Origin of the sequence: Pseudomonas sp. JUb52 (genome assembly GCF_004341115.1) — a bacterium.
GTDB classification, from domain to species: Bacteria; Pseudomonadota; Gammaproteobacteria; order Pseudomonadales; family Pseudomonadaceae; genus Chryseomonas; species Chryseomonas oryzihabitans.
In genome coordinates, this window is sequence record NZ_SLYS01000003.1 from 1 (window position 1) to 55,208 (window position 55,208).

A 55,208-nucleotide genomic window follows, 5' to 3' on the forward strand; every position below is an offset into this window, starting at 1 on the left:
ACGCTGCATCAGGCCATTTTCAGCGGAAAGCGCTGATTGCTGAGTGAATTTTCGGCTTGCCGCTGCCGCGCGGCAAGTTGTTCGGAGCATCCCTAGGTCACGCGGGCTCATTGAAAGCCTGCCTTAGCACTACCCTTAGTTTGGCGCCGTGTAACGGTGAGCGACGCTGAACGAAGCGACAATCGGCAATTGGCTGTTAACCGGTAAAATGTTGAGTCAATTTGACAACGAGCACACCTAATGGAGGCTCGCCTATGTCACAGCGCGCGATCAATCATGACGGTCCTCGCCCCGTCCATACAAGCGGACCCATGCGCCCATATCAGGCATTGCATGAGCCCAAAAGCCGAACACGAGCGTACCCGACACTCGGCAAGACACATCCCGTCTCGGTGGCCTGGAACCGAGCCCGCTAACCTTGATCTTACACAAGGCAACCATGTGCCTCATCCCCTTGAGATCAGTCCAAGACCCTGCCTATACAGCTGTACTCAATATCAAGCGTATCCAAAGCTTGAGTACGTTGAGAAGATTCGAACAAAGCAGCTTTAGCTTAGCGAACCATGCCACCTCAGCTATAAGGGCCTAAGTACGATGATTGACGAATCCATTCTTGTCCTGCCGCTACTACAACTGGCTGACGAACATAGAATTTCTAGACAGGTACTAACCGAGAGAATTAAAGCACACGGAATAACCCTTCTGCTTCACCGCCCCACAAATACTACTGTCTGGGTTTCTGCGCGAGCGCACATCACAAATCCCCCTTTTGAAATCCGAACGGTACAAAGCATATTGAGACCCAAAAAAGGGGGGACTCCCTTTAACGATAGCCATGACCACTATAGAAAAGTTGAACGCGACATCAACTTCTTTTCGATCGATTCGTCCGAGTGGGAGGAAATCACAGCAACCGGTCAAGTCACCAAGCGCAGCTTTGAGGAAGCCTTCCTTTACAGCCGCAGCCACACAATTGAAACGACTCCAGCGTACACATTGTTTCATGAGAGTATCAGTCCGTTGCGAGCATTGGTTGTGAAGGCAGAGCTGTTTATCACATCCTCATCAAAAGAAGTCCGTCCTGACGAAATTACCGTTACCGAGCGGGAGGTTCTAATCCAGCGAGACGACGCGCTAAAGTTGGTCAACGAGACATGTCAACCCCGGGACTTTAGACGAGAAGAGTGGATGTCTGATAACCTGTTTCTACTTAATCAGGCATCTAGCATCTTTTTAGCTAGCAGCGACATTACGGCTGAGAATAAAGTTTCCAGATTAAAAGAAATCAAAAAATGGCTGAGGGGGAAGCTTTCAAATCAAGGCATTGATTTGATACATCAGGCAGCGCTCTCCTTGCTTCCGGCCGAGCTTTATGAAATGACAGCTAAAGGAACAGTTTCGCCAGATATCACCAAAAAATACCCAGCGCATGCATCGGTCTCGTTAGTCATGATCAATGAGGCCGCTATTCACTTCTGGAATCTTAGAAATGATAATTTTCAGAAAAATTATGATAAAAAACACGAGGTCGTAAAATATCTTACAAATGAAGATCATAAAATGACAAGGCGGCTAGCGAGTGCTGCCTTTACAATCATAAAGTTACCTGATCTAAACATCACGTGTCCGAGGGATCTGGCCATCTGATCTTTTGCGTCCTCTCTTAGTTGCGCTCAGCTTTGGGCTGTTGCCCTTAGAAAACGAGCGTCCCACCGATGGAGAGAGACGCACCCAATAATCGACCTTGGTGAGGTAAGCGCCAACCTTGTTTTTTAGCACATCTATCCTATCGCTCTGATCGTAGCTGATCATCCCTATCCCTACGTTCTTGTATCGTTGCTTGTTCGCATTACAGTTATAGAACCGCCCCCTCCCTTCCGTTACGCTATTCTTCCAATGCTCGCCAATCATTCGTGCCAAACCTCCATCCTGACGATGCTCCGAACCGCTGTAAAAAAGCAGAAGATGGAAATGAAAGCCTTTCAGATGTCCGTATTCGAGCTTACAAACGAAACCTAGAAGGCCACTGACAGGTTTTCCCTTGTGAAGGTCTGTCTGCATTTTTGACCAATGTCGTTTAACTGCTGATATGTCAGAATCAAAATCAAGCCGACCGCTTAGATAACCGCCTTCATATGACAAATCAATACGTAAAACCAACATCCTTGCATGCTGTTGAAATAAGTCATCAATGTAGCGCTCAAGCCCTTTAGTTCGTTTTAGGGAAGCTCTTTTGAAACGCTTCAATATTGACTTAAAGTCTGCACTTGAGAGCTCGCATCGAAGTTCTGACACGAGGTCGTTAGCAGCCAGGACAAAAGATTCCGCTACTTTCCCTCGCATGGCGTCAACTGGCCAAAATTCGCAGAACGAGGAGAGCTTATCAACGTGCTTAAAATAAACTTCCACATATGGATTCATCTCATGATAGGGTAATGTATGCGTTATCGTAACAACCCCCCTCCTCAGCAATGTGTATAGCGACCGTCCAAACTTCCGACAGATAACCGCTCCCTCTTTGAGGGAATCAAAAAAGAACAGCGGCTCTTCGCTACCTCCAATCATTTGCATTAGCCGCTCTATGTTTCTTACCTCTAATATCAAGCTCTCCTCTAGATGGAAGCATTCAGACCCCTTATGCTCTTCAATTATTAGCTTTTCAAGCTCTACACTAGCTAACCAGTCAGTCCCATAGAGCATAATCATTATCCTTGATCCAACACGCAATATGGCTCTTAGCGGCCATATTGCTTGTGTCATAACAACATTGTCCAAACCACAAGCTTTGATTGAAGCAGTGACCCCTATGCATTTACATGCATAGGGTAGCCATGCTAAGCATGTAAGAGCAATCCAATGTTACTTAATGATTACCCTGTAGATACATGCAACCAATTAGAATGTAATCCTTAATTCCATCTGCTCGATACATGCTTAAATTGTATAGCCAGGCAGACACTGAGTGAAATGTAGTGCTGGGTGGCCGGCTGCTTGATTACCATTGTCGTGGTAGAAGTTAGTAACCTGTACTTGCGACGGGTTTGGTGTAAGGAAAGGCATCCATGGACAAGTATCTACGTATAGAGATTTGTCGCCAGCAAACGTGGCAGCTGCTATCTTTCCTTTACTCGCCAACCGGATAAGCACGGAGTCCAACGCGTCCTTATGCCTAAACCTGTTAGGGCCGTACTGCCTGATTAAATTTCTTTTAATAAATCTTTGACCACTCGCTTGTGTTCTGACCAGCCAGTTCAGCATGACTTCTTCATCAACTAGATCCTTGTGGTCTTGACTGAAAAGCCGGATAAATTCCTCCGAGTAGAATCCGGCAATTTCCTCGGCTGTGTTCAGGGTGGTAACAGATACATCTCCTTCGAATCCTTCAAAGCGATGTAACAGCACCGCTAGGCGAGCAATGACGTCAGCCAGTTTCGATGCATGGTCCCCCAGGCCATGGAATCTCCCGCCAGCGCATATCTGCGCCTCAATTTTGTTAGATGTCTGTATCCATTGCTGTACCGCTTCAGGAGTAAAGGCAACCAAACTGCGCTTTCTGTCGCCCGCCTTGTACACACGAAGGTTTTCCTCGAGCAATGATCCCAGCCTTAAATTAAATGTCTCTTTCTTGATCCATGAATTAGTTCCTGCACCAACGTATCTAGTGCCTTGAGTAGAGTGCGGGTGGCATATCAAAAATCTCGCCCATAGCCCCGAACCTCTAGCCTGCTCGCCCCGCTGCTTCATATGTGCAGAAAAAGCGCTTTCCTGAACCATCAGAGACACGGTAAGCCTTGCGTCATTAAGCTGAAAACTGTCTACAGTTTTCCTATCGATGGTTATTGAATCGCCGCTCCAGATAGCGTTTTGTTTTGAAAAATCATTGAAAGCACGTCCTTCCAGTATCCCACCTCCCTCGCTTGATATAAGTCCAGCAGTTGGGAGATCCTTGTGCATCCCATGAAACAACGCTTCAGGGGTGACATCCTCATAGAGGATTTTGAACCTCTTTGGCTTAGCTGGACGCTCTCGTTCAATAGATAACAATGCTGCCTCTTCAGCTTTGGTTTGCAAACCTTTGGAGCTCTTTTTTTTAATCTCTTTTACGATTGAGTGCCGCCGTACTGACCAAGCATCATTCTTGGCCTTCCAGTCACATATTTCCTCATCATGCTTTGGTTCCTGCTCGAACTGAAAATCCCTGAAAGGCTGCAAAAAAGCGTTTTCAACCGTTGATTTCCTTTCGCCCGAGTTTGCAATCGCAAGCAGCATAAGAGAGCACGGCGTTACTTGCCCGTTTGGCTTCTGGACGTCAACTAACCCCTGAAGTGCAGTAGAAATTGCAGTCAGTACCGCGTTGAGAATGATCGCACGGGGGGCTTGTATATTAACTACCGCCTCGTTAACCGCATCACTTATCAAGGGGAGCGCCGCGAGAGATGGTTCGTTTCCCAACTTAAAATTTCGCATCCAAAACTGGTCATGGCTCTGGTCAAACATTTTTACTCCCTCTCCCAAGATGGACGTCGCCGTACTTTTCTGGATATTTTCCACCATTGATTTGACTGTACTGTCTAGAAATATTTATGCACTCTTCAAGCCATAAACTAATTTCTGCCTCTATCCAGCGCACGGTGCCGCTTCCCAACTTAACTTGTTTAGGAAAGCTCGCATCGTAGCGAGGCGACTTTGAGTCAAGCTTGTTATATATAGTTGATCTACACAGACCAGTTCGCTTTGTAACCTCCTTCAATCGCAGCATTGTTATGGGCATCGCTTCTTGGCTGCTCATAGTTAAACTTCCTCCGCACTAGATGCGGAGAAAAACATATAACTCTGACATTGAAATGGCAATGACGACATGGTAACGGAAAGGCCGTTACGGCCGTTACGGCTTGCCTCTTGACAGCGGCGTCGCGATAAGCTCGACTCACTTGGATCCGGCGTTCTGAGGCTGGCTGCCATTGCTATTGCTGCTATCGATAGCGGAAATAGCGGTGACCACCCTAAGGGCGCAGCGAATTTGCTTTCTTCAATAGGGACATAAAGCGAACCAGCCGCAGCCCGTCCAAACACGTTAGTCGGCTGGATAGAGGTTCGCTGCTAACCCTTGGTCACGTTTGAGGTAGGGGTTGGCTGGGCCTAGTATTAGCGAACTCCAAACTTGCGATCCGCTGTCTTCGAATCGAGACGTGTATCTAACTCCAATGCTCCCCACCTACCTAGTCATCTACGTAGGCAGCCGGCGGTAAACGGAGCTCTTTTTACGTGGTCGTTGCCAACGATCCTGGCCCTTCTATAACCGGGTAACTCGGCTCAGCTTGATCGGCCAGAATAACCGGGGCCAGCCGGGCTCATAAAACACAAGTAAGATTTACCGTTAAGTTATGCATCCCCCTCAATAGATAGGCTCTTTCATGTCCAAACTTGCAGAATTCAAAGCCCTTGAGGCTCAACTCGCAGCCCAACTCAAACAGCTTGATGCTCTTAAAAACGATGGTGGACTGAAGCGCGAAATTGAATTCGAAGAAAAGCTTCGCGACCTTATGGCCGAGTACGGAATAGGCCTGCGGAGCATCATCGATATTTTAGAACCGAAAGAAAGCCCGGAAAGCGCTACTCCAGCTGCGCGTGGCCCGCGCCGCCAGCGCCAGGTCAAGGTGTATAAAAACCCAGAAACCGGAGAGACGGTCGAGACAAAAGGCGGCAACCATAAGGTACTGAAGGCCTGGAAAGAGCAGTACGGAGCTGAGTAGGTGGAGGGGTGGCTGCAATAAAGCAGCGGCTCGATTAGCTAAAGCCAGGCAATGCCTGGCTTTCTTTTTGCGGACCTTTCTACCCAGCAACGCTGTCCCGCTGCTTTCGGTATAAGCCGTCATATCGGCACTGGGACGCAGGTTCGTGCCAAGTGTGCGGGACCCAGCGCGATCTGAAATACATTCCGCCTAGATCATCGCTCAGAGCCGAGCGTTAAGCACGATCGGCTTGCTGCGTGGCCCGTAATACGCACCAGCAACAAAAACCCCGCCGAAGGGTGGCTGCACACGAGGCATTCCGTTCACCCTTTTTTTTGCAAATGCCATCCCGCAATCCTGCTTACTATCCGAGTTAGCTTCGCATCCCTAGCCTAATTTGTTCTGATCCGACTCATAAGTCAGGCTAAAGCCATTGCGCCTGTCTGAATCCACCGAACGATTGATACCAGTGTGCCGTCATGTGACGAGAATCCTGTCTCCACTCACTCAAAGGATTCTGAGCATGCACTCCCGCTCCCTCCTCGCGGCTGCCGTTACTCTGGTACTCATCGGCCAGGCACAGGCTGCTGACAGCCAGGTTACTACCGAACAGATTGGCAGCTTAAATAGCATTGAAGCTAGTCAAAGTGGCACCAACCTCGGCCTTTCCATTTACCAGAGTGGTGAAGAAAACGTCGTGGATACCGAGCAGATCGGCGACGGCAATACCGCCCGCCTTTCTCAGCAGGGCGACGGTAACTATCAACGTGTCTACCAGTATGACGCTCAGGACGAGTACAGCGGGAACCATAGCGCGGTCGTCGACCAGATCGGACGAAACAATACTGCTGTAGTCCTTCAATACGACGTAGCCAACCACAGTGCTGAGGTGCTGCAGGAAGGCAACTACAACATCACTACCGTCAGCCAGTCTGAGCGGGTGAACAGTTATGCTGGACAGCAAAGCGGCACGGGCAATTACGCACTGGTAACGCAGGAAGGTGGCGCAGATGCTATGGCCGTTCAAAACGGCACGAACAACACCCTCTATCTTCATCAGCGAGCCTGGCCGTACGGCGCGAGCACAAACGTATCTCAAACCGGCTCCTCTAACTCTGCAAATATCTACCAGACAGATGGCGGGCGCCACTCGGGCGGAAGTGTCGACCTGACGCAGAATGGACTCGATAACACAGCCAACATTGTTGCAACCGGTGCGTGGAGTACCTTCGAGTTCGAGCAAACAGGCTCAGCCAACCGTCTGACTGCTGCGCAAAGCGGACGCAACACCTCTTTCTCCGGCTCGTCCATCGGTGACGGTAACCAGATCGACATCAACCAGAGTGGTGACTTCAACTCGCTTGAAGTGGCTCAGTCCGGTAACGACAACATCATCGTGGCGAACCAAGGCGGCTGGTGGGGTGAAGGCGACATCGGTGTTATCAGCCAGACCGGGTCAACCAACTCTGCATTGTTGACTCAAAACCTGACCCAGGAAGGCGCTTCCACCAGCATGGCCAATATCTTGCAAAACGGTACAGGCAATTCTGCGACTGTCGTTCAAGGTCACTGACCTCTAGTGGGGAGCTTGGCTCGAGACTCCCCTTCTGAATCGAAGCCCCAACGGGTCAACAATCAATTATTCGGCCCATATGCCTAACTCGTTGAAGCCCGACCATCCTTGGCTCCAAACAAAAGGTTTATCCCAATGTTCATTCGCACCCTTCTCTCCGCTGCAGTCGCTCTTGTCTTGTCTGGTCACGCACAAGCTGCCGACAGCTCCGCGTCGGTGGAACAGGTTGGCAACCTCAATAAAGCGGAAACCACCCAGTCGGCCGGTATCGGCAATGCATCCACCCTTGTTCAGAGTGGTGACCTCAATGTGGCTCAATCAGAGCAAGAAGGAAGCGACCTTACAGTCTCGGCCACCCAGTATGGCGCCGAAAACGTTCTGACTACTGATCAGGTGGGCTATGGCTCTGAAGCCAATCTATCCCAAGACGGCGTGGGCAACGAGGTAAGCGTCTTTCAAACGACTACGGGCGGCGGCTCGTACGCTCAAGTCGCTCAAATCGGCCATGACAACGATGTTCGCGTCGATCAGATAGGTAGCGAACAAGGACTTTACGGCAAGATTTACCAGGATGGTCAGGAGAACCTGACTGACCTGGATCAGTCGGGTGCCTTCAATAGCGTTGTGGCCGAACAGCACGGCCAAGGCAACGAGCTTCACGCTGTACAAAGCGGTGGATTTGTATCGGCGGACACCTATCAGTCCGGTACGCAGAACACTATCAGCCTGAGCCAGTACGCTGACTTCCAAGGTGCTCATACAAGCATCAGCCAGACCGGTAATGACAACGATGTCTCGGTCTCTCAATCGGGCGGCGGTCGCTACTCGGGTGGCTATATCAACCTGACGCAGGAGGGTGATCGCAATCTGGCCAAGATTAATGACAACTCAGCAATGGGTTCGATTACCTTTACCCAGTCGGGTGCTGACAACCTGCTGAATGTAGACCAGGCAGGCCGCTCCAATAGCGTTAACGGTGTCTCAACCGGTGAGCGCAACCTAGTTGATATCCAGCAGGATGGGGATGGTAGCTCGCTCGACATCGCCCAAAACGGCGCTGACAACATAATCGAAGTTGCGCAGAACGGCTCGCCTTACGGCGATAGTGGCATCATCGATCAGACCGGTACCGCTAACCATGCCTCCTTGACTCAAGGTGTGTACGGTTCAAGCTTCGGCGTAGACACAGCGACAATCACTCAGAACGGCATGAGCAATAGCGCGACCGTCACACAGCGCTAATCTGATCGTTGTAAAAAAGCCTGCTTTCTAGCAGGCTTTTCGTTTTCTGCATGGACTCAAAGCGAATGGACATAGGGAAATTCGAAGCTGACCTGCGAGACCTGATGGGCTCTCCATTTCATGACCGTCCGTTTATGTGCGACGGATCTCCGCTGGATTGCCAAGTATTCATAGTTGGTATCAACGCAGCTTTGTAGTGGTCTACTGATTCCGGACACCGATTTAGGCGAAAATCCTCGCCGTTAAGAGGTGTTCGATGAGCAAGCAAAGACGTACGTTTTCCACCGAGTTCAAACGCGAAGCAGCTGCCTTGGTGCTGGATCAAGGCTACAGCCATATCGAAGCCTGTCGTTCGCTGGGCGTTGCGGACTCGGCATTACGCCGCTGGATAAAACAGCTCCAGGATGAGCGCCAGGGCGTTACCCCAACGAGCAAAGCGCTCACACCCGAGCAGCAGAAGATCCAAGAGCTGGAAGCCAGGATCAACCGGCTGGAGCGGGAGAAAGCGATATTAAAAAAGGCTACCGCTCTCTTGATGTCGGACGAACTCGATCGTACGCGCTGATAGACCAATTGAGTGAGCAGGAGTCGGTAGAAGTGGTCTGTTCAGCTTTCGATGTGCCGCGGTCGTGCTTTTACACCCATCGGCTTCGACATCGTCGTGTCGATGCTCGTCGCGTTGCGCTACGTAGTCGGGTTAACGAGTTGTTTAGCCAAAGTCGAGGCTCGGCTGGCAGCCGCAGCATTTTGGGCATGCTGCGCGAAGACGGAGTGACGATCGGCCGTTTTCGTGTGCGTCGGTTGATGCGTGAGCTGGGCCTGGTCAGCAAACAGCCGGGCTCGCACGCTTACAAACAGGCCACGGTTGAGCGTCCGGATATCCCGAATCGACTAAACCGTGAATTCGCTGTCCAGCACCCGAACCGGTTTTGGTGCGGCGATATCACCTACGTCTGGGCACAAGGTCGCTGGCATTACCTGGCCGTGGTGCTGGATCTGTACACCCGACGGACGATTGGCTGGGCACTTTCCACAAAGCCGGATGCCGCGCTGGTGATCAAGGCCCTCGACATGGCCTACGAGCAGCGCGGCAAGCCACAGCAGGTGCTGTTTCATTCCGATCAGGGCTGCCAGTACACCAGCCGCCTGTTCCGGCAGCGGCTATGGCGTTACCGGATCGAACAGAGCATGAGTCGCCGGGGGAACTGCTGGGATAACTCGCCGATGGAGCGCCTGTTTCGCAGCCTGAAATCAGAGTGGATTCCAGCGACTGGTTACCTGACGGCCATGGAAGCCCAGCGGGACATCAGCCATTACCTGATGCACCGCTACAACTGGATCAGGCCACATCAACACAATGGCGGGCTACCGCCAGCGGTGGCTGAAGAAAAACTTAAACCACTGTCCGGGGTGGGTTGACCACTACAAGGCAGGCGATTGCTACGTCGGTTGCGGACGCTGTTGTGGAGCATGAATCAGCGGTGGGGTAAAAAGTGGGGCAAATTGGCAAGCGCCCAAAATTTACCAGGCATAAAAAAATCCAGACACCGCTAAGTGACTGGATTTATTTGAGTTTTTTGGTCGGGACGGAGTGATTCGAACACTCGACCCCTTGCACCCCATGCAAGTGCGCTACCAGGCTGCGCTACGCCCCGACTGTGTTCCTCTAGGGAACGGCGTGCATCTTACTGCAACACTTTGATTAATGGAAGCTTTTTTTCACTTCTTCAGCACGACGAGGACTTCTTCGAGTTCGCTGATCATCTGGCGGATGAGCTGGTGGTACTGCGAACCCTCGTCGCGGGTCTCATCGCCCTGGGTGAGGCGCTGGCGCGCCCCGCCGATGGTGAAGCCTTCGTTGTACAGCAGCGAGCGGATCTGACGGATCATCAGCACGTCGTGGCGCTGGTAGTAGCGCCGGTTACCGCGGCGCTTCACCGGGTTCAGCTGGGGAAATTCCTGTTCCCAGTAGCGCAGCACGTGCGGCTTGACCAGGCAAAGGTCGCTCACCTCACCAATGGTGAAGTAGCGCTTGCCCGGTATGACCGGCAGTTCGTCGTTATGACTTGGTTCCAGCATAGGCCTCGACCCTGGCTTTGAGTTTCTGCCCGGGGCGGAAGGTCACCACACGGCGCGCCGTGATGGGTATCTCCTCCCCTGTCTTGGGATTGCGTCCGGGGCGCTGGCGCTTGTCGCGCAGGTCGAAGTTGCCGAAACCGGACAACTTGACCTGCTCGTTGCTTTCGAGCGCATGACGAATTTCTTCGAAGAACAGTTCGACCAATTCCTTGGCTTCACGTTTGTTCAGACCGAGCTCTTCAAACAGACGTTCGGCCATCTCAGCTTTCGTCAGGGCCCCCATGCGCTATTTCCTTAAGGTGGCGTTGAACCTTCTTTCCAGAGAAACGAGGATTTTCTGCGTCGTTTCGTTGACTTCTTCATCGGTTAATGTGCGCGATGGATGTTGCAAGGTCAAGCCGATGGCGACGCTTTTTCTATGTGGATCAATGCCTTTGCCTTGGTAGATGTCGAACAGACGCAGCTCCTTGAGGCCTTCTCCGGCGTTTTCGCGGATGTCGGCCAAGAGGTCGCCTGCGGCTACGGTTTCGTCCACTACCAACGCCAGGTCACGCCGCACTTCGGGGAAGCGCGACAGCTCGCCAAAGCGCGGCAGGCTGCCGGTGGTCAGCGCATCCAGCACCAGCTCGAAGAGGAACACCGGACGATCCACGTCCAGTTCGCGCGCCACTTCCGGATGCAGGGCGCCCAGGTAGCCGACTGGCTGCCCTGCCCTTTCGATCAGCGCGGTCTGCCCCGGGTGCAGCGCCGGATGCTCGCCTGCCACGAAGCGGAAGTCAGTACCCGCACCAGACTGGGCCAGCAACGCCTCGATATCCGCCTTGACGTCGAAGAAGTCCACCGCCTCGCGACCGGACGACCAGCTCTCTGGCAGACGCGAGCCGCAGACCGCACCGGCCAGTACGTTTTCCTGTACCAGGCCTTCCAGCTGACCGACGAATCTCAGCCCCGACTCGAACAGCCGGACGCGGTCCTGCTGACGGTTGAGGTTGTACTGCACCGCCTTGACCAGGCCCGGCCACAGCGACGAGCGCATGGCGGCCATGTCGGTGGAGATGGGATTGGCCAGCATTACCGGCTGAGCTTCAGGGGCGAACAGACGGAAGGTCTTTTCGTCGATGAAGCTGTAGGTGATGGCTTCCTGGTAACCACGAGCCACCAGCAGGCGACGCAGCTGGCTCAGCTCGCCCTTGCTCTCGGGCAGGGGTTGCGGCGCCAGGCGAGCCTGGGGGAAGCGGATCGGCAGCTGGTTGTAGCCATAGAGGCGCGCCAGTTCTTCGATCAGGTCCACTTCGATGCTGATGTCGAAACGGTGGCTGGGTACGCCCACCTGCCAACGACCGGCTTCCAGGCGCGCCACGGCCAGACCCAGGCCACTGAGCAGACGCTCGACCTGGGCATCATCCAGGGTCAGCCCCAGGACGCGCTCGATGCGCTCGGCGCGCAGCAGGATCGGCTCGACCTGCGGCAGGTGCTCGGCACTGACCGCCTCGATCACCGGGCCCGGTTCACCGCCGACGATGTCCAGCAGCAGGCGGGTCGCGCGCTCCATGGCCTTGCGTGCCAGCTCGAAGTCCACGCCCCGCTCGAAGCGGTGGGAGGAGTCGGTGTGCAGGCCATAGGAACGGGCCTTGCCGGCTACGGCGATGGTGTCGAAGAAGGCGCTTTCCAGGAACAGATCACGGGTACCGGCGGCCACACCGCTGTGCTCGCCCCCCATGACGCCGGCGATGGCCAGGGCGCGTTCATGGTCGGCGATCACCAGGGTGTCGTTGCGCAGTTCGATGTCCTGGCCATCCAGCAGCACCAGGCGCTCACCGGCATCGGCCAGACGTACGCGGATGCCGCCCTTGATCTGGTCAAGATCGAAGGCATGCATGGGCTGACCCAGTTCGAGCATCACATAGTTGGTGACGTCGACGGCGGCGTCGATGCTGCGCACGCCGCTGCGGCGCAGGCGCTCGACCATCCAGTCCGGGGTCGGACGGGACAGGTCGACGTTCTTGACCACGCGACCCAGGTAGCGCGGGCAGGCCTGGGGCGCCAGCACCTCGACCGGACGGGTCTCCTGGTGCGTAGCCGCTACGGCCTCGACCTGCAGCGGCTCGACCGCGGCGTTGTACAGGGCACCCACTTCCCGCGCCAGACCGGCGATGGACAGGCAGTCGCCACGGTTCGGGGTCAGGTCGACGTCGATGATAGCGTCGTCCAGCTGCAGGTAGCTGCGGATGCTCTCGCCAACCGGCGCGCCGGCCGGCAGCTCAAGCAGACCGCTGTTGTCGTCGCTGATCTGCAGTTCGCTGGCCGAGCAGAGCATGCCGTGGGATTCCACGCCGCGCAGCTTGGCCTTCTTGATGGTGAAGTCACCGGGCAGCGTGGCGCCGACGGTGGCGAAAGGCACCTTCAGGCCCGCGCGCACATTCGGCGCGCCGCAGACCACCTGGAAGGACTCCTGACCGTTGCTGACCTGGCAGACATTGAGCTTGTCGGCATCGGGATGGCGCTCGACGGAGACCACCTCGCCGACGATGACGCCCTGGAAGCTACCGGCCGCCGCTTCGACGCCGTCCACTTCCAGGCCGGCCATGGACAGCCGGGCAACCAGATCCTCGTGCGTAGCCGCAGGGTTCACCCAGCTACGCAGCCATTGTTCACTGAATTTCATAGGACTCCCGTCTGGCAGCTAGCGGAATTGCGCCAGGAAGCGCAGATCGTTGTCGAAGAAGAGGCGCAGGTCGTTGACCCCGTAGCGCAGCATGGCCAGGCGCTCGGCGCCCATGCCGAAGGCGAAGCCCTGGTACTTCTCCGGATCGATGCCGGCCATGCGCAGGACGTTGGGGTGGACCATGCCGCAGCCCAGCACCTCGAGCCAGCGCGAAGCCGGTTCGCCATCGCGACTCGGGCGGCGAATATCCACCTCGGCCGACGGCTCGGTGAAGGGGAAGTAGGAGGGACGGAAGCGCACTTCCAGCTCTTCCTCGAAGAACTCGCGCAGGAAGGTCACCAGGGTGCTCTTGAGATCGGCGAAGCTGACTTCCTCGTCGATCACCAGGCCTTCGACCTGATGGAACATGGGCGAGTGGGTCTGATCGCTGTCGCAGCGATAGACACGACCTGGGCAGATGATGCGGATCGGCGGCTGCTGGCTCTCCATGGTGCGGATCTGCACCGGCGAGGTGTGGGTGCGCAGCAGCATGTTGGCATTGAAGTAGAAGGTGTCGTGCATCGCCCGCGCCGGATGGTGGCCGGGGATGTTGAGCGCTTCGAAGTTATGGTAGTCGTCTTCGATCTCGGGACCGGTGGCGACGCCATAGCCGATGTTGGCGAACAGGCGCTCGATGCGCTCCAGGGTGCGGGTGACCGGATGTAGGCCACCGGAGGCCTGACCGCGCCCAGGCAGGGTCACGTCGATGCGTTCCGCGGCGAGGCGAGCGGCCAATGCAGCCTGCTCCAGCGTCGCCTTGCGGCTGTTGATTGCGTCCTGGACACGTTCCTTGGCGGCGTTGATCAGTGCGCCAGCCTGGGGACGCTCCTCCGCCGTGAGGTGGCCCAGGGTCTTCATGATCTGGGTCAGTTCACCCTTCTTGCCCAGGTAATTGACCCGGAGCTGTTCCAGGGCATTGGTGTCTTCGGTGAGCCGCACGGCCTCCAGGGCTTGGGAGACCAGCGCATCCAGGTTTTCCATCTAGGGACTCCAGATACAAAATAGGGGAAGAGCTATGAGGCTCTTCCCCTATTGATAACGTTGCTTCGCGCCAGAGGCGCGAGATTGCCGGGGGGCTTAAGCCAGCGAAGCTTTAGCTTTCTCGACAATCGCAGCAAACGCCGCTTTTTCGTTCACGGCCAGATCGGCCAGTACCTTGCGGTCGATCTCGATGGCCGCTTTCTTCAGGCCGGCGATCAGACGGCTGTAGGACAGACCGTTGATACGAGCACCAGCGTTGATACGAGCGATCCACAGAGCGCGGAACTGACGCTTCTTCTGACGGCGGTCACGGTAGGCGTATTGGCCTGCCTTGATTACCGCTTGCTTAGCGACGCGGAAGACGCGCGAACGGGCACCGTAGTAGCCTTTGGCGAGCTTCAGGATTTTCTTGTGACGGCGACGAGCGATGACGCCACGCTTAACACGAGCCATGGGTAACTTCCTTTAAATTCTTGACCAGGATTAACGAAGGCGCAGCATGCGCTCGACCTTTTGGACGTCGGATGCATGCATCAGCGACGTACCGCGCAGCTGACGCTTACGCTTGGTGGTCATCTTGGTCAGAATGTGGCTCTTGAAAGCGTGCTTGTGCTTGATGCCACCAGCAGTTTTCACGAAGCGCTTCGCAGCGCCGCTTTTGGTTTTCATCTTTGGCATGTTCGGATACTCCGCATTGAGTGATTACGCATAACCGCAAGGCCTGCCAGTGCCCTGGTGGTTACTTTTTCTTCTTGGGGGCGATGACCATGATGAGTTGGCGTCCTTCCATCTTAGGATGCTGCTCAACGGCGCCATGTTCGGCGAGGTCAGCTTCGACCCGCTTCAACAGCTCCATGCCCAGCTCCTGGTGGGCCATCTCCCGGCCGCGGAATCTCAACGAGACCTTGGCCTTGTCCCCCTCGGTTAGGAAACGTACCAGGTTGCGTAGTTTTACCTGGTAATCCCCTTCTTCCGTCCCTGGACGAAACTTGATTTCTTTGACCTGAGCCTGCTTCTGGTTCTTCTTCGCCGCCGCGACTTGCTTCTTCTTCTCGAAGACGTGCTTGCCGTAGTCCATGATCCGGCAGACCGGGGGTACGGCGTCGGCGGTGATTTCCACCAGATCCAGCTTGGCGTCTTCAGCAGCCTGCAGGGCCTCCTGGATGGAGACGATGCCTACTTGCTGACCATCGGCGCCAATAAGGCGAACTTCCCGGGCGGTGATATTTTCGTTGATCGGTGCCCGGGGGGCGGCTCGCTTGTCTTGTCTCATGTCACGCTGCTTGATAGTGATTACTCCGAATCTTGCCGGCCACGCCGGGAAACCGCTTGCGTGAGCAGCTCGCGGAAACGCTCGATGGGCATGGAGCCCAGATCAACGCCTTCACGGGTACGCACGGCAACGGATCGTGTCTCAACCTCCCGGTCTCCAATGACCAGGAGATAGGGAACCTTGAGCAAAGTATGCTCGCGGATTTTAAAGCCGATCTTCTCGTTTCTCAAGTCGGCTTTGGCCCGGAAGCCCTCAGCGTTCAATTCGCCGACGACCTGCTGGGCAAAATCGGCCTGCTTGTCGGTGATATTGAGCACCACCGCCTGGGTCGGGGCGAGCCACGCCGGGAACAGACCGGCATAGTGCTCGATAAGCATGCCGATGAAGCGCTCGAAGGAGCCGAGGATGGCGCGGTGCAGCATCACCGGACGCTGACGGCTGTTGTCCTCGGAGATGTAGCTGGCGTCGAGGCGCTCCGGCAGGTTGGGATCGTACTGCAGGGTACCACACTGCCAGTTACGACCCAGGCAGTCCTTGAGGGTGAATTCGATCTTCGGCCCGTAGAAGGCGCCCTCGCCCGGCTGGTATTCCCACTCCAGGCCCGAGGCATCCAGCGCATCCGCCAGCGCCTTCTCGGCGCGATCCCACAGCTCTTCGGAGCCGACGCGCTTGGCCGGGCGAGTGGAGAGCTTCATGATCACGTCGGTGAAGCCGAAGTCGGCATAGACCTGCAGGGTCAGCTTGATGAAGTCGGCCGCTTCCTTCTCCACCTGATCCTCGGTGCAGAAGATGTGGGCATCGTCCTGGGTGAAGCCACGCACGCGCATGATGCCGTGCAGGGCGCCGGACGGCTCGTTACGGTGGCAGGCACCGAACTCGGCCAGGCGCAGCGGAAGGTCGCGGTAGGACTTCAGACCCTGGTTGAACACCTGCACGTGGCAGGGGCAGTTCATGGGCTTGACCGCGAAGTCGCGGTTTTCCGAGGCCGTGGTGAACATGTTCTCGGCGTAGTTGGACCAGTGACCCGAACGTTCCCACAGGATGCGATCGACCACCTGGGGGGTCTTGATCTCCTGGTAGCCGTGCTCGCGCTGGACCTTGCGCATGTACTGCTCGAGTACCTGGTAGACGGTCCAGCCATTGGCGTGCCAGAACACCATGCCGGGCGCTTCTTCCTGCAGGTGGAAGAGATCGAGCTGCTTGCCGATGCGGCGGTGGTCGCGCTTCTCGGCTTCCTCGATGCGCTGGATATAGGCTGCCAGCTGCTTCTTGTCCGCCCAGGCGGTGCCATAGATGCGCTGCAGCTGCTCGTTCTTGGCGTCGCCACGCCAGTAGGCGCCGGACAGCTTGGTCAGCTTGAACGCTTTGAGGAAGCGGGTGTTGGGCACGTGCGGACCCCGGCACATGTCGACGTATTCCTCGTGGTAGTACAGGCCCATGGCCTGCTCCTCGGGCATGTCGTCGATCAGGCGCAGCTTGTACTCCTCACCCCGGGCCTTGAACACCTCGATGACCTCGGCGCGCGGCGTCATCTTCTTGATGACGTCGTAGTCCTTGTCGATCAGCTCGCGCATCCGCGTCTCAATGGCCGACAGGTCATCCAGGGTAAAGGGGCGCTCGAAGGAGATGTCGTAGTAGAAGCCTTCGTCGATCACCGGGCCAATGACCATCTTGGCGGTCGGGAACAGTTGCTTGACCGCATGACCCACCAGGTGGGCGCAGGAGTGACGGATGATCTCCAGGCCGTCCTCGTCCTTGGCGGTGATGATCTGCAGGTTGGCATCCTGCTCGATGAGGTCACTGGCATCGCGCAGCTGGCCATCGACGCGACCGGCGATGGTGGCCTTTGCGAGACCGGCACCAATGGACTGGGCAACTTCGGCTACGGTGACGGGCTTGTCGAATGGACGTTGGCTACCGTCGGGGAGAGTAATGACAGGCATGGCGCCTCCTCAACTCAGTGGTGACCCATACCAAGGGCCACATGGTGGGATTGGCCAGTAAGCAGCCGCACCGCTGGAAATCCCGCCGCACAGTGGCAGGGCCGCAAGGCATTCCGGGCGACGCGAAAGGATCACTGGAAAGTTTGGGACGGAAATCCTTTCAGAAACTGAGACCTAGCGCAACCTCGCTAGGGACTGTCGCCCGCTTAACGCGCCGCGTCGGGGTACTTCTTGAGGAACTGCTTCTGCATTTCCTGGCAGTTCTCCATGAGTGCCTGGCGATCGGCCGGCGAGGTTTCCGGGGCATTGGCCCGCGCCAGGCACTGGTCGATGGCCTGCTGCTCGTTAGCCCGGTTGGCCGGTGTCGCATTGTGGCGATAGACATAGATGATGGAGCCGAAGACCACGACCGCGAACAGGATCGATAGCAGGATCAATCCCAGGCAGCCGCCCTTGCCGATCTGCCGCCCTTCACCACCCTGCGTCATCACTCTCTCCTCGCGGTAACGGGCCCTGCTCGCGCCTTGGCCAAGCAACGAAGCCCCAAAAAAATCGTCTGCCAGTCTACGTGAAAACCCCGGGCATCACGACCGAGGCACGCGGTCACACCCCTCCCCGCCCCGAGAACTCTTAAAAAGAGTCAGACTTGCTGAAAGTTCTGTTGCGCAGATTGGAGTCGCTCAGAAATCAGTCGCTCCAGCCTCGATCAATATCAAGCAGCACCACATCACTACAACAGCTTGCTGCTGCAAGAAGTTGTTCAGCGGCTATTCAAGAAAAGCCGAACACCTATTAATCCAGTGTTAAGTGATCCGGCGGAGTATCGACTCCAGGCACTACAGAACAAGGTTCTGGTACCTGAGCAACACCCCTACTTCAATTGCATATCCGCTGGAGGCAGCACATGAACGTCAAGAACAAAGTGGCAAAGAGCCTGCTGGTCGCCGCCGTCGTAGCCGCCTGCTCGTCTGCGGCCTTCGCCGCTACTCAAGCCCCCTCATCGAGCGAACTGGGTAACTTCCAGGCGCTGTCCACTCAGGGCCAAAGAGCCTTCACCGATATTTCTGCGGCGCGCCTGGAACTCTTCCAAGGGCAAACGAAGAAGGCGGTAAGCCATGTCAGGGATGCGCAACAGGCACTCAAACTTGCGCAGTCGGATAATACGGCACTGGAAAAAGCCGCGAGCGAGTTGCAAGTCAGGGACAATCAAGGCAAGGCCGATACCAGCACTACCGTAACGTCCTGGCTACCAATCTGGGGCGACACCGCAGTACAGGACAGTTATATGGCCAGCCCGCAAAAAGTGAAGGCCGTGGCCGATGCCAACAACAAACTCAAACATGGCGACGCCAAGGGTGCTGCGGAAACCTTGCGCCTGGCAGACGTCGATATCGACACCGCCATCGCCCTGGCGCCACTCAAACAGACCATGACGGACGTCGAGCAGGCGGCCAAACAACTGGCCAGCGACAAGTTCTACGAAGCCAACCTGACGCTCAAGCACGTCCAAGATGGCGTGCGCTACGCCTCGACAGCCCTGGACTTCACGGCGAACAAGCACGGGCTGCAACCGGCCGGCTCCTTTACCGAGACCGTCACCCCGAGCAGCTGACGGTTTGGCGCGGGCAAGGGGCGATCGCAAGGTCGCCCTGTTCGAACGACCTGATGTTCAGCAAACCAGGCGCGACCAAGGCTTGCCGAACCAGCAAAACAAAAAAGGGCGATCCTTTTGCATCGCCCTTTTTCTTACCACCCGCCGTGCGGGTGTTGTGTACCAGGCACCACTGAATCCGAACCAACGCCGCTCTGTAGAGCCAAGAAAGAAGGTATGTGGCTCATACCTACGCCCGCCGGTTGTCTGTCGGCAGGTATAGGCCCCACTCCCCCCACGCTCGTGCGGGCCTTCCGAATCCCATCCCAATGGCAGTGCTACCAGCCTGCACTGACACCCCGACGCCAGCTGGTGGTCGAAGATGCTCAGATCCCGCCTTGCCGCCTACTGTATGGGCACCAGCCATAACCCTGCACGGTTATGCATGATGTTGCTTAATTTTGCATGCTCAGCTAACACTGATACGAGGCGTGATAACGCCTACATGCCGCCTTACCTCGGAGCACCTCCAATGCAACACATTCAACTCGAAGCCCAACAGCGCTCCGGAGCGATCGAGCAATGGGCCACCCGTGCCGGATTTCTGATCGCAGGTTCCGCTATGGCCGCGTGGGCACCCCTGGTACCGGTCGCCAAAGCAAGGATCGGCGCCGATGACTCAACGCTTGGCCTTCTACTGCTTTGCCTCGGCTTGGGATCCATTGCGGCGATGCCCATCGTTGGCATCCTCGCCAGCCGCTTTGGGTGCCGTGCGGTAACCGTGACGAGTACGCTGGCACTCGCCCTCGTACTGCCTCTGCTTGCCGTCGCCGATTCGATATTTGGTATGGCCATCGCCTTGGCCCTGTTCGGGGCAAGCATGGGTGCGCTAGACGTCGCGATCAACATTCAGGCGGTCATGGTCGAGAAAGACAGCGGTCGAAACATGATGTCCGGCTTCCACGGCCTGTTCAGTGTGGGCGGGATTGTCGGTGCGGGGGGAATGAGCGTTCTGCTGGGAGCAGGAACGCCACCCCTAACCGCGACACTGTTGTTCAGCGCGCTGCTGATCGCTCTACTCGCCGGCTCATTCAAGGGCCTGTTGCCCTACGGCAATCATGATGCGGGGCATACCCCGCTGTTCACGCTGCCGCGCGGGATCGTGGCCTTCATCGGTCTGCTCTGTTTTCTGATTTTTCTCGGTGAAGGCGCAATCCTGGACTGGAGCGCCTTGTTCCTGATCGATGCGCATGACGTCGACCCGGCGCAGGCCGGCTTTGGTTACACGGTATTTGCCTTGGCGATGACCATCGGCCGCCTCACAGGCGATCGGATCGTGAAGACGCTAGGGGGCCTGAAAGTCGTGGTAGGCGGCGGGCTACTCGCCGCGGCAGGCTTTCTGATGGCGGTTCTGGCACCCAGCCAGCCCTTTGCTTTCGCAGGCTTTCTGCTCGTTGGCCTAGGCGCCTCCAACATCGTCCCCGTGCTTTTCAGTGCAGCAGGAAGGCAAACCCGGATGCCTACAAGCCACGCGATTGCAGCGATTACCACCATCGGTTACGCCGGCATTCTCATCGGTCCAGCCGCGATCGGCTTTGTTGCGCAGCATTGGAGTCTGAGTGCAGCGCTGGTAATGGTGGGTGGCGGGATGGCATTTGTCGCCCTTACGTGGCCGATAACCGCCAGGCAGCAAGACGCCTAGCGCTTCGCCTTCGCTAGGGGAAAGGCCATCGCCGAGCAGTACGTCGCTGGATTGACTCAGGACATGAGGGACACCGATAAGCAGCGCCAGCGCCCTACCGCGAGACCTGACGCCCCCCATCGAGCACTTGGAGAGGGCGGGATGACTGGGCTGCGTTATTCGCATAGCTGCGGGTCACTGCCCCACCTTCTCCGTGGTTCGAGCGCCCGATGCTTGGCTCCATACCCGTCCTCGGAGCAAAACACTCAGGCGCTCAAGGGTCATGCCGATCCGAACGTGATTCGCCACCACCCAGACGGATAGGGCGAACAGGTCATTGAGCCCCCAAATCCCTGGGACAGATCTGAAGCCCTGACCCGCTGGCCGCTTCCCCCAATCCATCCCCAAACGAAAAAGGGCGACCCTTTCGGATCGCCCTTTTTCTTACCCGCCAGCAGTGCGGGTTTTGTTTGGTAGGCACGATTGGATTCGAACCAACGACCCCCACCATGTCAAGGTGGTGCTCTAACCAACTGAGCTACGTGCCTGCTGTGGGTGCGCATTCTACAGCGCGGGACTTTAGCGTCAAGCCCTTTTTTCAGCTAAACGCCTGAAAACGTGAAAATTTTTTTGAAGGCTAGGAAAGACGCCGGGCTGGGCGTCGCGGATAGAGCAGAATGGAAAGCCAGAGGGCGAAGGTTTCCACCGTCACCGCCAGGGCCAGGCCCAGCCCTACTCCCCAGGCGATGGCTTCGGGGGTAAGCACCACCTGATAACGGTACTGCTGCAGCGTCTCGTCACGCAGTTCGGTATTGGGCGACACCAGAATGTGCCAGGCCCGCTGGTACCAAGGTCCCTGCAGCGCCTGCCACTCTTCGTTGAACAACGCATTGCGCCGCATCAGGATACCCAGGCTGTCGGCGTCGCTGCGAAAGACCGGGTCCTCGCTGGCCTGGTAATGCGCCAGCAAGCCATCGAGGCTGCCCTCGAAATACTGCTGCGCGGTCCGCCGAAAACCGCTCAGGGCCTGATCGGATTCCAGTCGATGAGCATCCACGCGCTGCTCGTAGTCGAGCATGAAGCCGGGAATCTGCACCCCTACCAGCAAGGCCAGGGTAAACAACAGCAGACGAATATAACTGCGCAGCATCGTGAAGTAGGTTCCTGTCTAGACGCGGCCTTGGGAGACGATCTCGCCATCCCACCACAGGTGCCATTCCCCTGGCTGATGCAGGGTCCAGACCTCATCGGAGGTCAGCGGCTCGGTGGCAATGATGGTGACCACGTCGTTGGGCGTGGTCTCGGCCTTGAAGTCGATGCGCACTTCCGCATCACGCAACCGGGCCGGACCGAAAGGGGCGCGGCGAGTGATATGCGCCAGCTTGGTGGTGCAGAAGCTGAACAGCCAGTCGCCGTCGCTGAGCAGGCAGTTGAAGACGCCCTTCTTGCGAAAGCCGTCGCAGGCATTCACCAGCTGCGGCAGCAGCATTTCCACCGGGACCGGTTCGGGAAAGCGCTCGCGGACCTGATCCAGCAGGCTGCAAAAGGCCGTCTCGCTGTCGGTATTGCCCACCGGACGGTAGAAGCGCGGCTCGGGGTGAAAATCCTGCAGCTGGCCATTGTGGGCGAAGCTCCAGTAGCGCCCGCCCAGCTCGCGCACAAAGGGGTGGGTATTGGCCAGATTGACCGCGCCCACGTTGGCATGGCGGATGTGGCCGATCACCGTGTGGCTCTTGATCGGGTAGCCCTGAACTAGCTTGGCCACCTCGGAATCAGCGCCTGGCAAGGCATCCTTGAACAGGTGCAGGCCCTTGCCCTCGTAGAAGGCCACGCCCCAGCCGTCCCGATGCGGACCGGTACGACCGCCCCGCTGCATGAGGCCCTGGAGACTAAAGACCAGATCCGTGGGCACGTTGGCACTCATGCCCAGCAATTCGCACATGTCCTTCCCTCCGGGTGGCTGCCTGGTTCAACGGCACTGCAGCCGCTGCCCTTGGAGTTCATGCTGCATGGGGTCACGCCCCGGGCGCAAGCCTGGATTACAGACGGGGTTCGACGCGCTCGCTGCGACCACGGGGTTCGCGGCGCTCCACGGGTGCAACCGGGCTGCGCAGGGCCGCCGGCGATTCCGGCTGCGGATCATCCTCCGGGGTTTGCGTGGCGACCGGCGCGGGACGCGGATGGGAGCGGCGATACAGCCAGCGACAAAGGACGAAGATCAGGTAGAGCACCACGCCGATAGTGCCGGCCGCCGCCAGGTTGGCCACCGCCGACCAGGCGCTGTTGCCGACCTTGAAGACCAGGTCCAGCACCGTCACGGCGATCGCCGGGGCATAGAGGCCATGCTCGGCATCCACCAGGGCCGGCGTCACCAGCAGCACGGCCACCACTAGCCGGATGGGCTCGCGCAGCCAGCGCCAGAGCCAGCCGGTGGCCTTGAAAGACACCACCAACAACAGCAGCGCGGCGATGGCGTAGACGGCCCAGGCGATCAGGTACTCTTGCTCGGTCATTGCGATCCATGGCGATAGCGGAAAGGAGAAGCCTATGATAGCGGTTTTGCCCCGTCCGCGTGCTTTTGCGCGGCGCCCAAGGAGCCCGCATGACCCAAGCCCCCATTGCCCGCCGCGCCCCTGGTGACGATCCCTACGTCTGGCTGGAAAACCGTGACGCCCCCGAGGTGCTGGCGCACCTGGAGGCCGAGAACGCCTACCTGGAAGCCCAGCTGGCACCCGAGGCCACTCTGCGCGAGCAGTTGTTCGAGGAGATCCGCGCGCGCATTCGCGAGACGGATTTGTCCCTACCCGTCCCCCGCGGCGACTACCTCTACTATCAGCGTACGCAGGCCGGTGACGAATACGGTCGCAACTATCGCTGCCGCCGCCCGGCCAATGGCGACCTGACGCCTGATCCCGCGACCGAAGAGCTGCTGTTCGACGGCAATGCCATCGCCGACGGCGGCTTTCTCTCCGTCGGCCGCTTCACCATCAGCCCGGACCAGACCCGGCTCGCCTACAGCCTCGACCAGGTGGGCGATGAAACCTACCGGCTCTATGTAAAGGAGCTGGCCACCGGCCTAGTGACCGAACTGCCCTTCGAGGAATGCGACGGCAGCCTGACCTGGGCCAACGACAGCCGCACCCTGTTCTTTGGCGAGCGCGACGAGTCCCATCGTCCGCACAAGCTCTATCGCTATCACCTGGGCGATACCGAGCCGCAACTGGTCTTTCACGAGACCGACGGACGCTTCTTTCTCGGCTGCTATCGCTCGAGCTCCGAGCGCAAGCTGCTGCTGCTGTCCCACAGCAAGACCACCAGCGAAGCCTGGGTGCTGGACGCGGATCGGCCGGACGAGGCCTTTGTCTGCCTGGCGCCCCGCGAAGAAGGTCACGAGTATTTCCCTGATCATGGCGTCGATGGCTGGTACATCCGCAGCAACCAGGACGGCATCAACTTCGCGCTCTACCAGGCCGCCGAAGAAAGCCCCACGCGGTCGCACTGGCAACTGCTGGTGCCCCACGACCCGGAGGTGATGCTGGAGGATGCGAGCCTTGGCGCCCACGCCCTGGTGCTCAGCCTGCGCACCGCCGGACTGCCGATCCTGGAGGTCCGCCCCTATGGTCAGGCGCCCTATCGCGTTGACCTGCCGGACGAGGTCTACAGCCTGGATGCCATGGACGTGCTGGAATTCAACAGTCCGGTCATGCGCCTGCGCTACGAGGCGCTCAATCGCCCCGCCGAGATTCGCGAACTGGACCTGGCCAGCGGTACCCAGCGGGTGCTCAAGCAGGTACCGGTGGAAGGCCCGTTTGATGCCGACGCCTACGAAAGCCGCCGCCTGTGGGCCACTGCCGCCGATGGCACCCGTATCCCCATCAGCCTGGTCGGTCGGCGCGACCTGCCGCAGAGCGCCCCGCTGTACCTTTATGGCTACGGCGCCTATGGCCACAGCCTAGACCCCTGGTTCTCCCACGCCCGGCTGAGTCTGCTGGATCGCGGCGTGCGCTTTGCCATCGCTCATGTGCGCGGCGGCGGCGAGCTGGGTGAAGCCTGGTATCGCAGCGGCAAGCTGGAACACAAGCAGAACACCTTCGACGACTTCATCGCCTGTACCGAACATCTGCTGGAACAGGGCCTGACGACGCCGCAACAGGTGGTCATCAGCGGTGGCAGCGCCGGTGGTCTGCTGATCGGCGCGGTCGTCAACCAGCGGCCCGAACTCTATGCCGCCGCCATCGCCGAGGTGCCTTTCGTGGATGTGCTCAACACTATGCTCAAGCCGGATCTGCCGCTGACCGTGACCGAGTACGACGAATGGGGCGATCCGAACGAGCCGGAAGTGCGCGAGCGCATCGCCAGCTATGCGCCCTATGAAAACGTGAAGGCCCAGGCCTATCCGGCCATCCTCGCGGTGGCGGGCTATCACGACACCCGGGTGCAGTACTGGGAAGCCGCCAAGTGGGTGGCGCGGTTGCGCGAGCGGCGGACCGAGCAGGCCCCCCTGCTCCTGCTCAAGACCGAATTCGGCGCCGGCCACGGCGGCATGAGCGGGCGTTACCAGGCCTTGCGCGACGTGGCCCTGGAATACGCCTTCGTCTTCCGGGTACTGGGCCTGACCGGCTAGGGAACGGCGGGGGCTCTGGGCAGGTCTTTTCCACAGCTAAAGGAGAATCTGCCATGCACCTAGATGCCCCCACTCCCCCTCTCGCTCCTCCGCCTCGCGACGCCGCTGCCATCAAGGGCGTCGAACGCCTGGCCTCCGTGACCGGTGGTGGTCTGCTGATCAGCCGCGGCCTGGCGCGTGGCGGTCTGCTCGGTCTGCTGACCGGCGCCACCGGTGCCTGGCTGCTGAAACGTGGCCTGCGCGGACACTGCTCGATCAAACGCACCCTGAGCAAGGTGCGTTTCGAACGCGACGTCCGCCGTTCGCTGGCCTGGCATTCAGCGGCCTCCCAGACCCGCCGGGTCGTCATCGCCCGCCCCCGCGATGAGCTCTATCGCTTCTGGCGCGACTTCTCCAACCTGCCGATCTTCATGCGCCATATCGAACGCGTGGACGTGCTCAACGACCGTTACTCCCACTGGGTGGTCAAGGCGCCCATGGGGCGTTTCGAATGGGACGCCGAAGTCACCGACGACATCCCCGGCCAGTTGATCGGCTGGCGCTCGTGCGGTTACGCCGGCCTGAACAACCTGGGCTGGGTCAGCTTCGCCGACGTGCCCGGTGGCACCGAGGTGACGGCGGTCATGGCCTACGAGCCGCCAGCCGGTCGCCTCGGCCATCTGTTCGCCCGGCTGCTGCGCCGCGACCCTGGCACCCGCATCGCCCAGGACCTGGCCGAGCTGAAGATCCTGCTGGAACGCGCCCATGCGGTCGGCGATCGCTACGGCGCCGTCGAGCGCACCTCGCACATGGAGTCGCCGCTGGGCTAGCCCGCGCGAAAGATCAGATAGTCTTCCCAGTCGTCTTCGGCGACCTGGGTCTCGCTGAGCATGCGGCCGGACTGGGAGATGCCGGCCTTGTGCACCGCCTCGGGGTCGTCGCAGATCAGCGGGTGCCATTCCGGCAGGTCCTTGCCTTCGGCCACCAGGCGATAGCCACAGGTGGGCGGCAGCCAGGCGAACTGGTCGGCCTGGGCGGGAGTGAGCTGGATGCAGTCTGGGACGAAGCGGGTGCGCTCGGCGTAGCGGCTGCACTGGCAGGTCTTGAGATCCAGCAGCTTGCAGGCGATGCGCGTGTAGTAGACGGCGCCGTCGTCCTCGTCTTCGAGCTTCTGCAGGCAGCACAGGCCACAACCGTCGCACAGCGACTCCCATTCCTGGGCATCGAGCTGGTCGAGGGTCTTGCGCTTCCAGAACGGCTGGGTGATGGCGGCCATGGCAGGGATCGTGGCAAAGAGAGAGGGCGCGCAGTCTAGTGCCGCACGCCGCGAGCGCCAAGCACCGTTCGCGCCCTTGTCGCCTCCGCCGGGTCGGATTACCGTGCCGTTCTTTCCTTTTCCAAGCGTGGAATCCATGACCAGCAGCAGCCGTACGCCCCAGTATCCCGTCGATCCGCAGTTTGTGCAGCGCTGGTCGCCTCGAGCCTTCGAACCCACACCCATCGAGGAAGAGACCCTGCTCGGTTTCATCGAGGCCGCGCGCTGGGCGCCTTCAGCGTTCAACGCTCAGCCCTGGCGCTTCCTCTATGCACGGCGCGACGACGCCCACTGGAATCTGTTCCTGTCGCTGATCAGCGAGTTCAACCGCTCCTGGGCGCAGCATGCGTCGGCCCTAGTGATCATCCTGTCGAAAACCACTCTGCTGCGCGCCAGCAGCGGCGAGGAAGTCCCCTTCCCCAGCCATAGCTTTGACGCCGGTGCAGCCTGGGCCTATCTGGCGCTGCAGGCGAGCAATGCCGGCTGGCATGTGCACGGCATGGCGGGGATCGATCGCGAAGGCATCCAGCGTGACCTGAAGGTGCCGGCGTCCTTCAAGATCGAGCTGGCGGTGGCCATCGGCAAGCTGGGTGACAAGGCCAGCCTGCCGGAATCCCTGCAGGCACGCGAGCTGCCCAGTCCGCGACTGACTGTCGAAGAGCTGGCGGTAGCCGGTCCCTATACCTTCAGCTGATCAGTCAGCTCGACGGCGCCGCGCAGGGGCTGTCCCTGTTGCAGGCGCTGGAGATTGTCGAGGAACAACCGAACGGCCGCAGCCGGCGGCGTGGGTCCGGCAATATGGGCGGTGAGCTGCAGGTTGGGTGTCTGCCAGAAGGGATGCTCCGCGGGCAACGGCTCCTGGCGAAACACGTCCAGCACCCCTCCGGCCAATCGGCCGCTTTCCAGCGCCGCGATCAGATCAGCGTCCACCACGCTGGTGCCGCGTCCGGCATTGATGAACAAGGCGCCCTCGGGCAAGGCGGCGAAGAACGCCGCGTCGTAGAGATTCCAGGTGCTGGCGCTGTCCGGCAGCAGATTGACCACGAAGTCGGTCTCCCGCGCCGCCTGATGCAGCTCGGAGAGCGGCACGACCCGCGCAAAACCAGGCAGGGTCCGTGCACTACGGGCGACGCCCGTGAGGCTCATCCCGAACGGCGCGAACAGGCGGGCGATGTCCTGGCCGATGTCCCCTGCGCCGACCAGCAACAGCCGCCGCCCGGCCAGGGTGCCCGGCGCCCGGGTATCCCAACGTCCTTCTTGCTGACTGAGCTGACGCGCCGCGACCTGACGTTCGTGCTGCAGCAGATAGGTGAGCACGTATTCGCCGATGCTCTGGCCGAACAGTCCCACCGCCCTGCTGAAGCGATAGTCGTATGGCAGATCCGCGGCCAGCAGCGGTGCGTAGCCGGCCCAGGTGGATTGCAGCCAGGTCGGCTTGGCGCCCTGGCGCAGCAGTGCCGCGGCGCGATCGGGTTGGCCGAGCCAGTAGCACGGCTGCTGCGCAAGACGTGCGGCCTCGGCCAGGTCCACCGGCACCCGTAGCTCCAGGTCAGGCGCCAATTGACGCCAGGCCCGCACATAGCCGGCCGGCGCGTCTTCCAGCAGCAGGACGGCGGTCATAGCGGATCGTTAAGACGCAGCAGTTCTTCAGGCAGGTGCTCGATGTAGTCGTCACGCTCCAGCTCCGGCGGCGGCATCTGCAAGTGGTAGCCCTGCTTGGCGATGTTTTCGAGGACCTTGGCGACATCTTCTCGCGCCAGTTTGCGCTCCGGGGTCAGCACGAATTCGAAGGCCAGTGCCGGGGGCCCGAAGGCCGTGAGCAGGCCCTCGGGGACAAGTGTCAGGCCCTTGAGCTTGTCCACATAAAGGTACATTTCCGGCTTGCGCGGGCTTCGGTAGATGGAGCAGAGCAATTTCATGGCGTGTCTTCCAGGGGCGCAAGCGGAGTGCGCTGCGCCTGCAGGTGATCGAGAAGGGCCTGACCGAAGCGCTCGCGACGCCAGCCCCGCAGGTTGTCGGGCAACTGATAGGCGCCATCGGGCCAGCCGGTGCGCAGCAGGGCTTCGAGCACCTTTTTACGCAGCATCAGTTCCGGCGCCATGCCCAGGACCTCGGCGTCCCGTTCGCCGATGGCGCGCAAGGCCTTGAGCAGCGGCGACGCCTCATGGGGCAAGGGCTCGGACTGCAGCGCCGGCCATTGCTCTGCCGGGGTGGCCGCGCCTTCGGCGATCAGCGCCAGCAGGGTATCGCCATCCTGGCGCACGGTACGCGGATGCATGTCGTCGATGCGCGCCAGGGCCTGCTTGTCGGTCGGCTGGAAACGCGCCAGCGGCCACAGCGAGCGTTCGCGCAGGACATGGTTGCGCGGCTGGTCGCGCTCGCGGGCCTGGACCTCGCGCCAGTGGCAGAGCACCCGCAGCACCGCCAGTTGCTGACGCGACAGGCGCCAGGCCAGCTTGACGTCGCGATAGGCTTCCCAGGGATCGCTGACGCGGCGCAGATTGGCCACCAGCTCGGCGCCATCCTCCAGCAGCCAGGCCCGCCGCTGGTCATCCAGGCGCGCATCGAGATAGAGGTAGACGTCGACCAAATAGGTCACGTCGGCCGCCGCATAACGCTCCTGCAGCGGCGTCAGGGGGCGCTGCAGCCAGTCGGAGCGGGTCTCGTCCTTGGGGATGTCGATCTTGAGCACTTCGGCGACCAGCCGCGAATACCCCATGGAATGCGCCAGGCCCAGATAGGCCGCCGCCAGTTGGGTGTCGTACAGCGGCTGGGGCAGGCTGCCGGTCAGGCGCAACAGCACTTCCAGGTCTTCGCTGCAGGCGTGCAGCACCTTGACCACGGCCGGGTCTTCCAGCAGCGCGGCGAAGGGTGTCCAGTCGCCGATGCACAGGGGATCGACCAGATAGGCCTGTTCGCCGTCGCCGATCTGGATCAGGCCGGCCTTGGGATAGAAGGTGTCGACCCGCATGAATTCGGTGTCGAGGGCGATGAAGGGCAAGGTCTGGCAGCGCGCGCAGAGGGCGGCCAGCGCCGCGTCGTCGCGAATCCAGTGAGGGGCAGAAGTCAAGGGCGCACTCCGAACAGATGAGCCGACAGTATAAGCCACCCTGGCACGATCTTAGGTGCCGCTTGACCCGCCTTTCAGGTGCCCGAAGGCATGGCATTCAGCGGCTTTCCAGGCGGGTTCGTCGGATGAACGCTTGCTGACCACCCCGAACCAAACGTGACCGAATAGTTTTTTTTGTATTCGCAAGCAGGGCCTGCTAAAAGCTGAGTGTGCGCAGGTACTCACTCGGACTTGGGAATCCGCGGAGGTAAGCGCTTCTCGCCTTTCAATGGAGCTGCAAGAGCATGAAAACAATAAAACTGACCCTACTTGCATTGGCCGTTTCGAGCGCTTCCGGCTATGCCCTGGCGAACGGTCTGGCTATCAACGAACAAAGTGTCAGCGGGATGGGTACTTCCTTCGCCGGACGCTCTTCCTCCGCGCAGGACGCTTCCACCATCTATGGCAACCCGGCCGGCATGTCGCGCCTGGGTCGCGAGGTGTCCCTGGGCGGCGCCTACATCCATGCCAAGATCGACATCAAGGACGCCAGCGGCCGCTATGCCAACGGCCAGGCCGTTCAGGGCAGCAACGACGGCGACATGGTGCCCAACTCGGTGGTGCCCTTCGGCTACTTCGTGACTCCGGTGGATGACCGCCTGCACTTCGGCCTGGGTGTGTATGTCCCCTATGCGCTGATCAGCAACTACGAGCACGCCTTCCAGGGTCGCTACCAGGGCCAGGCGAGCAAGGTGGAAGTCATCACCATCCAGCCCACCGTCAGCTACAAGATCACCGACAAGGTCTCCATCGGCTTCGGTCCAACCATCAACCGCATCGAAGGCAAGCTCAACAGCAACGTCAACTTCGGCAGCACCCAGGATGGCCAGGTCAAGATCGACGGCGATGACACCGCCTACGGCTTCAACGTCGGCCTGCTGGCGGACCTGACCGATGACCTGACTTTCGGCCTGACCTACCACTCCAAGGTCACCTACAAGCTCAAGGGCAACACCGAGGTCACGGGCGCCAACAGCCAGGCCAGCCCCATTACCAACGCCTTGGTCAGCCGCCTCAATGGCAAGTATGACGCGAGCCTCAACATCACCCTGCCGGAGAGCACCGACGCCTCCTTCACCTATCGGCTGAACAACGACTGGACGATGTACGCCGGCGCCACCTGGACCCGCTGGAGTCGCCTCAAGTCGATCGACGTCGAGAACGAGGGCACGCCCACCCTACCGGTGCTGGGTTCACCCCTGGCGACCGTGTCGGAAGAGCTCCACTGGAAGGACACTTGGTCCTACGCCATCGGCGCGGCCTATCAGTTGAATCCCCAGTGGGTACTGCGTGCCGGTATGGCGATAGACCCCACCCCGGCGGACAACGGCGACCGCAACGTGCGCATTCCGGTGGGCGATCGCAAGACCTTCTCGGTGGGTGCAGGCTGGTCGCCGACCAAGGACATGACCATCGACGTCGCCTATGCCTACCTCTGGGAAGACGACGTGTCGGTGAATCGCCCCGCCACCTCCACCAAGGCCGGCTACAGCGCCAAGTACGACAACAGCGCCCACGGTCTGGGTGCTCAGCTGACCTATCGCTTCTAAGCGTCAGGATCCGCTAACGAAGCCGCCGCGAGGCGGCTTCGTGCTTTTCGGAAGGCTGATCGAGACGGCTTCCCTGCTCGGCGAGCGGCCTCAGTCCTTGCCTACGCCCTGAGCGCCCAGAGGCCCTGTTCCTGCTCGGCATACCAGCGCTGGAAGTCGTCCAGCGACAGGGCACCAGCCACGAGTTGACCCTGGATCTGGTCGCAGCCCAGCTCGGTGAGCACCTCCAGAGCCTGGCGGGTTTCCACGCCTTCGGCTACCACACGCAACCCGCGCAACTGGCCAAGCTGGACCAGCAGCCTGATCACCTCTTGATCACCGGGCAGCTGGCAGTGCTCGATGAACTGGCGATCGATCTTCAGCTCGTCGATGGGAAAGCTGCTCAGGCAGGCCAGCGAGGAATGCCCGGCGCCGAAGTCGTCCAGCGACAATTCGAAACCCATCGCCTTGAGCTGGCGCAGGCAGTCGAGTACCTGCCTGGATTGCTCATGGCGCGGGATTCGGTGATCTCCAGGCAGAAGCCGGCGGCCACTGCGCCGGTCTCGTCCAGCAGCCGGCCGATGCGGGCGATGAAGGCCGGATGCTCGAGGTCCAGCAGCGACAGATTGACGTTGAGCTTGAGGGCGCCCAGTTGCCGTTGCAGGCGCATGCAGCGCTCCAGCACCCAGAGGGTGATGTCGCAGATCTTGCGACTCTGTTCGGCGATGCCGACGAAGGCATCCGGCTTTAGCAGGCCCAGTTCCGGATGCTGCCAGCGGATCAGGACCTCGGCACCTTCGACGCGGCCGCCGGGCAGCGCGATCTTGGGTTGCAGATAGAGCCGCAGCTGATCATGGTCCACGGCCAGGTCCAGGGCGTCGAGCAAGGCGATGCCGAGCTGCCGCTGACGTTCCTGGTCCGGATCATGGAAGGCGAAGGGCAGCTGGCGCCGCCGCGCGTCCTGCAACGCGGTCTCGGCGTTGGCCAGCAGGGCTTCGGCGCTGGCGCCATGCTCGGGATAGCAGGCGATGCCAAAGGTGATGCGCAGGGACACCCGCTGGTTGCCGCTGACGAAGGGCTTCTCCACCAGGTTGCGCAGCGACAGCAGGGCCGCCTCCGCCGAGGCGTCGTCGAACCAGGGCAACAGCAGGACGAAGGTGTCGGCGCCTATCCGCGCCACGCCATTCTCTTCCGGCGCCGCGACCCGCAGCCGGCGGGCCAGGTGGCGCAGGATCTTGTCGCCGCCTTCCTGGCCGAGCAATTCGTTGATGTTGCGGAAGTTGGCCACGTCCAGCAGCAGCACGGCGAAGCGTCCGGCCGCGGCGCGCTCGATGCGCTGGCGGATTTCCAGCACCAGTCGTACCTGATTGGGCAGGCGGGTGAGCATGTCGCGAAAGGCCAGTTGGTTGATACGCCGCTCGCGCGCGGCCAGGGCGGCGCCCATCTGGTTCATGGCCCGGCCCAGCCGGCCAACCGGATCGCGGCCTTCCTTGAGACCCAGCTGATAGTCACCGTCGGCGATGCGTTCAGTGGCCTGCCCGAGACGGGCCAGATAGCGATTGAGCGCGCCGGCCAATATCCGGCTGACCAGGGCGCCCATCGCGAAGATGATGGCGCCTATGAGCAGCGAATCCAGCAGAGCCGACTGCTCCGCCGCTGCTATTCCTTCCATGAACATGTCCGCCCCTATGACGACTGCTTGCCCGTCCTGTCCTGGAATGGCCAGGAACAGGGAACGGAAACTGCCAAAGTTATCCTGGTATTCCGCGAAACGCGGTTGATGATCGGCAAATACCGCACCGAGCTCCGGGGGTGCCTGATCGTAAAGCTGGCGATAGTCGCCGAAGTAGCCGACGCGGATTTCTTCCTCGTTGGCCGAATCCATGATGAAGCGAAAGCTCGAGCCCTCCTTGACGAAGGCATAGAGCGAGGCCAGCCCGGCCTTGCGGGCATAGCGATCCAGGGTGATCAGGGTACGCTGGTAGCGTTCGGGGTCCGCCTTGGCCGGATCCTGTAACTGGGCGAGATAGTCTTCGCCCAGGATCTCCGGCAGCGCCAGGGCCGCACTCATCAGGCGATAGTCGATGCTCTGGCTGCTGGCGTCGCGCGCTTGGCGATAGCTGTGCAGGGTGAACAGCAGGGTGCCCAGGGCATCCACCAGGATGAACGCCAGAAAGAACTTGGCGAACAGGCTACGGGGCTTGAGACGGAGCCGCGACGCGGGGGCGACTTCCCGGGGCGAGGCGGCGCTGTGAGGCGCATCGGTCATTGGGGCTCCTTGTCCAGCTGACGACGACTCCCTCCGGATCCGCACGTGCCGAGGTGGCTTCGCTGGGCGCGCAACCAGGCGCCTTATTAACCCGTTAACCCGGGTCATTCAAGGACGGAGATCGCAAAATCCCGGGTATCTCACGCTTGGGCCGGTTTTTCAGCCCAGCGTCAGGGCCAGCGCTACCAGTACCCCGGCCTCGACGATCTCCAGCAGGGCGCCCGCGGTATCGCCCGTGGTACCGCCAAGCCGCCGGCGCAAGGCACGACGCACCAGCAGGGCGATCCCGGCGGTCACTAGCAGCGCGGTCAGGCCCTGGGCTAGCAGAACCATGCCCACCCCCCCCAGCAGCAGAACCCGGACCAGGGCCTTTCGCGGCAGGTGACGACTGAGCAGATCGCCCAGACCGCCAGGGCGCACATAGGCGGTGGTCAGCAACAGCCAGGGCAATGCCAGGCGACCGGCCAGCGGCGCCAGCCACAGCGCGGCTGGCGCGTGGGGCAGGAGCACCACCAGGGCGCTCCACTTGAGCAACAAGGTCAGCAGCAGCGCCAGCACGCCCATGGGGCCGCAGGCCGGATCCTTCATGATGGCCAGGGTCCGCTCGCGGTCACCGTAGCCGCCGATCCAGGCATCCGCCGTGTCGGCCAGGCCGTCCAGATGCAGGCCGCCGGTGAGGATCACCCAGCCGGCCAGCACCAGGGCCGCTTGCAGCAAGACACCACCCGACGCCCCCAGCCAGGCGATCAGACTGAGGAGCGCACCCAGCAGCAGGCCCACCGCCGGATACCAGAGCACCGAGCGGCCGACGGCCGCGGCTGGCGGCATGCCGGGCAGTCGCACCGGCAGACGGGTCAGAAACTGCACGGCGATCAGCAGCGGCAGCGGCATCAGCCCTCCTCCAGCGCCAGCGGCTGCAGGGTCGCGTAGGGCGCCTCGACCTGCAGCAGATCCTTGGGTGGCAGCCCCCGCTGGCGGGCCAGCAGCAGGCGGATGACGCCGCCGTGGGTAACGATCAGACTGCGCCGGCCCTGCAGCCGTAGCCGCCAGCGCGCTACCGCCCCTAGGACCCGCTCAGCGAAGGCCGCCACGGGCTCGCCCCCGGGCGGCGTATAGGCATAGGGATCGGCCCAGAACCGCCCCAGGGCTTCCGCCTGACCCTGCATGAGCTCGGCGGCAGTACGGCCTTCCCAGGCGCCGAAATCCAGCTCACGCAGATCGGCCTCCACCGCCAGCTCGGCACCCTGCTCCGCCGCCAGCCATTCGGCGAAGCGGGCACAGCGTTGCTGCGGCGACGTCAGGATCAGCTCGAAAGGCGGCTGCAGGGCGACAGCGGCGCGCAGCTGTGTCCACCCCTGCTCCGACAGCGGCGGATCCAGGCGTCCTCGAAAGCCTTCGGGGCCTTCGGTGACGCCATGGCGCAGCAGCCAGCAGTCAGTCATGGGCGCGACTGGAGACGCTGGCTTCGGTGAAGGTGGCCATCTCGCTGTGCAGGCGGCAGGACAGTTGCAGCAGCGGCACGGCTAGCGCCGCACCGCTGCCTTCGCCCAGGCGCAGGCCGAGATCCAGCAGGGGTTCGCCACCCAGCGCCAGTAGCACCGCGGCGTGGCCGGGCTCCGCGCCACAGTGGGCGAACAGCAGCCAGTCGCGGGTATCGGGTTGCAGGTGCTGGGCGCAGAGGGCTGCCACCGAGCAGATGAAACCGTCGATCAGGGTCGGCAGACCCTGCTGGGCGCAGGCTATATAGGCACCGGTCAGGGCGGCCAGCTCGAAGCCCCCCAGACGGCGCAGCAGTTCGTAGGGGTCCTCCAGGGCGTCGCCATGGCGCAACAGGGCGCGCTGGATGACCGCCACCTTGCGCGCCACGCCATCGGCGTCCAGCCCGGTACCGGGGCCGGCCAGGGCCAGTGGCGAGGTGTCCAGCAGCACGCTGGCCAGGGCGCTGGCGGCGGTGGTGTTGCCGATGCCCATCTCGCCGCCGATGAAGAGATCGGCACCGCCGGCACAGGCGCGCAGCACGGCGTCGCGCCCGGCCTGTAGCGCGGCCTGGCACTGGTCGTGGGTCATGGCCGGGGTCAGGGTGAAGTTGGCGGTGCCGCGCCCCAGCGGCAGGTCGATGACCCCGGGCAAGGCTTCCAGAGGCGTGACGGTACCCAGATTGATGACTTCCAGGGCGGCGTCCAGTTGCCGGGCGAGCACGCTGATGGCTGCCCCGCCGCGAACGAAGTTGCGCACCATCTCGGCGGTCACGGACTGCGGATAGGCCGAGACGCCCTCCTCCACCACGCCGTGATCACCGGCGAAGACCGCGATGGCGGTGCGCTGCAGCAGCGGACGCGGCGTGCCCTGCAGGGCAGCCATCTGAATGGCCAGCACTTCCAGATCGCCGAGCGAACCGCTCGGCTTGGTCAATACCGTCTGCCGCTGGCGCGCGGCTTCGGCGGCAGCGGTATCGGGTTGGCGGCAGGGTCCTTGCCACCAGGGCATGCTCATAGCGGGGTTCCTTTGAGGGTCAGGGGGAGACCGGCGACGGTCAGCACCACGCGCTCGCAGCGCGCGGCCAGGGCCTGGTGCAATTCGCCGGCGGCATCGACATAACGGCGTGTCAGCTCGCCCAGCGGGACGACGCCCAGGCCGGTTTCGTTGCTGACGAAGATGAGGTGGCCGGGCAACTGCGGCACGACCTCGAGCAGCTCCGCGCAGGCATGATCGAGGCGCCGGGGATCGTCGAGCAGGAGCAGATTGGTCAGCCAGAGGGTCAGGCAGTCCACCAGCAGGCAGCGCTCCGGCGCCGCCAGGCTGCGTAGGCGTTCGGCCAGCGCCAGGGGTTCTTCCACCAGCGCCCAGTGCGCCGGCCGGCGGGCGGCATGGCGCTCGATGCGCCGCGCCAGCTCGGCATCGCTGCCGCCAGCGGTGGCGATATAGGTGACGGCAAGGCCGGACTCGGCGGCCAGGCGCTCGGCCAGGGCGCTCTTGCCGGAGCGAGCGCCGCCGAGGATGAATTCGCGCATCTAGAGCTCACAGAGGGCGCGCAGGCGCCCGGTGTCCAGGTGGTGTTCGACCAGATCGGCCAGGCGCTCCAGATCCCGTTCGCGCAGGGCGTGGTAGTCCAGTTGCTGCGGCTCGGCCAGGCCGGCCCAGCGCAGCAGGGCGACGCTGGCGGCGGGTGACTCGAACAGGCCGTGCAGGTAGGTGCCCAGCACCTGACCGTCGTCGCTGAGGCTGCCGTCGACACGGCCATCGGCGAAGCGCAGTACCGGGCGCTCTAGGGCCGGGCCCTGGCTGACGCCTGCATGGATCTCGTAGCCGGCCACCTCGGCATCGCCGTCGTTCAGCCAGCCGTGCACGTTGCGCAGCTGCTTTTCCGCCGCCAGCTCGGTGGTCATGGCCAACAGGCCCAGACCGGCGCTGTCACCCGGTGCGCCTTCCAGCCCGAGGGGATCGGCGATCCGCTCGCCAAGCATCTGGAAGCCGCCGCAGATGCCCAGCACCCGTCCCCCGTATCTCAGGTGACGGGCGATGGCCGTGTCCCAGCCCTGGGCGCGCAGGAAAGCCAGGTCGCTGCGCACGCTCTTGGAGCCGCCGAGGATGATCAGATCCGCGGCGGGCAGCGCCTCGCCCTGTCGGACAAACAGCAATTCCACCTGGGGATGCAGGCGCAGAGGATCGAAATCGGTGTGGTTGCTCAGCCGCGGCATCACCGGCACCGCCACCCGCAGGCGCGGTCCCTGCTTGGCGACCTGGCCGGTGGCCAGGCGATCCTCGGCTTCCAGGTGCAGGTCATGCAGATAGGGCAGCACGCCGAGCACCGGCTTGCCGGTACGGGCTTCGAGCCAGTCCAGCCCGGGTTGCAGCAAGGCCAGGTCGCCACGGAAGCGGTTGATGATGAAGCCGGCGACGCGCGCCTGCTCGCTGGGTTCGAGCAGGTCCAGGGTGCCGACCAGATGGGCGAAGACGCCGCCGCGGTCGATGTCGGCCACCAGCAGCACCGGGCAGTCTACCGCCTCGGCGAAGCCCATGTTGGCGATGTCGCCCTGGCGCAGGTTGATCTCGGCCGGCGAACCGGCGCCTTCCACTAGCACCACCTGATAGCGCTCGGCCAACCGCGCATGGGAGGCCAGCACCGCTTCGCGGGCTATCGGCTTGTAGACGTGATAGGCCTTGGCATCCATGCTGGTGACGGCCCGGCCATGGATGATCACCTGGGCCCCGACATCGGTATTGGGCTTGAGCAGCACCGGATTCATGTCGGTATGGGGCGCCAGGCCACAGGCCTGGGCCTGGACCGCCTGGGCGCGGCCGATCTCGCCGCCATCGGCGGTCACGGCGCTGTTGAGCGCCATGTTCTGCGGCTTGAAGGGCACCACGGCCACACCCTGGCGATAGAGCCAACGGCACAGGGCGGCCACCAGGGTGCTCTTGCCGGCGTCGGAGGTGGTGCCCTGCACCATCAGCGTACTCATAGGGAACTCCGGTAGCTGGCGAGGCCCTGGTCCAGGCGCTGCCAGCCGGCCTCGTCGCCGGGCAGGCCGAATCTCAGGGCGCCAAGCGCGGGAAACAGGCGGGTCAGGATGGCCTGGCGGGCCAGGTGTTCGTGCAGATCCGCGACATCCGGGCGCTGCAGCAATTGAAACAGGGCGCAACCACCGCTGGGCGCCAGGGCATGCCGGGCGAGCACCGCGGCCAGGCGCTCGCCAGCCTCGAGCAGCGCCTCGCGCTGACGCTGCTGGGCCGGCTGATCGGCCAGCAGTTCCCGGGCGAGATAACGACTGGGGCCGTTCACCGTCCAGGGACCGAGGTACTCGTCAAGGCGCGCCAGCAGGCTCGGCGCCGCCAGCACGAAGCCCAGCCGCATCCCCGCCAGTCCGAAGAACTTGCCGAAGGAGCGCAGCACAATCAGTCCGGGCAGATCGCTGAAGGGTGCAAGACTTGCTCCCGGGGTGGGATCCATGAAGGCCTCGTCCACCACCAGCCAGCCGCCGCGGCGTTCGAGCCGGGCGTGCCAGTCCAGCAGCCGGGCGGGCGACAGGCGCTCGCCCGTAGGGTTGTTGGGGTTGACCACCACCACCACATCCAGCTGGTCGAGGTGGGTCGCGATGCCTGTCTCGTCCCACTCCAGCACCTCGTGCCAGGCGCGACGCCAGGCCAGGGCATGCTCGGCATAACAGGGCGCCAGCACCGCGACCCGCGCGGCTGGGCGCAGGGTCGGCAGCGCTTGGATGGCGGCCTGGGAGCCGGCCACCGGCAGTGCCGCGCAGGCCCTGTAGCAGGCGCAGGCGGCTTCCACCAGGCCGTCGTCAGGCTCGGGCAGCCGTGCCCAGGCGCTGGCGGGAATCTCCGGCAATGGCCAGGGCCAGGGGGCCAGGCCGGTGGACAGGTCCAGCCAGTCGGCCAGGGGGATGTCGTAGCGGCGCGCCGCGCGCCTCAGGCGACCGCCGTGCTCAAGCAAGCAGCAGTCCTCCCAGGGCGATCAGCGCGGTCCACAGCCAGGCGCCACGGCGGACCAGTTTCAGGGCGCGGGTGATGGCCAGGAAGGTTGGCGCCGGACCGCGGCCCAGCACCGGGCGCTCGTGCCATTTGCCGTGATAGCGGGCTGGGCCGCCCAGGCTCACGCCCAGGGCGCCGGCACCGGCCGCCATTACCGGGCCGGCATTGGGGCTGTCCCACAACGGCGCCTGGGTCCGCCAGCTTTCGATGGCGCTCCAGAAGCGGCCGAGACAGGCATAGGTCAGGGCCACCAGGCGCGCGGGGATATAGTTGAGGACATCGTCCAGCCGCGCCGCGGCCCAGCCGAAGCGCTCCAGGTGCGGCGTGCGATAGCCCCACATGGCGTCCAGGGTATTGGCCAGGCGATAGAGCACAACGCCCGGGGCACCGAGCAGGGCGAACCAGAACAGCGCGGCGAAGACGGCATCGCTGCCATTTTCCAGCACCGATTCAGTGGCGGCGCGGGCCACGGCGGTTTCGTCCAGCTCAGTGGTTTCGCGACTGACCAGATAGCCGACCCGGCGCCGCGCCTCGGGCAGGTTGTTGCGCTGCAAGGCGCGCGCCACCGGTTCGGCGTGCTCGCCGAGGCTGCGCAACCCCACCGCCAGATACAGCGCCAGCGGCTGGATGATCCAGGCCAGCCAGCCGATCTGGCAGAGCAAGGCGGTGAGCAGTACCCAGGGCAACACGGCCAGACTCCAGGCCATCACCCCATGACTGCGCCAACCGCGGCCGCCAGGATTGAAGCGCGCTTCCAGGCTGTCGGCCAGGCGGCCGAACAGGACCAGGGGATGGGCACGGCGGGGCTCGCCGAACAACAGGTCGAGCAGCATGCCGCCGACGACCGCGAAGGCCAGCATCATGGCTTCTGGCCCCAGCGATTCTCGAAGACCAGTTCCTCCAGTGGCCGCCCCTGACGCCAGCCCTCCTCTTCCAGCATGGGTCGCGGGTAGAAGGCTTCCACCGGTCCCAGGCAGAGGATGGCCGCCGGCTGGGAGCCTTCCGGCATCTCCAGCAGGCTGCGTACCGCTGCCGGTTCGAACAGCGACACCCAGCCCATGCCCAGGCCCTCGCAGCGCGCTGCCAGCCAGAGATTCTGGATGGCGCAGGACAGCGAGGCGAGGTCCATTTCCGGCAGGGTACGGCGGCCGAAGACATGGGCTTCGCGACCATCCATGAGCGCCGCCACCAGTACCTCGGCGCAGTCGAGGATGCCCTGCACCTTGAGCTTCATGAAGTCGTCGCTGCGCTCGCCAAGGGCGTCGGCGGTGGCGCAGCGCTCCTCCTCCACCAGTTCGTGCAGGCGCTGGCGCAAGGCCGGATCGCTGATGCGCAGAAAGCGCCAGGGCTGCATCAGCCCGACACTAGGTGCCTGGTGCGCAGCGCCCAGCAGGCGGGCCAGTTGTTCGGGAGGCACCTCGCCACCGCAGAAATGGCGCATGTCGCGGCGCTCGGCGATGGCTCGGTAGACGGCGGCTTGTTCGGCGGGGGTATAGGGTGTCGTGGTCACGGCTTAAGCATCGCGGCGGCCGCGGCGGGTGCCGACGGCATATAGAAGTGAATATAGCTGGCGGTGAGGCGACCGTCTCGGTAGACCGCCTCGGCCACCGCCTTGCCATTGGGACACAGCCCGCGCGCCCAGGGCGCGACAGGCGATTCCAGCGCCGAATGGTGATAGGTGTGGCCGCGCAGGGTGCCCTGCGCGAAGTCCACCGACTGCAGGGCCAGGGCGGTGAGCCGCGCCTGCATCCGCGCGTTCCCCGGGAGCAGCCCGAGCAGGCTGGCGGATTCACCGGCTTTGTCGGTCAGTTCGTCGAGCAGATAGAGCATGCCGCCGCACTCGGCAAGGATCGGCTTGCCCGCGGCGTGGTGGGCGCGAATGGCCGCGCGCATGCCCAGGTTGTTGGACAGCGTCTGCAGGTGCAGCTCGGGATAGCCGCCCGGCAGATAGAGGCTATCCACCTCCGGCAGCGCCGTGTCGGCCAGCACGGAAAAGAACTGCAGCTCGGCACCCAGGGCACGCAGCAGATCCAGATTGGCCTGGTAGATGAAGGCCAGGGCCGCGTCCCGGGCCACGCCGATGCGCACTCCGGCCAGCAGCGGCTCGACCGCGGTCGGCTCCGGCGCGGCGAAGGCCACCGGCGGCGGTAATTCGATGTCGGAACTGGCGCCCAGGGCATCGGCCGCCATGTCCAGACGACGATCCAAGTCGGTGACCTCATCAGCCTGGATCAACCCCAGGTGACGACTAGGCAACTCGATGCTGGCATCGCGCGGCAGGCTGCCAAAGAAGGTCATGCCCGCCGGCAGGCTGCCGCGGATCAGCTGGGTCTGCCGCGGACTGCCGCTGCGATTGGCCAGCACCCCGGCGAAGGGCAGGCTCGGCCGGTAATGGGCGAGGCCATAGGCCAGGGCGCCAAAGGTCTGCGCCAGGCCCGCCGCGTCGATCACGCCCAGCACCGGTACGCCAAAGCGCTCGGCCAAGTCGGCGGCCGAGGGCTGGCCGTCGAACAGACCCATGACGCCTTCGATAAGGATGAGATCTGCCTCCCCTGCCGCTTCCCACAGCAAGCGGCGACTCTCGGTCTCGCCGATCATCCACAGATCGAGCTGGTAGACCGGCGCGCCACTCGCGCGGGCGAGGATCATCGGATCGAGAAAGTCCGGACCGCACTTGAATACCCGTACCCGCCGCCCCTGGCGGGCGTGCAGCCGGGCCAGGGCGGCGGTGACGCTGGTCTTGCCCTGACCGGAGGCCGGGGCGGCGATCAGCAGCGCCGGGCAATGCCGCGTCTCGCCTACCATTCGATGCCCTGCTGGGCGCGGACGCCGGCCTGGAAGGCGTGCTTGACCAGACTCATGTCGGTCACGGTATCGGCGGCCTCGACCAGCGCCGGCGGCGCACCGCGGCCCGTCACCACCACATGCTGATGGGCCGGACGCCCGGCCAGATCGGCTAGCACCTGGTCGACCTCCAGATAGCCGTGCTTGAAGGCGATGTTGAGTTCGTCCAGCAGCACCAGGCCGATGGCCGGATCGCGCAGCAGCTCCACCGCCACCGCCCAGGCTGCAGCAGCCGACTGCAGGTCGCGGGCCCGGTCCTGGGTGTCCCAGGTGAAGCCCTCGCCCATGACGTGGTAGCGCACCTCGTCCGGGAAGCGCTTGAAGAAGAGTTGCTCGCCGGTGTCGCGGCGGCCCTTGATGAACTGCACCACGCCCACCTTCATGCCGTGGCCGAGGGCGCGCGCCGCCATGCCGAAGGCAGAGCTGCTCTTGCCCTTGCCGATGCCGGTATGCACCAGCAGCAGGCCGCGTTCGTCCTGGGCTTCGGCGATGCGGGCGTCGATCACCGCCTTCTTGCGCACCATGCGCGCGCGGTGGCGCTCGTCGCGCTCGGGGCTGGTCGAATCGGGGGTGTCGGTCATGGGCGGTTCTCCGGGTGCGGGCGCGGCGGAGAAAAGTGCAGAGACGCCGCCCGCGCGAGGCAGGTGGCGACGCCGCGCGACGCCCTCCGCATCGCCGAGATGAACGCAAGCGTGGCCGGTCTCCGGGCTGGTGAGCCGATGCCCTGGGCATCCGCTGCGCCCCTTCCCGGCTAGGCCAGTGGGTGTCGCGCAGCTACTACTCAACTACCGTTGCGGGGGCAGCGCCGGCTCGACCGGCTTCCCTGTTTCACCCCGGCTCAAGCGGGGCACCACGTGCAAGGGCGCAGGGTACGGACTACCCGGGAGAGCGTCAATCGATCGCACCGCCCGAACTCGGCACCGGATGACCGGGTCCACCCTAGGCACCCCACGCCAGGAGATACCCGATGACCGATTCCACCCTCGCCGCCTGCATCAAGGCCTGCCTCGACTGCGCTGCTGCCTGTGAAACCTGTGCCAGCGCCTGCCTCGGCGAAGACCATATCGACATGATGCGCGACTGCATCCGCCTGGATCGCGATTGCGCTGACGCCTGCCGCCTGGCCGCCACCTTCATGCAGCGCAACAGCGACCGCATCGCCGAAGCCTGCGCCCTGTGCCTGGCCACCTGCCGCGCTTGCGCCGCCGAATGCGGCAAGCACAAGGCCGATCACTGCCAGGCCTGCGCCCGGGCTTGCGAAGCCTGTGCCGATGCCTGCGCGTCCATGGCCGCCTGAGATTTCTACCGGCAAAGGCAGTGACTGAGCGCCGGCTGTCATGCTGCGCGCTCTGGTCGCAGCCGAATCCCGCACACGGCGCCGCCGCCGGGGCGTTCGGCATTGGCATTACCGGTCGACGCCAGGGATAATGCCCGCCCTTTCATCGATATCCAGGCCTTCGCCATGACCGATACCAACCAAGATCCCCGTTTGAGCCGCATGAAGCGTCGCCTGCGCAAGAAGCAATACCTGGGCGAATTCCAGGAACTGGCCTTTGAAATCAAGGTGAGCTTCAAGAACGAACTCAGCGAAGACGATCTGGACACCTTCCTGGGCGACTTCATCGACTACGTCGAAGAGCGCAAGCTCGACTACATCGGCGGTTTCGACAACGCCTGGGTCGAAGGCACCATCATGGCCAACAAGCGCTACACCTCGCCCACCGCGGAAGACCGTACCGCGCTGCTGGACTGGCTCAAGGCCCGCGCCGAAGTCGGCGAAGCCAATGCGTCCGAGTTGCATGACGCCTGGCACCACGACGGCGAAGTCTAACTAGCCTAGCCGGATAGCTTGGCGTCCGTTGCGGTCGTAAAGGGGAATCCGTTGGAAACCAGGTCCTCATGACGACCCTCCTGCAAATCTCCGATACCCACTTCGGCACCGAGCAACCCGCTGTGGTCGCGGCCCTGGAAGCCCATGTCCGCGAACACGGCGCCGATGTCCTCATCCTTTCCGGGGATATCACTCAGCGTGCACGGCGCGAGCAATTCGCCGCCGCCAAGACCTTCGTCGAACGCCTGGAAAGCCATGGCATTCCGCGAACCCTGGTGATCCCGGGCAATCACGACCTGCCGCTGTACAATGTCTTCGCTCGTTTCCTGACGCCCTATGGCAACTATCGCCGCCATTTCGGCCAGGACCTGGAGCCCAGTTTCGAGAACGACGAGCTTCTGCTGGTCGGACTCAACACCACCGCCCCGCAACGTCACAAGGATGGCGCGGTGAGCACCGAGCAGATCGAGCGCGTCGCCGAACGCCTGCGCCGCGCCGGCCCGGGCAAGTTGCGCATCGTCATCGCCCACCAGCCCTTCGGCGCCCTCGAACTCAGCGACCTGAGCAATCTGCAGCACAATGCCGATCATGCCCTGGCCACCTGGGCCGATGCCGGCCTGGATCTGGTGATGGGTGGCCATATCCACCTGCCCTATGTGCTGCCGCTGAGTCGCCAGTACCCTACCCTGCCCCGCGAGGTCTGGATCGTGCAGGCCGGCACCGCCCTCTCGTCGCGCGTGCGCGGCACCTCACCCAACTCCTTCAACCGCCTGCTGGTTGGCGAAGGGGCGGAAAAGACCGTGGACGTGGAACGCTGGGACTTCCAGGGCGATCGTTTCGTCGTCGGCGAGCGTCACGAACTGCGCTGGCAGGCCGCTCAGGACGCCTTGGCGGAAGGCTGAAGCGTCCAACCGGGGCGCCGATGCGCGCTCCCGCGCACTTCCAGCAATGGAAATTGATTCAAGCTGTTGAAACGGCTAGCAGGCCGCAGGCGCCGCGTAGTCTTAGGATTTTCGGCAAGAGTGGCCTCCCATGGAATCGCTGACCCAATCGCTGCTTGGCTTTATCGAAACCCACCAGGCCTGGGCACCGCTGCTCGTCGGCCTGCTCGCCTTTGGCGAGTCTCTGGTGCTGCTGGGCGTCTTCATTCCGGCCACAGCGCTGCTGCTGGTGGTCGGCGGCCTGGCCGGCTCCGGGGTGCTCTCGCCGGTGCCGCTGGTGCTGGCCGCCATCGTCGGTGCCATCCTCGGCGACATCTGCTCCTATATCATCGGCCGCTGGCTCGGTCCCAGCATCGTCCACCGCCCGCCCTTTCGCCGCTATCGCAAGCAGGTGGCCAGGACCCGATTGTTCTTTCGCCGCTATGGCTTCTTCGCGGTATTTGGCGGGCGCTTCCTGACCATGATCCGCAACACCGTGCCCCTGGTGGCCGGAATGATGGCCATGAACCAGCTGCGCTTCCAGTCGGCCAACATCTTGTCCGCCATCGTCTGGGCGCCACTCATGATGGGCCCGGGTTATCTGGCAGCCAAGGGTGCCAACCACTTCAGCTTCGCCGGCAACGAGTCGCTGTGGATCGGCGTGGCGGTGGTCGCCGTGCTGGGCGCCGGCGCCGCGCTGCTCTTCAAGCAGCGGCTGAAACGCGCCTAGCGGCGGGCGGCCAGCGCCTCGCGCAGACGCTGGCGATTCAGCGGTACCTCGCGCAGGCGCAGACCGCTCGCCGCCGCCACGGCATTGGCGATGGCCGCGGGGATGGCGGCGGTGGTGGCCTCCCCGGCCCCCACCGCCGGCTCTTCCGGCCGATCGATCAGCTCCAGTTCCAGCTCGGGCAATTCGTTGAAGGTCAGCGGCGGATAGGCGCCCCACTCCAGGCTAGTGACCCCCAGGTGATCGAAGTGCACCGCCTGCTTGAGGGTCCGGGCGATGCCCTGTACCACGCAGCCTTCCAGCTGATTGCGCAGGCCATCCGGATTGACGATCAGACCGCAGTCGTGGGCCACCACCACCCGGGTGACCCGGATACCCGTGGCCTCGCTCACCGCTACCTCGACCACCGCGGCCACATAGGCGTTCTCGTTTTCGTAGCGCAGGAAGGCCAGGCCTTGCCCTTTCGCCAGGGCGCCGTCCCAGGCCTTTTCCTGCCTGGCCGGAGGTTGCCAATCGGCCTTGGCGGTGGCGGCCTGCAGCACCGCCCGCGCGCGAGGGTCCTGCAGATAGCGTAGGCGGAATTCCAGCGGGTCGACCCCGGCCGCCAGGGCTAGCTCGTCCATAAAGGACTCGTTGGCGAAGGTATTGCCGACCGCCCCTAGAGCACGCAGAGCCGAGGGTCGCAGCGGCGAATCCCCGGCTTCCAGCCAATGGGTCGCCACCTGGACATTGAGCAGGTCATAGTCCAGCGGCGCGTTGCGATTGCCGCCGCCCTTGCCGCCCTTGAGCGGCAGGTTATAGGCCAGCTGTCCGGCGAGCAGTGCCGCTTTGCCGGTCAGGCCGTTGGGCCGGGTGAGATGGGTGGGCGTCCAGTTGGCGAAGCGCCAGGCCAGCAGATCGCCGGCCGCGCTCAGTCCCCCTGCCAGGCGCATCAGCATGGCCGGTCCCTTGGGATTCCAGCCGTGTTCGTCGGCGCGACTCCATTGCACCCGCACCGGACGGCCGCACAGCTTGGACAGCAGCGCCGCATCGGCTGCCGCGTCATCGGCGCCGTTATGGCCATAGCAGCCGGAGGCCTGCTGATAGATGACATGGATGCTGTCTTCCGGCAGCGCCAGCAGATCCGCCAGCGCTGCCCTCAGCTGATAGACACCTTGGGTGCCGCTCCAGATCGTGGCCCCCTCGGCCCCCACATCCGCGACCGCGCAGGAGGGACCGATGGAGTCGTGATTCTGATAGGGCCAGCGATACTCGGCGTCCAGGCGCTGGGCGGCGTTCGCCAGCTCCCCCGCGACATCGCCGGTCTCCTGCTGGATGTCGGCCGGTCCGGCCTTGGCTTCCAGCCGGGCATAGAGTTCGCCCGGCAACGGCAGGTCGGGTACCAGGCTCCAGTCCACCCGCAGCGCCGCCGCGCCCTGCCGCGCCAGCCAGGGCTGCTCGGCCACTACCGCGACAAAGGCGCCTTCGTACACCAGCTGAGCGCCAGGCGGCAGTGCGCTGGCATCGATACCGCGAAGGCTCACCCCTGCCAACCGCGCCGAGCCGATGCAGGGCGGCCGCACTACGCAACCGTGCAGCATGCCGGGCAGGCGCAGGTCGTGGACGTAATCGAAGCTGCCGAACAGCTTGGCGGGAATGTCCTCGCGCGGCACCGAGGTACCGACCAGGCGGTAGTCCTTGACGGCGCGGGTACGCACGGCCTGATTGACCAGCCGTCCCAGCGGCCGTCCGCCCACCAGCTCGCCATAGGAAACATAGCGCCCGGTGGGATCGCCGCGATAGACCACGCGGCCATCCACCGTGTCCACCACCGCCAGGTCCAGCCCCAGGCGTCGCGATCCTTCCAGAAACAGGAATTGCCGCGCGCTGGCGGCGGCCTTGCGCAACTGGGCGCCCCCCACCTGCAAGCTCTTGCTGCCGGCGGTGATGCCCTGGTCGGGCGTCAGCCGGGTATCGCCCTGGATCAGCCGGGTGGCGGCAAAGGCCACGCAGAGCTCCTCGGCCACGATCTGTCGCAGCGCCGTGCTAACCCCGGTACCCAGTTCCACCTTGCCGCTGTAGACGGTGACCTGGCCCTGGGCATCCACCGCCAGCCAGGCATCCAGTTGTCGCTGTTCGAGGGTCTTGGCCAAGCTCGCAGTGTCAGTGGGTGCAGGCAGCACCTGGGCAGCAACCGGTCGCTGCAGGCTAAACCCCAGCAGCAGTGCCGCGCTGCCGCCGAGAAAGGTGCGGCGGGACAGCGTCATGCCGAGGCCTTCCCGTCGCGCAAGAGCACCGCCGCCCGCCTGACCGCGCGCAGGATGCGATAGTGGGTCCCGCAGCCACAGAAATTGGCTGCCAGCGCCTGGCGGATCTGCGCATCGCTGGGATCGGGCACGCGTTCGAGCAGCGCCCGGGCGGTCATCACCATCCCGGGGATGCAATAGCCGCACTGCGCCGCCTGCTCCTCGATGAAGGCCCGTTGCAGCGCGTGCGGCGCCGCTGGCGTACCCAAGCCCTCCAGGGTCAGCAGATCCCGACCGGCAAAGGACGCTGCCGGCAGCAGACAGGCACGCACCGGCTTGCCATCCGCCAGCACCGTACAGGCGCCACACTCGCCCAGGCCACAGCCGAATTTCGGCCCCTTGAGGCCCAGCTCGTCGCGCAGAGCGTCCAGCAGAGGCATGCGTGGATCGACGTCGAGTTGTCGCGACTCGCCATTGACCTTGAGTTCGAGGACCGCCACCGCTAGTGCTCCCGTTCGCGCGCCGCCGCCACGTCTTCGGGACGAATATCGGCGGCGTGGCCGCCAAAGCGGCGGCCGATGTAGGTAGCCAGATCGGCCAGTTGCTGATCGCTGAGCAACTCCCGATAGGCTGGCATGAAGGCGTGCTCGGTGCGTCCCTGGCGGTCGAGCCCGTCGAGCAGTACGCGTACCAGGTTGGTCCCTGCCGGGTCGCGCACCGCCGAATAGTTGCTGAAAGAGCGCGGATAGGGACCGGCCGGCCCCCGGTCGTCCGGCGCATGACAGCTGGCGCAGGCGGATTGCAGCAAGGCCGCACTTTCCGCCTCGGCGGCAGTGAGCGGCCCGGTTTCACCGGGCGGCTGCACCTCGGCACGCGCCGGAACCGCTCCGGGCTGCGCTGGTAGGGTCCGCAGATAGGCGATCAGGGCACCGAGATCCGCATCGTTCAGATGGCGTGTACCGCCACTCACCACCTCGGCCATGGGGCCCGCCGCCACAGCCTCGCCGCGCTGATGGCCTTCGCGCAGATAGCTGGCGAGCTTGGCATCGCTCCAGCCGCCGAGGCCGCGCGGGTCCTCGGCGAGATTCCAGGCGGTCCAGCCCTGCTGGGTCGCCCCGGCATAGGCCCGCCCGCTGTCGAGACCCTGGCTCCAGGTCCGCGGCGTATGGCATTCCTGGCAATGCCCCACCGCCTCCGCCAGGTAGGCGCCCCGTGCTACCTGTGCCTCGGCCGCCACCGGTAACGGACCCGGCGTGAAGTTGAGCCACTTCCAGCCGCGGATCAGCGCGCGCTGATCGAAGGGAAAGCGCAGGGCATTGGCTGGCGGCGCATAGGGCACCGGTCGCTGGATCTGCAGATAGGCGAAGATCGCCGCGACGTCCTCGTCGCTCAACCGAGTAAAGGCCGTATAGGGAAAGGCGGGGTAGAGCTGCTCACCCTCTCGCCCCAGCCCGTCGTGCAAGGCCCGGCGAAACTCGTCCGCCGTCCAGTTACCCAACCCGTGCTCGCGATCCGGGGTGATATTGCTCGAGTAGAGACGGCCAAAAGGCGTCTCGAAAGCGACACCTCCGGCGAAGGGCGCACCATCGGGACGGGTATGACAGCCCTGGCAGTTGCCCAGGCGGGTCAGGTATTCGCCCTGCGTCAGGGTCGCCTCATCGGCGCGCACCAGCGCGGCCTTGGACAGGAGCAGCATCCCCGCCAGCAGGGGCAGGGCCAGGGATCTCATCAGCTCTCCTCTTGAGGTCGAACCGGACAGGCGGATTCCGCCGTGGCGTTGCCGTCATCCTAATCGCAGCGGCACGCGCCCGTGGCGTTCGCCCCTGGAGGTGAGATGCAGACGACAGTTTCGGCCCGCGCGTCAACAGCGGCCTTTACATTCCCGCTCCACTCCGGCTGCGCTCTGGCGCGAGTTACTGAATCGCCAACAACCCCCGATTCTGATTACCCGCACTCAGGACAGGAAGGAAGACTTTTCACCTACAAACGCTATAGGGGTGGTATTACTCAGCGCTTGGGCACGAAGCCATCGGGCTTGGCCGCCAGCCAGTCGACGAACTGGCGAATGCGCGCATCGCTGAGCAGCAGCTCGCGGCTGTTGTATTCCAGCGCCAGGGTCTTTTCGTCGAAGGTCTGGTGGATATGGTTGTGGCAGGGTCGGCAGACCCAGAGGGTGGCGGTGATCCGGCTGACGCGGTCGAATCTCTTGCGCACGTAGGCCTTGTCGTGCAACGAGCGAGGGATCAGGTGATGGCGGGTGAGCGGCGCCGCCCGACCGCACAGCTCGCAACGAGCCGGCTGGGGCGGCAGACGTATCGCCTGAGGCATGATGGGCTCCGCACGGGCTGGATGCCTATTCGAGCGGCCCGGGCGGAACGGGGTTCAATAGCCGCCGGCGAGACTCGGCGTGACCAGCACGCGCTTGGCCTGCAGGTAGCTGTTTTGCCAATAGGGCTTGGCCAGGCTGTCCAGACGCACCGTACCGCCGGTGCGCGGCGCATGCACGAAGCGCCCTTCCCCGACGTAGATGCCGGCATGGCTGACCTGACGACCACCGGCGGTGGCGAAGAAGATCAGGTCACCGGGCTGCAGGGCATTGCGCGCCACGTTGGGCGAGCCGAGGGTGATCATCTCGCGGGTCGAACGCGGCAGGGTCACCCCGGCCGCATCGCGATAGACATAACCGATCAGACCGCTGCAGTCGAAACCACCCGCCGGGGTATTGCCGCCGTAGCGATAGGGGGTGCCGACCAGGCCGATGGCCCGAAACAGCACATCGTTGGCGGCCTGGGCCTGGCTTTCCAACATGGGACGGGAAACGACTGGGGCGACCGGTGCGGGTGCCTGGGGCGGCCTGCCGGCACAGGCGGCCAGCAGCACGAAGGCGCAATACAATCCGAGGCGAGCCGCATGCGGCATTGGAGACATCCTTAGTTATCCATCGATCACCGTCGGCCTGCCACGCAGCCTCGACGGGTCCTCGAAGCGCACCGGCGAAGTTCGCGGCGATACGCCTCAGCGCAATACGCGCTTGCCTTCCAGGAAACTCACCTTCCAGTACTGGTCGTCCAGGCTGTCCACCCGCACCCCGCCGCTGCGGCGACTGGAGGAATGGATGAACTTGCCCTCGCCCATGTAGATACCGGTGTGACTGACCCGGCCACGGCCGTTGCTATTGAACAGCAACAGATCGCCAGGTTCCAGATCGTTCTTGCTGACTACCGGTACTTCGAGATCGATGATCTCGCGGGTGGAGCGCGGCAGGGTCATGCCAGCCCGCTCGCGAAAGACGTAATTGACGAAACCGCTGCAATCGAAACCGGCCAGGGTGCTGCCGCCACGGCGATAGGGTGTGCCCACCAGCTGGGTAGCGCGGTTAAGGATCTGGTCCGCCAGATTCGGCAGCGCCTGGCGCGGACCCACCTCGCGATCCCAATCCAGTTGATGCGGCGACTGGGTATGGGGGAAGACCGGACGTTGCTGAGCGCTCTCGGTCTCCACCGCGGCGGAACCGTTGCCAGCACCGCCCAGGCCATGCAGCGAAGCGGTCTGGAAGGTCCGGGAGGTAGGGGACTGAGCAGGGGCAACAGCAGTGTCGGGACTTTGCGGCGCACTCGCACAGGCGGCGAGCAAACAGACAAAAGACAGGGGCACGAGGGGTGCGAAGCGTTTCCTTGGCATGGGCACGACCGTGTCGTTTTCTCAAAGTTTCGACACCTTGCCGACCTGGATCACAGATGGCAAGTTTTTTTAGCCTTCGATGTGACTCAAAAGCCGAGGAAGGACGTCTACGGCCCTTTTTTTGATCTGAACGGTCGCCAGGCCACTCAGCGACGAGCGGTCCGGATTGATTTCGATGAGGTCACCTCCCTGAGCCAGGGTGCGACCGATCGGCGCCTGGATATAGCCGAAAGCGGCGGTGGTGCCGACGGCGATCACCAGGTCGAAGCCCTCCTCCACCGCCCCCTGCAGACGTTGCAGCTCAATGGCCGGCAGGGCTTCCTCGAACAGCACCACCGGTGGCCGCAGAATGCCGCCGCACGCGGGACAACGCGGCGGCAGCGGACCGGCCAGATGATCTTGAGCATCCGCGACAGTCTGCGCGCAATTCATGCAGGCGAGCGGCTCCAGTTGCCCATGGATCTCGATCAGCCGCTCTGGCGGAAAGCCCGCCTGCCGATGAAAGCCGTCGATGTTCTGCGTCAGCACCCAGCTGCCGGGGTGACTGACGCCGAAGTCGGTAATCGCCTGGTGCGCCGCATTGGGCCTGGCCGCGGCGCAGGCCCGGCCGAGTTGCGCCAGGTAGCGCCAGCAGAGCGCCGGACGCTGCCGGAGCATGCTGCCCGAGAGAGCGGCCTCGATGGGGATGCCCTCTTCGGTGAGGCCGTTGTACAGCCCGCCCAGGCCGCGATAGGTCGGCAGTCCGGAATCGGCGGACAGCCCCGCCCCGGTGATGAACAGCACCCGCCCGGCCCGCTGCAGCAGGCCTTGGGCACGTGCCAGGGCGTCGGTCAATGATTCACCGTCAGGGCCAGCATCACCGACAGTTGGCAGAGCGGGCGGCCGCTCTGTTCCTGCCAGAGGTTGAAGGCCTCCTGCATCTTCTGCCGATCGCGCTTGGCGGTGGGCGCCTTGTCGAGGATGTTCTGCGCCTTGAGCGCCGTCACCACGTCGTCGGTCGCCAGAAAGGTGTCCTTGCCGGCCATGCGCAGGAAGCGCTGCGCCGACAGGCCACCCAGCTGATTGCCGCGCTTGGTCAGCAGCTCCCACAGCCCGACGATGTCCTGCGTCGGCCATTCGGCCAGCAACTGGCCGAAGCTGCCGTGGCTGCGCTGGAAGTCGAGCACCATCTGGGCGTTGATCGGCACGCTGCGCAACTTGCCCAGATGGCGGATCAGACGGGCGTCCTGCATCAGCCGCTCCAGACGCTCGCCGCCCATGAGCACCACCTTCTCCGGATCGAAGCCGAAGAAGACCTCCTCGAAGGCCGGCCACTTGGCGTCCACCAGGCTGTGCTTGAGTCCGGCGCGAAAGATGCGCCGGGTCAGCAGCGATAGATAGCGGTCATCGCCCACGGACGCCAGGGTGGCGGCGCCCACCGGTTGCGGCAGCCGCGCCTCCAGTGCGGCGGCCGAACCGCAGCGATTCAGGGCGTATTCGAGCAGCCAGGCGTAATCTCGCATCAGAGATTCATTACCTGGACGAAGCGCGGCGTGGCGCTGTCATCGATCTTGAGACTGGCGAAGTCGAACAGCTCGCGATCGGCCAGCTGCGAGGGCACCACGTTCTGCAGGGCGCGGAACATGATCTCGGTGCGTCCCGGCGTCTTGCGCTCCCACTCCAGCAGCATCTCCTTGACCACCTTGCGCTGCAGATTTTCCTGAGAGCCGCAGAGGTTGCAGGGAATGATGGGGAATTCGCGCAGGACCGCGTAAGCCTCGATGTCCTTCTCGTTGCAATAGGCCAGCGGGCGGATCACCACGTTGCGCCCGTCGTCGGCGCGCAGCTTGGGTGGCATGGCCTTGAGCGTGCCGCCATGGAACAAATTGAGGAAGAAGGTTTCTACCATGTCGTCGCGATGATGGCCGAGCGCCATCTTCGTCGCGCCGATCTCGTCGGCGAAGGTGTAGAGGATGCCCCGCCGCAGGCGCGAGCACAGCGAACAGGTGGTCTTGCCCTCGGGAATCTTTTCCTTCACTACGGAATAGGTATCACGTTCCAGAATGTGGTACTCGACTCCCAGTTCCTTCAGGTACTGAGGTAAAACGTGTTCAGGAAAACCCGGCTGCTTCTGGTCGAGGTTGACCGCCACGATCTCGAAGCGAATCGGTGCGACCTTCTGCAGGTAGAGCAGCATGTCGAGCAGGGTGTAGCTGTCCTTGCCACCGGACAGGCAGACCATGACCTTGTCGCCGTCCTCGATCATGTTGTAGTCGGCGATGGCTTCGCCGGTAAGACGGCGCAGGCGTTTCTGCAGCTTGTTCTGGTTGACCGAAAGGGTGCCCATGGATGAATCCGCGAAAGGAAAAAACGAAAGGCCGGCATTTTACGCGCAAAGCGTCCGCCGCCCTACCCCGAACGTCAGTCCGGAGCGACCGGCAGCCATGAGCGAAGCCCAGGCGCTCATGACGGCGCTCCATCAGGAACTGCTCAGGGCCCAGTCCAGCCTGTCGGAATACGAGTTGCTGCAGGCCCTGCGCCGGGCAGGATCACCCCTGATCCCGCCGCGCCCGGTGACCGACAACTACGAACTCTTCCGCCTGCACTTCCGCGTCTTCAACGCCCTCTACCGGCTGCGCGATCAGCTGCGCGCCGAACAGCGCGCCGAACTGATCATCAGCGCCCTGCGCATCGAGCTGCGACCCTACCTGCGCGCCCGTTCCGGGCTGGTGGTGGCCGATCCGCTGCGCGCCTATTACCTCGATGTCACCCAGCTAGAGACCACCACCCCGGAAGACGTGGCCAACCTGCTCAATCACTTCTGGGCCCTGGTCAACGGTGAATCCGAATTGCTGGAGGCCCTGCGCCTGCTGGGGCTCGATCGCTCGGCGGATTATGGCCAGATCCGCCGCCGCTATCGCCAGCTCGCCAGCCGTCATCACCCCGATCACGGTGGCAGCACTGGCCGACTGCAGGCCATCAATGCCGCCATGGATACGCTGAGACGGCACTATGGCCACCAGCCGACCGCGGACGCTAGGGCGCAGGCACGGGCTTCGGCATAATCACCCGCCTCGCCAGAGGTTGCCTATGCCTGAACAACTCACAGACCGGGTCGAAGACTGCTATCGGCAGGCCGAGGCCTTCTTCAAACGCCGCTTTCCTCGCCCCGAGATCAGCCTGGCCCTGCGTGGCCAACGCGCCGGCGTCGCCCATCTCACCGAGAATCGGCTGAGATTTAACCGGCAGCTCTATCAGGAAAATCGCGCCCACTTCCTCGAGCAGACCGTGGCCCACGAGGTGGCGCACCTGGTGGCGCATCAGCTGTTCGGTGGCAGCATCCGACCCCATGGCGAGGAGTGGCAGCTGATCATGCGTGGGGTCTATGGCTTGCCGCCGGATCGCTGCCATACCTACGAATTGCCGCAACGGGCACGCACTCTGTACCTGTATCGCTGCAACTGCCCGGATGGTCGCTTCGAATTCACCGCCCAGCGTCATGCGCTGGTGCGCAAGGGCCGGCGCTATCTGTGCCGGCGCTGCCGCGGTCCCCTGGACTTCACCCAGGAAGTCATCCGCGGCTGACCCTGCCGGCTCCGATTCCGGTTCCGGCAGGCAGCGAAAGCACTCAGCCCTGGGCGAAGACTTCGTCGAAGAGGTTGCGCATCGCCAGGAAGGCGCGCTTGGCCACCACCGGGTGGTATTGCTGCTTACCCGGATTGTTGGCTTCGGGATCGGTGAAGGAATGCACCGCGCCGCCATAGCTCAGCAGTTGCCAGTCCACTTGGGCGGCATCCATCTCCTGGCGGAAGCCAGTAAGCTGCTCGTCCGGCACCAGCGGATCGGAGGCGCCGTGCAGCACCAGCACCGGGCCGGTGATACGGGCGGCA

56 protein-coding genes, 2 tRNA genes, 1 pseudogene and 1 riboswitch (1 of these 60 running past the window's edge) are annotated in these 55,208 nt (G+C 62.8%); of the genes and pseudogenes, 17 read left to right on the plus strand and 42 right to left on the minus strand.

What is annotated here, in order from left to right; translation table 11 throughout:
* The first annotated feature begins 594 nt into the window (after positions 1-594).
* Complete coding sequence (locus EC839_RS05640) at positions 595-1,647, plus strand: hypothetical protein (RefSeq protein WP_132832467.1); 1,053 nt, start codon at positions 595-597, stop codon at positions 1,645-1,647.
* Here EC839_RS05640 and EC839_RS05645 read toward each other — a convergent pair.
* The 3 genes from EC839_RS05645 to EC839_RS05655 form a co-directional block, all read right to left on the minus strand.
* Positions 1,612-2,706 (minus strand): inovirus-type Gp2 protein, encoded by a 1,095-nt coding sequence (locus EC839_RS05645; RefSeq protein WP_165904658.1) that lies wholly within the window; start codon positions 2,704-2,706, stop codon positions 1,612-1,614. The genes EC839_RS05640 and EC839_RS05645 overlap by 36 nt on opposite strands.
* Before the next feature lie 228 nt (positions 2,707-2,934).
* Positions 2,935-4,497, minus strand: coding sequence for a YfjI family protein (locus EC839_RS05650; RefSeq protein ID WP_165904659.1), 1,563 nt, complete (start codon positions 4,495-4,497; stop codon positions 2,935-2,937).
* Complete coding sequence (locus tag EC839_RS05655; RefSeq protein ID WP_165904660.1) at positions 4,490-4,789, minus strand: AlpA family transcriptional regulator; 300 nt, start codon at positions 4,787-4,789, stop codon at positions 4,490-4,492. Before EC839_RS05655 ends, EC839_RS05650 begins: the two co-directional genes overlap by 8 nt.
* Before the next feature lie 625 nt (positions 4,790-5,414).
* Here EC839_RS05655 and EC839_RS05660 point away from each other — a divergent pair.
* The 4 genes from EC839_RS05660 to EC839_RS05675 all read left to right on the plus strand — a co-directional run bounded on the left by EC839_RS05660 (position 5,415) and on the right by EC839_RS05675 (position 9,966).
* The gene (locus EC839_RS05660) at positions 5,415-5,753 is read left to right on the plus strand and encodes a histone-like nucleoid-structuring protein, MvaT/MvaU family (protein ID WP_132832470.1); all 339 of its coding nucleotides are present in this window, start codon (positions 5,415-5,417) and stop codon (positions 5,751-5,753) included.
* A 502-nt stretch (positions 5,754-6,255) separates the two neighbouring features.
* The gene (locus tag EC839_RS05665; protein WP_132832471.1) at positions 6,256-7,305 is read left to right on the plus strand and encodes a hypothetical protein; all 1,050 of its coding nucleotides are present in this window, start codon (positions 6,256-6,258) and stop codon (positions 7,303-7,305) included.
* A 135-nt stretch (positions 7,306-7,440) separates the two neighbouring features.
* Complete coding sequence (locus tag EC839_RS05670) at positions 7,441-8,547, plus strand: hypothetical protein (protein WP_132832472.1); 1,107 nt, start codon at positions 7,441-7,443, stop codon at positions 8,545-8,547.
* Positions 8,548-8,803: 256 nt separating this feature from the next.
* Positions 8,804-9,966, plus strand: a protein-coding gene (locus EC839_RS05675) for an IS3 family transposase (RefSeq protein WP_132832473.1) whose coding sequence is annotated in 2 segments (ribosomal slippage) — positions 8,804-9,059 and positions 9,059-9,966 — 1,164 coding nt in all. Because the reading frame shifts where the segments join, the coding sequence is not laid out codon by codon here.
* A 159-nt stretch (positions 9,967-10,125) separates the two neighbouring features.
* Here EC839_RS05675 and EC839_RS05680 read toward each other — a convergent pair.
* The 10 genes from EC839_RS05680 to EC839_RS05725 form a co-directional block, all read right to left on the minus strand.
* Positions 10,126-10,202: transfer RNA gene (locus EC839_RS05680), tRNA-Pro, on the minus strand.
* Positions 10,203-10,266: 64 nt separating this feature from the next.
* Positions 10,267-10,626 carry a MerR family transcriptional regulator gene (locus EC839_RS05685; RefSeq protein ID WP_007159195.1) on the minus strand — a complete coding sequence of 120 codons (360 nt, stop codon included), beginning with the start codon at positions 10,624-10,626 and terminating at the stop codon, positions 10,267-10,269.
* Positions 10,607-10,909 carry an integration host factor subunit alpha gene (gene ihfA / locus EC839_RS05690; protein ID WP_007159196.1) on the minus strand — a complete coding sequence of 101 codons (303 nt, stop codon included), beginning with the start codon at positions 10,907-10,909 and terminating at the stop codon, positions 10,607-10,609. Before ihfA ends, EC839_RS05685 begins: the two co-directional genes overlap by 20 nt.
* Positions 10,910-10,912: 3 nt before the next feature.
* Positions 10,913-13,291 carry a phenylalanine--tRNA ligase subunit beta gene (pheT, locus tag EC839_RS05695; RefSeq protein WP_007159197.1) on the minus strand — a complete coding sequence of 793 codons (2,379 nt, stop codon included), beginning with the start codon at positions 13,289-13,291 and terminating at the stop codon, positions 10,913-10,915.
* 18 nt (positions 13,292-13,309) lie between these two features.
* Positions 13,310-14,311 carry a phenylalanine--tRNA ligase subunit alpha gene (gene pheS, locus EC839_RS05700; protein WP_007159198.1) on the minus strand — a complete coding sequence of 334 codons (1,002 nt, stop codon included), beginning with the start codon at positions 14,309-14,311 and terminating at the stop codon, positions 13,310-13,312.
* Between the two features lie 96 nt (positions 14,312-14,407).
* Positions 14,408-14,764, minus strand: coding sequence for a 50S ribosomal protein L20 (rplT, locus tag EC839_RS05705; protein ID WP_007159199.1), 357 nt, complete (start codon positions 14,762-14,764; stop codon positions 14,408-14,410).
* Positions 14,765-14,794: 30 nt separating this feature from the next.
* A complete protein-coding gene (gene rpmI, locus EC839_RS05710) occupies positions 14,795-14,989 on the minus strand; it encodes a 50S ribosomal protein L35 (protein ID WP_007159200.1) in 195 nt (64 codons plus the stop codon).
* Between the two features lie 61 nt (positions 14,990-15,050).
* Complete coding sequence (gene infC / locus EC839_RS05715; protein ID WP_007159201.1) at positions 15,051-15,584, minus strand: translation initiation factor IF-3; 534 nt, start codon at positions 15,582-15,584, stop codon at positions 15,051-15,053.
* Between the two features lie 20 nt (positions 15,585-15,604).
* Complete coding sequence (gene thrS / locus EC839_RS05720) at positions 15,605-17,527, minus strand: threonine--tRNA ligase (RefSeq protein WP_007159202.1); 1,923 nt, start codon at positions 17,525-17,527, stop codon at positions 15,605-15,607.
* A 206-nt stretch (positions 17,528-17,733) separates the two neighbouring features.
* A complete protein-coding gene (locus EC839_RS05725) occupies positions 17,734-18,015 on the minus strand; it encodes a hypothetical protein (protein WP_007159203.1) in 282 nt (93 codons plus the stop codon).
* 416 nt (positions 18,016-18,431) lie between these two features.
* On the opposite strand from EC839_RS05725, the gene EC839_RS05730 reads away from it, so the two are divergent.
* Positions 18,432-19,139 carry a YfdX family protein gene (locus tag EC839_RS05730; protein ID WP_007159204.1) on the plus strand — a complete coding sequence of 236 codons (708 nt, stop codon included), beginning with the start codon at positions 18,432-18,434 and terminating at the stop codon, positions 19,137-19,139.
* Between the two features lie 511 nt (positions 19,140-19,650).
* Complete coding sequence (locus tag EC839_RS05735; RefSeq protein WP_007159205.1) at positions 19,651-20,820, plus strand: MFS transporter; 1,170 nt, start codon at positions 19,651-19,653, stop codon at positions 20,818-20,820.
* A gap of 450 nt (positions 20,821-21,270) precedes the next feature.
* On the opposite strand, the gene EC839_RS05740 is transcribed toward EC839_RS05735, so the two are convergent.
* The 4 genes from EC839_RS05740 to EC839_RS05755 form a co-directional block, all read right to left on the minus strand.
* Positions 21,271-21,347: transfer RNA gene (locus tag EC839_RS05740), tRNA-Val, on the minus strand.
* An 89-nt stretch (positions 21,348-21,436) separates the two neighbouring features.
* Positions 21,437-21,949, minus strand: a complete 513-nt coding sequence (locus EC839_RS05745; protein ID WP_007159206.1) for a DUF2937 family protein — start codon at positions 21,947-21,949, stop codon at positions 21,437-21,439.
* Positions 21,950-21,967: 18 nt separating this feature from the next.
* Entirely contained in the window at positions 21,968-22,741 is a 774-nt protein-coding gene (locus tag EC839_RS05750) for a class II glutamine amidotransferase (RefSeq protein WP_007159207.1), read from the minus strand.
* A 97-nt stretch (positions 22,742-22,838) separates the two neighbouring features.
* Entirely contained in the window at positions 22,839-23,312 is a 474-nt protein-coding gene (locus tag EC839_RS05755) for a hypothetical protein (protein ID WP_007159208.1), read from the minus strand.
* A gap of 89 nt (positions 23,313-23,401) precedes the next feature.
* On the opposite strand from EC839_RS05755, the gene EC839_RS05760 reads away from it, so the two are divergent.
* Both EC839_RS05760 and EC839_RS05765 read left to right on the plus strand, forming a co-directional pair.
* Positions 23,402-25,423: a S9 family peptidase gene (locus EC839_RS05760; RefSeq protein ID WP_007159209.1), complete on the plus strand. Its 2,022-nt coding sequence runs from the start codon at positions 23,402-23,404 to the stop codon at positions 25,421-25,423.
* A gap of 53 nt (positions 25,424-25,476) precedes the next feature.
* Positions 25,477-26,232, plus strand: coding sequence for an SRPBCC family protein (locus EC839_RS05765; protein ID WP_007159210.1), 756 nt, complete (start codon positions 25,477-25,479; stop codon positions 26,230-26,232).
* Here EC839_RS05765 and EC839_RS05770 read toward each other — a convergent pair.
* Positions 26,229-26,678 carry a YcgN family cysteine cluster protein gene (locus tag EC839_RS05770; RefSeq protein ID WP_007159211.1) on the minus strand — a complete coding sequence of 150 codons (450 nt, stop codon included), beginning with the start codon at positions 26,676-26,678 and terminating at the stop codon, positions 26,229-26,231. The genes EC839_RS05765 and EC839_RS05770 overlap by 4 nt on opposite strands.
* Before the next feature lie 136 nt (positions 26,679-26,814).
* On the opposite strand from EC839_RS05770, the gene EC839_RS05775 reads away from it, so the two are divergent.
* Positions 26,815-27,411 carry a nitroreductase family protein gene (locus tag EC839_RS05775; protein ID WP_007159212.1) on the plus strand — a complete coding sequence of 199 codons (597 nt, stop codon included), beginning with the start codon at positions 26,815-26,817 and terminating at the stop codon, positions 27,409-27,411.
* Here EC839_RS05775 and EC839_RS05780 read toward each other — a convergent pair.
* The 3 genes from EC839_RS05780 to rnd are packed head-to-tail and all read right to left on the minus strand — an operon-like array spanning position 27,396 to position 29,787.
* Positions 27,396-28,337, minus strand: a complete 942-nt coding sequence (locus EC839_RS05780) for a D-2-hydroxyacid dehydrogenase (protein ID WP_007159213.1) — start codon at positions 28,335-28,337, stop codon at positions 27,396-27,398. The genes EC839_RS05775 and EC839_RS05780 overlap by 16 nt on opposite strands.
* Complete coding sequence (locus EC839_RS05785; protein WP_007159214.1) at positions 28,334-28,636, minus strand: YcgL domain-containing protein; 303 nt, start codon at positions 28,634-28,636, stop codon at positions 28,334-28,336. Before EC839_RS05785 ends, EC839_RS05780 begins: the two co-directional genes overlap by 4 nt.
* Positions 28,633-29,787, minus strand: coding sequence for a ribonuclease D (gene rnd, locus EC839_RS05790; protein ID WP_007159215.1), 1,155 nt, complete (start codon positions 29,785-29,787; stop codon positions 28,633-28,635). Before rnd ends, EC839_RS05785 begins: the two co-directional genes overlap by 4 nt.
* Positions 29,788-30,071: 284 nt before the next feature.
* Between rnd and EC839_RS05795 the strand changes: the two genes are divergently transcribed.
* Positions 30,072-31,376, plus strand: coding sequence for an OmpP1/FadL family transporter (locus EC839_RS05795; protein WP_039975358.1), 1,305 nt, complete (start codon positions 30,072-30,074; stop codon positions 31,374-31,376).
* Positions 31,377-31,477: 101 nt separating this feature from the next.
* On the opposite strand, the pseudogene EC839_RS05800 reads toward EC839_RS05795, so the two are convergent.
* The 11 genes and pseudogenes from EC839_RS05800 to cobO all read right to left on the minus strand — a co-directional run bounded on the left by EC839_RS05800 (position 31,478) and on the right by cobO (position 42,536).
* Positions 31,478-33,732: pseudogene (locus tag EC839_RS05800) on the minus strand (putative bifunctional diguanylate cyclase/phosphodiesterase).
* Between the two features lie 51 nt (positions 33,733-33,783).
* Positions 33,784-34,515: an adenosylcobinamide-GDP ribazoletransferase gene (locus EC839_RS05805; protein WP_132832474.1), complete on the minus strand. Its 732-nt coding sequence runs from the start codon at positions 34,513-34,515 to the stop codon at positions 33,784-33,786.
* A complete protein-coding gene (locus tag EC839_RS05810; protein ID WP_007159220.1) occupies positions 34,515-35,066 on the minus strand; it encodes a histidine phosphatase family protein in 552 nt (183 codons plus the stop codon). Before EC839_RS05810 ends, EC839_RS05805 begins: the two co-directional genes overlap by 1 nt.
* Positions 35,059-36,117 (minus strand): nicotinate-nucleotide--dimethylbenzimidazole phosphoribosyltransferase, encoded by a 1,059-nt coding sequence (gene cobT / locus EC839_RS05815; RefSeq protein ID WP_007159221.1) that lies wholly within the window; start codon positions 36,115-36,117, stop codon positions 35,059-35,061. The genes EC839_RS05810 and cobT overlap by 8 nt, the downstream gene beginning before the upstream one ends.
* Positions 36,114-36,635, minus strand: coding sequence for a bifunctional adenosylcobinamide kinase/adenosylcobinamide-phosphate guanylyltransferase (gene cobU, locus EC839_RS05820; protein WP_007159222.1), 522 nt, complete (start codon positions 36,633-36,635; stop codon positions 36,114-36,116). Before cobU ends, cobT begins: the two co-directional genes overlap by 4 nt.
* The gene (locus tag EC839_RS05825; protein WP_007159223.1) at positions 36,636-38,087 is read right to left on the minus strand and encodes a cobyric acid synthase; all 1,452 of its coding nucleotides are present in this window, start codon (positions 38,085-38,087) and stop codon (positions 36,636-36,638) included.
* Positions 38,084-39,073: a threonine-phosphate decarboxylase CobD gene (cobD, locus tag EC839_RS05830; RefSeq protein ID WP_007159224.1), complete on the minus strand. Its 990-nt coding sequence runs from the start codon at positions 39,071-39,073 to the stop codon at positions 38,084-38,086. Before cobD ends, EC839_RS05825 begins: the two co-directional genes overlap by 4 nt.
* Positions 39,066-39,974, minus strand: coding sequence for an adenosylcobinamide-phosphate synthase CbiB (cbiB, locus tag EC839_RS05835; protein WP_007159225.1), 909 nt, complete (start codon positions 39,972-39,974; stop codon positions 39,066-39,068). The genes cobD and cbiB overlap by 8 nt, the downstream gene beginning before the upstream one ends.
* Positions 39,971-40,621, minus strand: coding sequence for a 5,6-dimethylbenzimidazole synthase (gene bluB / locus EC839_RS05840; RefSeq protein WP_007159226.1), 651 nt, complete (start codon positions 40,619-40,621; stop codon positions 39,971-39,973). Before bluB ends, cbiB begins: the two co-directional genes overlap by 4 nt.
* Positions 40,618-41,916, minus strand: a complete 1,299-nt coding sequence (locus tag EC839_RS05845) for a cobyrinate a,c-diamide synthase (protein WP_007159227.1) — start codon at positions 41,914-41,916, stop codon at positions 40,618-40,620. Before EC839_RS05845 ends, bluB begins: the two co-directional genes overlap by 4 nt.
* Positions 41,910-42,536, minus strand: a complete 627-nt coding sequence (gene cobO / locus EC839_RS05850) for a cob(I)yrinic acid a,c-diamide adenosyltransferase (RefSeq protein WP_007159228.1) — start codon at positions 42,534-42,536, stop codon at positions 41,910-41,912. The genes EC839_RS05845 and cobO overlap by 7 nt, the downstream gene beginning before the upstream one ends.
* Positions 42,537-42,631: 95 nt before the next feature.
* Positions 42,632-42,825: riboswitch (cobalamin riboswitch) on the minus strand.
* Between the two features lie 97 nt (positions 42,826-42,922).
* Between cobO and EC839_RS05855 the strand changes: the two genes are divergently transcribed.
* The 4 genes from EC839_RS05855 (at position 42,923) to EC839_RS05870 (ending at position 45,436) form a co-directional block, all read left to right on the plus strand.
* The gene (locus EC839_RS05855; protein WP_007159229.1) at positions 42,923-43,252 is read left to right on the plus strand and encodes a four-helix bundle copper-binding protein; all 330 of its coding nucleotides are present in this window, start codon (positions 42,923-42,925) and stop codon (positions 43,250-43,252) included.
* 165 nt (positions 43,253-43,417) lie between these two features.
* Positions 43,418-43,786: a YggL family protein gene (locus EC839_RS05860; RefSeq protein WP_007159230.1), complete on the plus strand. Its 369-nt coding sequence runs from the start codon at positions 43,418-43,420 to the stop codon at positions 43,784-43,786.
* A gap of 68 nt (positions 43,787-43,854) precedes the next feature.
* Complete coding sequence (locus tag EC839_RS05865) at positions 43,855-44,688, plus strand: metallophosphoesterase (RefSeq protein WP_007159231.1); 834 nt, start codon at positions 43,855-43,857, stop codon at positions 44,686-44,688.
* 130 nt (positions 44,689-44,818) lie between these two features.
* A complete protein-coding gene (locus EC839_RS05870) occupies positions 44,819-45,436 on the plus strand; it encodes a DedA family protein (RefSeq protein ID WP_007159232.1) in 618 nt (205 codons plus the stop codon).
* Here EC839_RS05870 and EC839_RS05875 read toward each other — a convergent pair.
* The 9 genes from EC839_RS05875 to ttcA form a co-directional block, all read right to left on the minus strand.
* On the minus strand, positions 45,433-47,679 hold the full coding sequence (locus tag EC839_RS05875; RefSeq protein ID WP_007159233.1) for a molybdopterin cofactor-binding domain-containing protein: 2,247 nt from the start codon (positions 47,677-47,679) through the stop codon (positions 45,433-45,435). The genes EC839_RS05870 and EC839_RS05875 overlap by 4 nt on opposite strands.
* Complete coding sequence (locus tag EC839_RS05880; protein ID WP_007159234.1) at positions 47,676-48,158, minus strand: (2Fe-2S)-binding protein; 483 nt, start codon at positions 48,156-48,158, stop codon at positions 47,676-47,678. Before EC839_RS05880 ends, EC839_RS05875 begins: the two co-directional genes overlap by 4 nt.
* Positions 48,159-48,160: 2 nt before the next feature.
* Positions 48,161-49,387 carry a cytochrome c gene (locus EC839_RS05885; protein WP_007159235.1) on the minus strand — a complete coding sequence of 409 codons (1,227 nt, stop codon included), beginning with the start codon at positions 49,385-49,387 and terminating at the stop codon, positions 48,161-48,163.
* Positions 49,388-49,665: 278 nt separating this feature from the next.
* On the minus strand, positions 49,666-49,986 hold the full coding sequence (locus EC839_RS05890; RefSeq protein WP_007159236.1) for a hypothetical protein: 321 nt from the start codon (positions 49,984-49,986) through the stop codon (positions 49,666-49,668).
* 54 nt (positions 49,987-50,040) lie between these two features.
* Positions 50,041-50,577, minus strand: a complete 537-nt coding sequence (locus EC839_RS05895; protein ID WP_007159237.1) for a C40 family peptidase — start codon at positions 50,575-50,577, stop codon at positions 50,041-50,043.
* A 96-nt stretch (positions 50,578-50,673) separates the two neighbouring features.
* Positions 50,674-51,312 carry an NlpC/P60 family protein gene (locus tag EC839_RS05900; RefSeq protein ID WP_039975360.1) on the minus strand — a complete coding sequence of 213 codons (639 nt, stop codon included), beginning with the start codon at positions 51,310-51,312 and terminating at the stop codon, positions 50,674-50,676.
* Positions 51,313-51,408: 96 nt separating this feature from the next.
* On the minus strand, positions 51,409-52,173 hold the full coding sequence (locus EC839_RS05905) for an NAD-dependent protein deacylase (protein WP_007159239.1): 765 nt from the start codon (positions 52,171-52,173) through the stop codon (positions 51,409-51,411).
* Entirely contained in the window at positions 52,170-52,841 is a 672-nt protein-coding gene (locus EC839_RS05910) for a DNA-3-methyladenine glycosylase I (RefSeq protein WP_007159240.1), read from the minus strand. The genes EC839_RS05905 and EC839_RS05910 overlap by 4 nt, the downstream gene beginning before the upstream one ends.
* Positions 52,841-53,665, minus strand: coding sequence for a tRNA 2-thiocytidine(32) synthetase TtcA (gene ttcA / locus EC839_RS05915; RefSeq protein WP_007159241.1), 825 nt, complete (start codon positions 53,663-53,665; stop codon positions 52,841-52,843). The genes EC839_RS05910 and ttcA overlap by 1 nt, the downstream gene beginning before the upstream one ends.
* A 97-nt stretch (positions 53,666-53,762) precedes the next feature.
* On the opposite strand from ttcA, the gene EC839_RS05920 reads away from it, so the two are divergent.
* Together EC839_RS05920 and EC839_RS05925 are read left to right on the plus strand one after the other, a co-directional pair.
* Entirely contained in the window at positions 53,763-54,383 is a 621-nt protein-coding gene (locus tag EC839_RS05920; RefSeq protein ID WP_007159242.1) for a DNA-J related domain-containing protein, read from the plus strand.
* The gene (locus tag EC839_RS05925) at positions 54,331-54,903 is read left to right on the plus strand and encodes a SprT family zinc-dependent metalloprotease (RefSeq protein ID WP_256680970.1); all 573 of its coding nucleotides are present in this window, start codon (positions 54,331-54,333) and stop codon (positions 54,901-54,903) included. The genes EC839_RS05920 and EC839_RS05925 overlap by 53 nt, the downstream gene beginning before the upstream one ends.
* Positions 54,904-54,946: 43 nt before the next feature.
* Here EC839_RS05925 and EC839_RS05930 read toward each other — a convergent pair whose 3' ends face one another.
* Positions 54,947-55,208 carry the 3' portion of a dienelactone hydrolase family protein gene (locus EC839_RS05930; RefSeq protein WP_007159244.1) on the minus strand. The gene runs 476 nt beyond the window's last position, so the window shows 262 of its 738 coding nt (coding positions 477-738); its start codon lies off the right edge, out of view — the gene reads right to left on this strand; the stop codon is at positions 54,947-54,949.

Excerpts from the sequence above, each read along its gene's own strand:
- EC839_RS05825 (WP_007159223.1), bottom strand. The coding sequence starts at position 38,087 with ATGAGTACGCTGATGGTGCAGGGCACCACCTCCGACGCCGGCAAGAGC.
- EC839_RS05685 (WP_007159195.1), bottom strand. The coding sequence starts at position 10,626 with ATGCTGGAACCAAGTCATAACGACGAACTGCCGGTCATACCGGGCAAG.
- EC839_RS05645 (WP_165904658.1), bottom strand. The coding sequence starts at position 2,706 with ATGATTATGCTCTATGGGACTGACTGGTTAGCTAGTGTAGAGCTTGAA.
- EC839_RS05780 (WP_007159213.1), bottom strand. The coding sequence starts at position 28,337 with ATGACCGCCGTCCTGCTGCTGGAAGACGCGCCGGCCGGCTATGTGCGG.
- EC839_RS05725 (WP_007159203.1), bottom strand. The coding sequence starts at position 18,015 with ATGACGCAGGGTGGTGAAGGGCGGCAGATCGGCAAGGGCGGCTGCCTG.
- EC839_RS05760 (WP_007159209.1), top strand. The coding sequence starts at position 23,402 with ATGACCCAAGCCCCCATTGCCCGCCGCGCCCCTGGTGACGATCCCTAC.
- cobU (WP_007159222.1), bottom strand. The coding sequence starts at position 36,635 with ATGCGCGAATTCATCCTCGGCGGCGCTCGCTCCGGCAAGAGCGCCCTG.
- EC839_RS05885 (WP_007159235.1), bottom strand. The coding sequence starts at position 49,387 with ATGAGATCCCTGGCCCTGCCCCTGCTGGCGGGGATGCTGCTCCTGTCC.
- rpmI (WP_007159200.1), bottom strand. The coding sequence starts at position 14,989 with ATGCCAAAGATGAAAACCAAAAGCGGCGCTGCGAAGCGCTTCGTGAAA.
- EC839_RS05775 (WP_007159212.1), top strand. The coding sequence starts at position 26,815 with ATGACCAGCAGCAGCCGTACGCCCCAGTATCCCGTCGATCCGCAGTTT.
- EC839_RS05895 (WP_007159237.1), bottom strand. The coding sequence starts at position 50,577 with ATGCCGCATGCGGCTCGCCTCGGATTGTATTGCGCCTTCGTGCTGCTG.
- EC839_RS05925 (WP_256680970.1), top strand. The coding sequence starts at position 54,331 with ATGGCCACCAGCCGACCGCGGACGCTAGGGCGCAGGCACGGGCTTCGG.
- EC839_RS05660 (WP_132832470.1), top strand. The coding sequence starts at position 5,415 with ATGTCCAAACTTGCAGAATTCAAAGCCCTTGAGGCTCAACTCGCAGCC.
- EC839_RS05750 (WP_007159207.1), bottom strand. The coding sequence starts at position 22,741 with ATGTGCGAATTGCTGGGCATGAGTGCCAACGTGCCCACGGATCTGGTC.
- EC839_RS05735 (WP_007159205.1), top strand. The coding sequence starts at position 19,651 with ATGCAACACATTCAACTCGAAGCCCAACAGCGCTCCGGAGCGATCGAG.
- EC839_RS05890 (WP_007159236.1), bottom strand. The coding sequence starts at position 49,986 with ATGCCTCAGGCGATACGTCTGCCGCCCCAGCCGGCTCGTTGCGAGCTG.
- EC839_RS05765 (WP_007159210.1), top strand. The coding sequence starts at position 25,477 with ATGCACCTAGATGCCCCCACTCCCCCTCTCGCTCCTCCGCCTCGCGAC.
- thrS (WP_007159202.1), bottom strand. The coding sequence starts at position 17,527 with ATGCCTGTCATTACTCTCCCCGACGGTAGCCAACGTCCATTCGACAAG.
- EC839_RS05875 (WP_007159233.1), bottom strand. The coding sequence starts at position 47,679 with ATGACGCTGTCCCGCCGCACCTTTCTCGGCGGCAGCGCGGCACTGCTG.
- infC (WP_007159201.1), bottom strand. The coding sequence starts at position 15,584 with ATGAGACAAGACAAGCGAGCCGCCCCCCGGGCACCGATCAACGAAAAT.
- EC839_RS05730 (WP_007159204.1), top strand. The coding sequence starts at position 18,432 with ATGAACGTCAAGAACAAAGTGGCAAAGAGCCTGCTGGTCGCCGCCGTC.
- cobT (WP_007159221.1), bottom strand. The coding sequence starts at position 36,117 with ATGAGCATGCCCTGGTGGCAAGGACCCTGCCGCCAACCCGATACCGCT.
- rplT (WP_007159199.1), bottom strand. The coding sequence starts at position 14,764 with ATGGCTCGTGTTAAGCGTGGCGTCATCGCTCGTCGCCGTCACAAGAAA.
- EC839_RS05865 (WP_007159231.1), top strand. The coding sequence starts at position 43,855 with ATGACGACCCTCCTGCAAATCTCCGATACCCACTTCGGCACCGAGCAA.
- EC839_RS05755 (WP_007159208.1), bottom strand. The coding sequence starts at position 23,312 with ATGACCGAGCAAGAGTACCTGATCGCCTGGGCCGTCTACGCCATCGCC.
- EC839_RS05795 (WP_039975358.1), top strand. The coding sequence starts at position 30,072 with ATGAAAACAATAAAACTGACCCTACTTGCATTGGCCGTTTCGAGCGCT.
- EC839_RS05655 (WP_165904660.1), bottom strand. The coding sequence starts at position 4,789 with ATGAGCAGCCAAGAAGCGATGCCCATAACAATGCTGCGATTGAAGGAG.
- EC839_RS05770 (WP_007159211.1), bottom strand. The coding sequence starts at position 26,678 with ATGGCCGCCATCACCCAGCCGTTCTGGAAGCGCAAGACCCTCGACCAG.
- pheS (WP_007159198.1), bottom strand. The coding sequence starts at position 14,311 with ATGGAAAACCTGGATGCGCTGGTCTCCCAAGCCCTGGAGGCCGTGCGG.
- cobO (WP_007159228.1), bottom strand. The coding sequence starts at position 42,536 with ATGACCGACACCCCCGATTCGACCAGCCCCGAGCGCGACGAGCGCCAC.
- EC839_RS05920 (WP_007159242.1), top strand. The coding sequence starts at position 53,763 with ATGAGCGAAGCCCAGGCGCTCATGACGGCGCTCCATCAGGAACTGCTC.
- EC839_RS05855 (WP_007159229.1), top strand. The coding sequence starts at position 42,923 with ATGACCGATTCCACCCTCGCCGCCTGCATCAAGGCCTGCCTCGACTGC.
- EC839_RS05810 (WP_007159220.1), bottom strand. The coding sequence starts at position 35,066 with ATGACTGACTGCTGGCTGCTGCGCCATGGCGTCACCGAAGGCCCCGAA.
- EC839_RS05870 (WP_007159232.1), top strand. The coding sequence starts at position 44,819 with ATGGAATCGCTGACCCAATCGCTGCTTGGCTTTATCGAAACCCACCAG.
- EC839_RS05670 (WP_132832472.1), top strand. The coding sequence starts at position 7,441 with ATGTTCATTCGCACCCTTCTCTCCGCTGCAGTCGCTCTTGTCTTGTCT.
- ihfA (WP_007159196.1), bottom strand. The coding sequence starts at position 10,909 with ATGGGGGCCCTGACGAAAGCTGAGATGGCCGAACGTCTGTTTGAAGAG.
- EC839_RS05640 (WP_132832467.1), top strand. The coding sequence starts at position 595 with ATGATTGACGAATCCATTCTTGTCCTGCCGCTACTACAACTGGCTGAC.
- EC839_RS05785 (WP_007159214.1), bottom strand. The coding sequence starts at position 28,636 with ATGAAATTGCTCTGCTCCATCTACCGAAGCCCGCGCAAGCCGGAAATG.
- EC839_RS05845 (WP_007159227.1), bottom strand. The coding sequence starts at position 41,916 with ATGGTAGGCGAGACGCGGCATTGCCCGGCGCTGCTGATCGCCGCCCCG.
- pheT (WP_007159197.1), bottom strand. The coding sequence starts at position 13,291 with ATGAAATTCAGTGAACAATGGCTGCGTAGCTGGGTGAACCCTGCGGCT.
- EC839_RS05910 (WP_007159240.1), bottom strand. The coding sequence starts at position 52,841 with ATGCGAGATTACGCCTGGCTGCTCGAATACGCCCTGAATCGCTGCGGT.
- ttcA (WP_007159241.1), bottom strand. The coding sequence starts at position 53,665 with ATGGGCACCCTTTCGGTCAACCAGAACAAGCTGCAGAAACGCCTGCGC.
- EC839_RS05745 (WP_007159206.1), bottom strand. The coding sequence starts at position 21,949 with ATGCTGCGCAGTTATATTCGTCTGCTGTTGTTTACCCTGGCCTTGCTG.
- EC839_RS05665 (WP_132832471.1), top strand. The coding sequence starts at position 6,256 with ATGCACTCCCGCTCCCTCCTCGCGGCTGCCGTTACTCTGGTACTCATC.
- EC839_RS05805 (WP_132832474.1), bottom strand. The coding sequence starts at position 34,515 with ATGCCGCTGCCGCTGCTGATCGCCGTGCAGTTTCTGACCCGTCTGCCG.
- EC839_RS05650 (WP_165904659.1), bottom strand. The coding sequence starts at position 4,497 with ATGTTTGACCAGAGCCATGACCAGTTTTGGATGCGAAATTTTAAGTTG.
- EC839_RS05860 (WP_007159230.1), top strand. The coding sequence starts at position 43,418 with ATGACCGATACCAACCAAGATCCCCGTTTGAGCCGCATGAAGCGTCGC.
- cbiB (WP_007159225.1), bottom strand. The coding sequence starts at position 39,974 with ATGATGCTGGCCTTCGCGGTCGTCGGCGGCATGCTGCTCGACCTGTTG.